At 75.2% G+C, this 42,187-nt stretch carries 34 protein-coding genes and 1 pseudogene; 17 read left to right on the forward strand and 18 right to left on the reverse strand.

Features of this window, described 5'->3' with window-relative positions; genetic code table 11:
- From cobT to EDJALFJO_RS02140, 4 genes are all read left to right on the forward strand, one after another.
- Positions 1-1,238: nicotinate-nucleotide--dimethylbenzimidazole phosphoribosyltransferase (gene cobT / locus EDJALFJO_RS02125; RefSeq protein WP_369812479.1), on the forward strand; the 1,238-nt coding region annotated here is incomplete at its 5' end.
- Entirely contained in the window at positions 1,235-2,527 is a 1,293-nt protein-coding gene (cobA, locus tag EDJALFJO_RS02130; RefSeq protein WP_088281737.1) for a uroporphyrinogen-III C-methyltransferase, read from the forward strand. The genes cobT and cobA, both read left to right, overlap by 4 nt.
- Before the next feature lies 1 nt (position 2,528).
- Positions 2,529-3,029: a hypothetical protein gene (locus tag EDJALFJO_RS02135; protein WP_088281739.1), complete on the forward strand. Its 501-nt coding sequence runs from the start codon at positions 2,529-2,531 to the stop codon at positions 3,027-3,029.
- A gap of 28 nt (positions 3,030-3,057) precedes the next feature.
- The gene (locus EDJALFJO_RS02140) at positions 3,058-3,453 is read left to right on the forward strand and encodes a PPOX class F420-dependent oxidoreductase (protein WP_088281741.1); all 396 of its coding nucleotides are present in this window, start codon (positions 3,058-3,060) and stop codon (positions 3,451-3,453) included.
- Positions 3,454-3,598: 145 nt separating this feature from the next.
- Here the strand turns inward: EDJALFJO_RS02140 and EDJALFJO_RS02145 are convergent, their stop codons facing one another.
- The 4 genes from EDJALFJO_RS02145 to EDJALFJO_RS02160 all read right to left on the reverse strand — a co-directional run bounded on the left by EDJALFJO_RS02145 (position 3,599) and on the right by EDJALFJO_RS02160 (position 7,784).
- Positions 3,599-3,925, reverse strand: coding sequence for a hypothetical protein (locus EDJALFJO_RS02145; protein ID WP_088281743.1), 327 nt, complete (start codon positions 3,923-3,925; stop codon positions 3,599-3,601).
- Positions 3,926-4,237: 312 nt separating this feature from the next.
- Positions 4,238-5,239, reverse strand: a complete 1,002-nt coding sequence (locus tag EDJALFJO_RS02150) for a hypothetical protein (protein WP_088281745.1) — start codon at positions 5,237-5,239, stop codon at positions 4,238-4,240.
- Entirely contained in the window at positions 5,236-6,024 is a 789-nt protein-coding gene (locus EDJALFJO_RS02155; RefSeq protein ID WP_143448242.1) for a hypothetical protein, read from the reverse strand. Before EDJALFJO_RS02155 ends, EDJALFJO_RS02150 begins: the two co-directional genes overlap by 4 nt.
- 44 nt (positions 6,025-6,068) lie before the next feature.
- Positions 6,069-7,784: a glycoside hydrolase family 13 protein gene (locus EDJALFJO_RS02160; RefSeq protein WP_088281793.1), complete on the reverse strand. Its 1,716-nt coding sequence runs from the start codon at positions 7,782-7,784 to the stop codon at positions 6,069-6,071.
- Between the two features lie 173 nt (positions 7,785-7,957).
- Here EDJALFJO_RS02160 and EDJALFJO_RS02165 point away from each other — a divergent pair, with 173 nt between their 5' ends.
- The gene (locus tag EDJALFJO_RS02165; RefSeq protein ID WP_088281749.1) at positions 7,958-8,614 is read left to right on the forward strand and encodes a fasciclin domain-containing protein; all 657 of its coding nucleotides are present in this window, start codon (positions 7,958-7,960) and stop codon (positions 8,612-8,614) included.
- 147 nt (positions 8,615-8,761) lie between these two features.
- Complete coding sequence (locus EDJALFJO_RS02170; protein ID WP_088281751.1) at positions 8,762-9,268, forward strand: hypothetical protein; 507 nt, start codon at positions 8,762-8,764, stop codon at positions 9,266-9,268.
- Positions 9,269-9,287: 19 nt separating this feature from the next.
- On the opposite strand, the gene EDJALFJO_RS02175 is transcribed toward EDJALFJO_RS02170, so the two are convergent.
- A complete protein-coding gene (locus EDJALFJO_RS02175) occupies positions 9,288-10,829 on the reverse strand; it encodes a bifunctional diguanylate cyclase/phosphodiesterase (protein WP_143448243.1) in 1,542 nt (513 codons plus the stop codon).
- A 161-nt stretch (positions 10,830-10,990) separates the two neighbouring features.
- Here EDJALFJO_RS02175 and ettA point away from each other — a divergent pair, with 161 nt between their 5' ends.
- From ettA to EDJALFJO_RS36250, 4 genes and pseudogenes are all read left to right on the forward strand, one after another.
- The gene (gene ettA, locus EDJALFJO_RS02180) at positions 10,991-12,667 is read left to right on the forward strand and encodes an energy-dependent translational throttle protein EttA (protein ID WP_088281755.1); all 1,677 of its coding nucleotides are present in this window, start codon (positions 10,991-10,993) and stop codon (positions 12,665-12,667) included.
- A gap of 136 nt (positions 12,668-12,803) precedes the next feature.
- The gene (locus tag EDJALFJO_RS02185) at positions 12,804-15,176 is read left to right on the forward strand and encodes a bifunctional diguanylate cyclase/phosphodiesterase (protein WP_143448244.1); all 2,373 of its coding nucleotides are present in this window, start codon (positions 12,804-12,806) and stop codon (positions 15,174-15,176) included.
- A gap of 842 nt (positions 15,177-16,018) precedes the next feature.
- A partial coding sequence (locus tag EDJALFJO_RS36245) for a GGDEF domain-containing protein (RefSeq protein WP_369812480.1) occupies positions 16,019-16,683 on the forward strand: 665 nt, incomplete at its 3' end.
- A 1-nt stretch (position 16,684) separates the two neighbouring features.
- Positions 16,685-17,578 (forward strand): annotated as a pseudogene (locus EDJALFJO_RS36250) (EAL domain-containing protein); the annotation flags it as partial.
- On the opposite strand, the gene EDJALFJO_RS02195 reads toward EDJALFJO_RS36250, so the two are convergent.
- From EDJALFJO_RS02195 to EDJALFJO_RS02205, 3 genes are all read right to left on the reverse strand, one after another.
- Positions 17,517-18,884, reverse strand: coding sequence for a cytochrome P450 (locus EDJALFJO_RS02195; protein ID WP_088281761.1), 1,368 nt, complete (start codon positions 18,882-18,884; stop codon positions 17,517-17,519). The pseudogene EDJALFJO_RS36250 and the gene EDJALFJO_RS02195 sit on opposite strands and share 62 nt — an antisense overlap.
- Positions 18,881-19,729 (reverse strand): acyl-CoA thioesterase, encoded by an 849-nt coding sequence (locus tag EDJALFJO_RS02200; RefSeq protein WP_369812481.1) that lies wholly within the window; start codon positions 19,727-19,729, stop codon positions 18,881-18,883. The genes EDJALFJO_RS02195 and EDJALFJO_RS02200 overlap by 4 nt, the downstream gene beginning before the upstream one ends.
- 128 nt (positions 19,730-19,857) lie before the next feature.
- A complete protein-coding gene (locus EDJALFJO_RS02205) occupies positions 19,858-20,424 on the reverse strand; it encodes a TetR/AcrR family transcriptional regulator (RefSeq protein WP_369812482.1) in 567 nt (188 codons plus the stop codon).
- Between the two features lie 185 nt (positions 20,425-20,609).
- Between EDJALFJO_RS02205 and EDJALFJO_RS02210 the strand changes: the two genes are divergently transcribed.
- From EDJALFJO_RS02210 to EDJALFJO_RS02235, 6 genes are all read left to right on the forward strand, one after another.
- Complete coding sequence (locus tag EDJALFJO_RS02210; protein ID WP_088281767.1) at positions 20,610-21,758, forward strand: acyl-CoA dehydrogenase family protein; 1,149 nt, start codon at positions 20,610-20,612, stop codon at positions 21,756-21,758.
- Between the two features lie 99 nt (positions 21,759-21,857).
- A complete protein-coding gene (locus EDJALFJO_RS02215) occupies positions 21,858-22,616 on the forward strand; it encodes an SDR family oxidoreductase (RefSeq protein ID WP_088281795.1) in 759 nt (252 codons plus the stop codon).
- Positions 22,617-22,669: 53 nt separating this feature from the next.
- The gene (locus EDJALFJO_RS02220) at positions 22,670-23,662 is read left to right on the forward strand and encodes an NADPH:quinone oxidoreductase family protein (RefSeq protein WP_088281797.1); all 993 of its coding nucleotides are present in this window, start codon (positions 22,670-22,672) and stop codon (positions 23,660-23,662) included.
- Between the two features lie 257 nt (positions 23,663-23,919).
- Positions 23,920-24,384, forward strand: a complete 465-nt coding sequence (locus EDJALFJO_RS02225) for a thioesterase family protein (RefSeq protein ID WP_233149634.1) — start codon at positions 23,920-23,922, stop codon at positions 24,382-24,384.
- Complete coding sequence (locus tag EDJALFJO_RS02230; RefSeq protein ID WP_088281769.1) at positions 24,381-25,043, forward strand: hypothetical protein; 663 nt, start codon at positions 24,381-24,383, stop codon at positions 25,041-25,043. The genes EDJALFJO_RS02225 and EDJALFJO_RS02230 overlap by 4 nt, the downstream gene beginning before the upstream one ends.
- A gap of 432 nt (positions 25,044-25,475) precedes the next feature.
- Complete coding sequence (locus EDJALFJO_RS02235) at positions 25,476-27,386, forward strand: potassium transporter TrkA (protein ID WP_088281771.1); 1,911 nt, start codon at positions 25,476-25,478, stop codon at positions 27,384-27,386.
- A gap of 32 nt (positions 27,387-27,418) precedes the next feature.
- Here the strand turns inward: EDJALFJO_RS02235 and EDJALFJO_RS02240 are convergent, their stop codons facing one another.
- The 8 genes from EDJALFJO_RS02240 to EDJALFJO_RS02275 all read right to left on the reverse strand — a co-directional run bounded on the left by EDJALFJO_RS02240 (position 27,419) and on the right by EDJALFJO_RS02275 (position 37,552).
- Entirely contained in the window at positions 27,419-27,868 is a 450-nt protein-coding gene (locus tag EDJALFJO_RS02240; protein WP_088281773.1) for a globin, read from the reverse strand.
- Between the two features lie 62 nt (positions 27,869-27,930).
- Positions 27,931-29,556: an SDR family oxidoreductase gene (locus EDJALFJO_RS02245; RefSeq protein ID WP_088281775.1), complete on the reverse strand. Its 1,626-nt coding sequence runs from the start codon at positions 29,554-29,556 to the stop codon at positions 27,931-27,933.
- Positions 29,557-29,623: 67 nt separating this feature from the next.
- Positions 29,624-31,231 carry a hypothetical protein gene (locus EDJALFJO_RS02250; RefSeq protein WP_088281777.1) on the reverse strand — a complete coding sequence of 536 codons (1,608 nt, stop codon included), beginning with the start codon at positions 31,229-31,231 and terminating at the stop codon, positions 29,624-29,626.
- Complete coding sequence (locus EDJALFJO_RS02255; protein ID WP_088281779.1) at positions 31,228-31,791, reverse strand: SigE family RNA polymerase sigma factor; 564 nt, start codon at positions 31,789-31,791, stop codon at positions 31,228-31,230. Before EDJALFJO_RS02255 ends, EDJALFJO_RS02250 begins: the two co-directional genes overlap by 4 nt.
- Before the next feature lie 77 nt (positions 31,792-31,868).
- Positions 31,869-32,912 (reverse strand): mechanosensitive ion channel family protein, encoded by a 1,044-nt coding sequence (locus tag EDJALFJO_RS02260; RefSeq protein WP_233149635.1) that lies wholly within the window; start codon positions 32,910-32,912, stop codon positions 31,869-31,871.
- A 322-nt stretch (positions 32,913-33,234) separates the two neighbouring features.
- Positions 33,235-34,431 (reverse strand): HAMP domain-containing sensor histidine kinase, encoded by a 1,197-nt coding sequence (locus EDJALFJO_RS02265; RefSeq protein ID WP_088281781.1) that lies wholly within the window; start codon positions 34,429-34,431, stop codon positions 33,235-33,237.
- Positions 34,432-35,103: a response regulator transcription factor gene (locus EDJALFJO_RS02270; protein ID WP_088281783.1), complete on the reverse strand. Its 672-nt coding sequence runs from the start codon at positions 35,101-35,103 to the stop codon at positions 34,432-34,434.
- 247 nt (positions 35,104-35,350) lie between these two features.
- Positions 35,351-37,552: a prolyl oligopeptidase family protein gene (locus EDJALFJO_RS02275; RefSeq protein ID WP_088281785.1), complete on the reverse strand. Its 2,202-nt coding sequence runs from the start codon at positions 37,550-37,552 to the stop codon at positions 35,351-35,353.
- A gap of 210 nt (positions 37,553-37,762) precedes the next feature.
- On the opposite strand from EDJALFJO_RS02275, the gene malQ reads away from it, so the two are divergent.
- Positions 37,763-40,342 carry a 4-alpha-glucanotransferase gene (gene malQ / locus EDJALFJO_RS02280; protein ID WP_233149636.1) on the forward strand — a complete coding sequence of 860 codons (2,580 nt, stop codon included), beginning with the start codon at positions 37,763-37,765 and terminating at the stop codon, positions 40,340-40,342.
- Between the two features lie 30 nt (positions 40,343-40,372).
- Here malQ and EDJALFJO_RS02285 read toward each other — a convergent pair whose 3' ends face one another.
- Positions 40,373-41,623 (reverse strand): RNA polymerase sigma factor, encoded by a 1,251-nt coding sequence (locus tag EDJALFJO_RS02285; protein WP_088281788.1) that lies wholly within the window; start codon positions 41,621-41,623, stop codon positions 40,373-40,375.
- Complete coding sequence (locus tag EDJALFJO_RS02290) at positions 41,620-41,991, reverse strand: YciI family protein (protein ID WP_088281790.1); 372 nt, start codon at positions 41,989-41,991, stop codon at positions 41,620-41,622. Before EDJALFJO_RS02290 ends, EDJALFJO_RS02285 begins: the two co-directional genes overlap by 4 nt.
- Positions 41,992-42,187: the final 196 nt, after the last annotated feature.

The raw sequence follows: 42,187 nt of genomic DNA on the forward strand, positions 1-42,187 counted from the left end.
TCCACGGCGCACCGTCCCCGTGGACGGCGCGCCGTGGACGTCGCACGACGAGGCACCGCGAAGCACGCATCGAGGAGGGGCTCCGCATGACGCACCAGCCGACCGGGTCGGACGCACCGCCGGCCCAGGACGCCGCTGCGCTCGTCGCGGCGACCGTCGCCGCCGTCCGCCCGCTCGACGCGGACGCGACACGGCAGGCCCGCGAGCGGCAGGACCGGCTCACGAAGCCGCGCGGCGCCCTCGGGGTGCTCGAAGACGTCTCGGTCCGGCTCGCCGGCCTCGCCGGGGTCTGCCCGCCGCCGATGCCCGAGCCCGCAGCGGTGGCCGTCTTCGCCGCCGACCACGGCGTCCACGCGCAGGGCGTCACCCCGTGGCCGCAGGAGGTCACGGCGCAGATGGTCGCGAACTTCGTCGCGGGCGGCGCCGCCGTCAACGCGTTCGCCGCGCAGGCCGGGGCCCGGGTCGTCGTCGTCGACGTCGGGGTCGCGTCCCCGTTGCCGGTCGTCGACGGCACGGACGACGTCCTGCTCGACCGGCGCGTCCGGCCCGGCACCCGGGACCTCACGCAGGGCCCGGCGCTGACCCGCGACGAGGTCCACGCCGCGCTCGCCGCGGGCATCGACGTCGCGCAGCGCCTCGTCGCCGAGGGGCGGCGCTGCCTGCTGACCGGTGACATGGGCATCGCGAACACGACGGCGTCCGCCGCGCTCGTCGCCGCGTTCACCGCAGCCCCTGCCGCCGACGTCACCGGCCGGGGCACAGGCGTCGACGACGAGACCTGGCGCCGCAAGGTCGCCGTCGTCGAGCAGGGCCTGGCCGTCCACGCCGGTGCCGTGGCCGCGGCCGCGACCGACCCGGTCGGCGTCCTCGCGGCCTTCGGCGGCCTCGAGCACGCGGCGATCGCGGGGTTCGTCCTCGGCGGTGCCGCCGCCCGCGTCCCGGTGATCCTCGACGGCGTCATCGCCGGCGCCGCGGCCCTCGTCGTCCGCGCGCTCGCCCCCGACGCGATCGACGCGTGCATCGCCGGCCACCGCTCGGCCGAGCCGGGGCACGCCGTCGCCCTCGAGGCCCTCGGCCTGCGGGCGCTCGTCGACCTCGACCTGCGGCTCGGCGAGGGCACCGGAGCGGTGCTCGCCCTGCCGCTGGTCCAGTCCGCCGCCCGCGCGCTGCGCGACATGGCGACCTTCGACTCGGCCGGTGTCGCGGACAAGGGCGACTCGGCGACGTCCTCCGCATGAGCGAGGGCGTGACCTCCCCGGCGCCGGACCCCTACCTCGCCGGGCTGCGCCTCGCCGGCCGCCGGGTCGTCGTCGTCGGCGGCGGCGCGGTCGCCCAGCGGCGGGTGCCGGGGCTGCTCGCCGCGGGCGCCGTCGTCACCGTCGTCGCGCCCCGGATCACGCCGACCCTGGAGCCGCACGTCACGGCCGGCACGATCACGTGGCACGAGCGCCCCTACGCGGACAGCGACCTCGACGGCTCCTGGTACGTGCTCGCGCTCACCGATGACGCGGCGGTCAACGCCCGCGTCGTCGCGGACGCCGAGGCCCGGCGCGTGTTCTGCGTCCGGGCGGACGACGGGACGCGAGGCACGGCCGTCACCCCGGCCACGGGGCGGCAGGGCGCCGTGAGCGTCGCCGTGCTCGGGGGCGGCGACCCGCGCCGGGCGGTCGCCGTCCGGGACGGCGTCGTCGACGCGATGCGCGAGGGCCGCCTCGACACCCTGCCCCGCCGCCCGCCCCGGGCGCAGGACGCGTCGACGCCGCTGCCCGGCGTCGCCGTCGTCGGCGGCGGCCCGGGGGACGCCGACCTCATCACGGTCCGCGGCCGCCGCCTGCTCGCGCACGCCGACGTCGTCGTCGTCGACCGGCTCGCCCCGCAGAGCCTGCTCGCCGAGCTCGCCCCGCACGTCGAGGTCGTCGACGCCGCGAAGCTGCCGCGCGGCCGGTTCATGGCCCAGGAGGCGATCAACGCCTGCCTCGTCGAGCACGCGCTCGCCGGCCGGTTCGTCGTCCGGCTCAAGGGCGGCGACCCGTACGTGTTCGGCCGTGGCTCCGAGGAGGTCGAGGCCTGCGTCGTCGCCGGCGTCCCGGTGACGGTCGTCCCCGGCGTGACGAGCGCGATCTCGGTCCCCGGCCTCGCCGGGATCCCGCTCACGCACCGCGGCGTCGCGCACGAGGCCGTCGTCGTCTCCGGCCACCTCGCCCCCGACGACCCCGGCTCGCTCGTCGACTGGCCCGGCCTGGCCCGCCTGCGCGGCACCCTCGTGCTCCTCATGGCCGTCGACCGGCTCCCGCAGATCGCCGAGGTCCTGCTCGCCCACGGCCGCGACCCGCAGACCCCCGCCGCCGTCGTCCAGGACGGGTCGCTGCCGACCGAACGCGTCGTCACCGGCACCCTCGCCGGCATCGCCGGCGCCGCGGCCGCAGCGGGCGTCCGGCCGCCGGCGATCGTCGTCGTCGGGGGAGTGGTCGCGCTGCGCGACCGGCTGCTGCCGCCGCCGGTGCCCGCCCCTGCACCGGGGCCATGACGTGGAGATCGTCTCGGACGACGGCGCGCTGTTCGCCCTCACGGTGGTCGGGTACGAGTTCCCCGACCTCGAGGCGCTCGCGGCCGCCGACCCGGACGCCGAGCCCGACGAGGACGACCTCAACTGGCTCGTCGTCCGCGGCGAGGTCACGACGGCGGACGGCACGCACTGGTCCTTCGAGGACGGCTGCCTCACCGCCTGGGAGGCGGCCGACCTCGGCGCCTGGCTGCGCGCGGTCGCGGACGGCGTCCCGGCCGACGTCACCGACGCCTGGCTCGAGGACGGCCGGATCTCCTTCACCGAGCCCGCTCTCGCGTTCGACCTCGCCGATGCCCCCGCGCCCGGCCGGGTCGTCGTCCGGGTGGCGCTCGCCGCCGAGGCGCTCCCGCCGGACGCCGACACTCCGACGGCGGTGACGCTGACGCTCGTCACGACCACCGACGCGCTCGCCGTCGCGGCGACGCGCTGGACGCGCGCCCTCTCCAAGCACCCGCCCCGCTGACGGCCGGGGCTGATCTAGATTGCTGGGCATGACCGACGCCCAGACGCTCGACGCCCTCGGCGGCGCGAAGTACGTGCGCCTCACGACGTTCAAGAAGGACGGGACCGCGGTGCCGACCCCCGTCTGGCTCGTCCGCGACGGTGTGCACCTGCTCGTCATAACCGCCCTCGGCACGGGCAAGGCCAAGCGGCTGAGGCACACCGCGCGCGTGCTCGTCGCGCCGTGCGACGGCCGGGGCCGGGTCAAGCCCGGTGTGACCGACGTCGAGGCGACGGCCGAGCTGCTCACGGACCTCGCGGATGTGGAGCGGACGGCGCAGCTCGTCAAGGCCCGCTACGGCTTCATGTACACGATCGCGATGTGGGCCCAGCGCCGCCGCGGCACCGACACGAGCCAGGGCGCGGCGATCCGCATCACCGTCTGACGCCAGGCCGTCCGACGCCCCGGCCGCTGGTGCTCAGGCTCCCCGGGTGCACACGATCGGGCCGTTCAACGGGCCCATGGATGTGCATGCCGGGAGCCTGACGGGTCGATCGGTGTCGGCGGGCGGACAGTGCCCGGTCCGGACGTCACGCGTCGCGGTCCCGCGCCTCGAGCTGTTCCAGGTCCTCCTGCCACGTCCGGGGGCCGCCGAGCTCCGACCGCGGCACCCGCTCCAGATGGGTGACCCAGCCGCTCTCGGTGCCGTCTGAGAGCGCCACGACCCCGCCCTCGACGAGGGCACCGTCGCGGACGAGGACGTCCCCGGGCACGACGTCACGCCACGCGCGCCGGGTGACACGCCCCGCCCAGACCTCGTCGTACGCACCGGTCGCCGGGTCCGGCGGGACGGCGACCGCGCCGTCCGCGACGACGAACCGGACGCCGTCCCCGACGTCGTTCGAGAAGCCGAGCACTGTGACGACGCCGCGCGGCAGCGCGTCGACGGCGGTGCTGCGCAGCGGGGTCAGTCGCTTCAGCTCCGAGCGGACCAGCCAGGCCCACCACAGCGCGAAGCCGGGGCCGGCGGCCCACCAGACCCCGTTCGGCAGGTCGAACGGTCCGGTCCCCGGGGCGCGCGCGAGGAACGAGGCCGCTGCCGGGCAGTCCCCACCACGTGAAGAGCCCGGCGACGGCCAGCCCGCCGCCGAACCACGCGAGCGCCCGGGGCCGGACCAGCTCGCGCACCGCGCGCAGCGGCTGCGGCCCGCGCCGCACGGGGGTCAGGTTCATCGCGGCGGTGACGTGCGGCGGGCACGCACGACGGTCCCGTCCTGGCGACGGACGTCGGGCAGCCGGCCGGCTCCGGGGACGACGGCCTCGACGACACCGTCGGGCAGCGGGGCGTCGGACGCCGCCCCGCCGGATCTGGTGCGGTTGCGCACCTCGACGTTCCGGTCGTCGAGGACGCGCGAGACCCAGACGGTGCCGAACGGGCCGGTGAGCGCGAGCCGCCGCTGCCGTGGCGGGGTGCCGGCCTCGGGGGCGGCGTCACCCCAGGCATGGACGACGTCCCCCGCGACGAGCAGGTCGTCGCCGGCGTGCAGCCCGACGTCGCAGCGGGACCCGCCGTCGACCGTCTCGAGGACCCAGTACAGGCCGTCGCTGCGCATCCCGACGACCCGGACCGGCACCGGCTCGAGGGCGCGGGACAGGTACTTGGTCGTCCGCCGCCGGAGCGGGACGCGGACGAGAACGGCCGAGATGAGGGCTGCGCCGACGAGGGCCGCTCCGATGCCGACGAGCACCAGGTCGAGCGGCCTGCGGACGACGGCGACGGCGAGCGTGACCGCTCCGGGGCCGCCCAGGAGGACGAGCGCGCTGACGGTGTGGCCGCGGACCTGGTCGGCCGTCACGGTGCCCGGGCCGAACGACGGACGGGCGGCCACGTCGCCGCGGACGTCGACCGGCGGCCGCCCGGGATCGACACCGTCCGCCTCGTCGGCGGCGTCGGCCGTGGCCCGGACACGGTCGCGCAGGCCCGAGAACACGAACCACGCGAGGACGGCGGCGCCTCCGGTCAGGTGAACGCCCACCCGGGACTCGGCGATCAGCGGAACCCCGACGACGACGCCGATCGGCAGCACGATCATCACGGACGTCGCCCACGGCCGCCGCCGGAACGCCCGGCCCCAGTAGCCGTCGGGACGGGCCCGACGCAGCAGCCCCGGCTCGAGCTCCGGCCGCTGCGCCGCGTCGTCCGTCGCGTCGTCCGTCGCGTCGTCCGTCACGCCGCGGCCCGCTCCGGGGCGACGTCACCGACGATCGCCCGCAGGCGCGGCGCCGTGAGCGGGTGCACCTTCGGCGAGACGGTGCGCCGGTCGCCGAGGGTGAGGACGACCGGGTCGTGGTCGCGGGCGTCGACGTCGGCGACGAGGACGTCACCGACGACCGCGTCGGCGAGGACGCCGGTGCGCAGCGCCGTCCACGCGAGGGTGTCCGAGGTGAGCACGAGCAGGCCGCGGCCGGGGACGCCGACGGCACGGACCGTGAGCGTCGTCCGGACGAGCGGGCGGGCCTCCAGCCGGCGGGTGTCGTAGAGCCAGGGCAGGTCGACGGTGAGCAGCACGTAGAGGCCGAGGCCGACGAAGGCCGACAGCAGCGTCGGGTCCTCGCCGGGGTGCCGCGAGACGTGGTGGCCGAGCGGGGCGGCGACGACGAGCACGAGGCTCGCGACGACCCGGGCGCGCCGGTGCCGGCGCTCGACCGCGGCGTCGGCCGGTCCGGGCGGCGGGGTCGCGGCGGGGTCCGTGGTCACCGGGCGGCGCTGCGGCGCGGCCCCCTTCGACACCGGCTGCCGGACGGCGGCCGTCGCGACGGCCATGAGGCACAGCGCCCCGACGACGAGCGCGATGGCCGGCAGCCCGTCGCCCTCGAGGACGAAGCCGGCCCCGAGCAGCGCGATGACGACCGCGGCCGCGAGCAGGAACCGCACCCGGCACCGCCGCAGCGCCGCGGGCTGCGCCCCCCACTCACGGACGGCGCAGCGCCCGCCTCCGCCCGCGCCCCCGATCACGTCGCCAGGGTAGGCCCCGACCGGCAGCCCGGGAGGCGGTCCCGTCAGACGGCGAGCCAGACGGCGGTGTCGGCGGGCAGCCCCTCGGTCGCCGACAGGTCCAGCGGGACGCTCGCCAGGAGCACCCTGCCCGCGGGCAGCGGCGCCGGCGTGGACCCGCAGTTCACCAGGCAGACGACGCCCGGCTCGCGGCGGAACGCGACGACGTCGTCCCCGAGGTCGAGCCAGGTGATGTCCGCGCCCGTGCCGGCGCCGAGCGCCGGCAGGTCCCGGCGCAGCCGCAGCGCCTCGCGGTAGAGCGCGAGCATCGACGTCGGGTCGCCCTCCTGGGACGCCGCGGACACCGCCGACCACGACGCCGGCTGCGGCAGCCAGGGCGCGGCGCCGCCGAAACCGAGCGACGGCCCGTCCGGCGCCCACGGCAGCGGCACCCGGCAGCCGTCGCGGCCGCGCTCGATGTGCCCCGACCGCTCCCAGGTCGGGTCCTGGAGAAGCTCCTCGGGCAGGTCCTCGACCTCCTCGAGGCCGAGCTCCTCGCCCTGGTAGAGGTACACCCCGCCGGGCAGCGCGAGCTCGAGGAGCAGCGCCGCGCGGGCCCGGCGGCGGCCGAGCTCGACGTCCGTCACGCCGTTGCTCCCGTGCAGCGGGTCGGCGGAACGCTCCGACTGCGGGCGCCCGAGCCGGCTCACGTGCCGGGTGATGTCGTGGTTGCTCAGGGTCCACATCACCGGGGCACCGACCCGGTCGTGGGCGGCGAGCGAGCTCGTCGCCGTCGCCCGCAGCTCGGCGGCGTCCCACGCGGCGCGGACGAAGTCGAAGTCGAACGCCGTGTGGAGCTCGTCGGGGCGCAGGTAGGCCGCGAGCCGCTCGGGGGAGGACACCCAGGCCTCGGCGACGAACAGCTTCGGCGGGTCGTAGGAGTCGGCGAGGACGCGCCACTCGCGGTAGATGTCGTGGACGCCGGGCAGGTCCCAGTGCGGGTGGTCGGCCCGGTCCGGGGTGCCCAGGAGGTGCTCCTCGTCGTCCCCGAGGTCGGGCATGGCCGGGTCCTTGACGAGGCCGTGGGCGACGTCGATCCGGAAGCCGTCGGCACCGCGGTCGAACCAGAACCGCAGGATGTCGAGGAACTCGCCGCGGACCTCGGGGTTCTCCCAGTCGAGGTCGGGCTGCTTCGGGTCGAACAGGTGCAGGTACCACTCGCCGGGCGTCCCGTCGGGCTCGGTGACCCGCTCCCACGCCGGGCCGCCGAAGACGGCCTTCCAGTCGTTCGGCGGCAGCGCGCCGTCCGGCCCCTTGCCGGGCCGGAACAGGTAGCGGGCCCGCTCCGGCGAGCCGGGCCCGGCCGCGAGCGCCGCCACGAACCAGGCGTGCTCGTCGGAGGTGTGGTTGGGGACGATGTCGAGGATGACCTTGAGGCCCAGCGCGTGCGCCTCGTCGATCATCGCCTGCGCCTCGTCGAGGGTGCCGAACGCGGGCTCGATGTCGCGGTAGTCGGAGACGTCGTAGCCGCCGTCCGCCTGCGGCGACGGGTACCAGGGGTTGACCCAGATCGCGTCGACGCCGAGCGCCGCCAGGTAGGGCAGCCGCTGCCGGATGCCGGCGACGTCGCCGAGGCCGTCGCCGTTGCCGTCGGCGAAGCTGCGGATGTACAGCTGGTAGGTCACCGCCGAGCGCCACCACGGGTCGTCCGTGCGGGTCGCGGCGGGAACGGGCGCGGGGGCGGTGGCGGGGCCCGGGCCGGTCGTCGGGTCGGCTGCCATGTCGGCGGTCTCGGACGTCACGGCCGACCACACTACAAGCGCTTTCAGCGACGTCACGCCGACTGCGCGCGGATGTCCGCGAGAAAAGCGCGCTCGGCTGCATCCGGATGATCGACCGGCGCGGAAGTGGGGTCGACAACGGCGTCCGGCCGTCGATCCGAAAGGTCTCGCCCATGAAGCTCTCGCGCCGCCTCGCCCTGGTCGCCTCCGCTGCGGCCCTCTCCCTCGCGGGCACCGCCGCCGTCGCCCCGTCCGCCAGCGCGACGACGACCGGCACGAAGTCCCTCGCCGCGGTCCTCACCGCGGACAAGAGCGGCTTCGACACGAACAAGTACGACTACGACATCGTCACCGCCGCCGTCCTCGCCGTCCTCGGCGCGAAGCCGAAGTCGGCCGTCGGCGTCCTCACCAAGGGCGACGTCGCCGTCACGGCGTTCATCCCGAACGACCAGGCGTTCCGGTACCTGGTCCACTCGCTCACCGGCAAGTGGGTCAGCAAGGAGAAGGACGTCTTCGCGGCCGTCGCCGGCCTGGGCATCGACACCGTCGAGACCGTGCTGCTCTACCACGTCGTCCCCGGCGCGACGGTGACCGCCAAGCAGGCGCTCAAGCTCGACGGCGCGAAGCTGACGACCGCCCAGGGCGGGACGATCAAGGTCAAGGTCACCTGGCACTGGTGGATCCCGACGATCACGCTGCGCGACAAGGACACCAACGCGAAGAACCCGGTCGTGAACAAGGTGAACATCAACAAGGGCAACAAGCAGATCGCCCACGGCATCGACCGGGTGCTGCGCCCGGTCGACCTGCCGCCGCTCGCCGCTCACTGACCGACCCGCTCCGCGACGACCCGGCAGGCGATCCGCCTGCCGGGTCGTCGGCGTCCGGGGCTGTCGTCGCAGGCCCGGGCCGGTCTACGGTGATCTTCACGCCGGACGCCGGACGCCGGCTGCCGGATACCGCAGCAGGGGGCCGCCATGCCGTTCAAGGAGCACGAGGTCGGCAAGGGCACGATCGCCTACCGGGGTGAGGACCCGGAGTACTGGTGGCGCAAGTCCGCGCTGTGGCGGCCCCGGCGCTACGCCATCACCGCCGCGCTCGCCGTCCTGGGCCTGATGCTGCTCGGCTACGCCGCGAGCCCGCTCGCGCAGCACCACCAGGAGGCGAAGGTGCTCACCCGGACGGCGGTGACCCCGCTCGACCCCGAGGACCGCCTCGGCCCGCACGCCCTCATCGAGGTCCGGATCCTCCACGAGGGTGCGGGCGGGCCGACCCGGATCGTCGCCGGTACCGAGGCCCTCACGGACGACACGTACCGTCCTGGCGAGATCGTCACCGTGACGACCGGCGGTGCGGGACGCACGGTCCTCGGCGCCGACGACCTGCTGTGGCCCTGGATCTTCGGCGGCGTGCTCGTCGCCGTCGCGGCCGGCCGGTGGGTCTGGGACCGGCGCACCGCCGACCGGCTGCACTACTTCCGCTGAGGCCGCCGTCCCGGCTGCCCTACCGCGTCGTGCCCGGGCCCGTCCGCCGCGTGCCGGCACCCGCCGGGGCCTGACCCTCGCCGGGGTGCGACGCAGCCGACGACGAGAGCCGCAGGACGTCGTCGAAGGCGCCCGGGCGACCCAGCAGGTAGCCCTGGCCGACGACGCACCCCGTGTCGAGGACGAGCTGGGCCTGGTCCCGGGTCTCGATCCCCTCGGCGACCACGTCGGCGCCGAGTGCCTGGGCCAGCGCGACGACGGCAGCGAGGAGTGCACCTCTCGAGCTCTCCTGGGTCGCGACGAAGAGCCGGTCGATCTTGATGATGTCGATCGGCAGCGAGCCGATGCGGCCGAGGGAGGAGTAGCCGGTGCCGAAGTCGTCGATGGCGATGCGGACCCCGCCCTCCCGCAGCCGGCTGAGCGCTGCCACCGCGACCGGCTGGTCGTCGCCGAGGATCGACTCGGTGACCTCCAGGACCAGCCGCTCCGGGGCGAGCCCTGCCGTCTCGAGGAGAGCGAGGACGGTGTCCGCGTAGCCCGGGCGTCGCAGGTCGGCGCCCGTGACGTTGACGCCGAGCCGGAGCAGTCCGGCGGGCGGCTCCGTGGTGGTCGCGAGAGTCTGGACGGCCGTTGTGAGCGCGAACCAGTCCAGGTCGCAGATGGTGCCGGTGGCCTCGGCGACGGGGATGAAGTCGCCCGGCGGCACCGGTCCCCGCACCGGATGCGCCCAGCGCAGCAGAGCCTCGCAGCCGACGACCTCGCCGGTGTCCAGACGCACGATCGGCTGGTAGGCCAGGTAGAACTCGCCCCGGGCCAGCCCGCGCCCGATCTCCAGCCCGAGGGTCTGGGTCCAGGCGTCCGGGTCGACGCAGTTCTTGCCGGCCAGCTTGGCCCGGTGCAGCGAGGCCCCGGCCCGGGTCGTCAGGAGCGCGAGGGTGTCGCCGGCGCAGTACCGGCCGATCCCGGCGGTGACGGTGCCCGGGTAGGGGAGGTTCGACCTGAGCCGGTCGACCACCGCGACGGCGTCGCCGGAGACCGCGCCCGGGAGCAGCAGTGCGAAGCGGCCGCGCTCCAGGTCGTACAGCGAGGCCCCGGCGGGGAGCCGGTCGCGCCAGATCCGCACGCAGGCCCGGACCGTCGTGTCCGTGGCGCGCCGGCCCAGCTGCCTGTCCACGTTCTTGAGGTCGTCGAGGTCGAGCAGGCTCATGACGGTGCCCTGCGCCCGGTCCGGCCGGCCCAGGAGCTCGTCGAGCGCGCGCTCGAACACGTGCCGGTTCGGCAGCCCCGTCATGGCTCCGGTCTCGAGCCGCCGGACCGCTCGTGCCGCCCGGGCCGTGCTCCACCCGAGCGCCGCCGCGACGGCACAGCCCACGGCGACCGAGGTGACGGGGACGAGCCCGTTGATCCCCATCACGACAAGGGACCCGGCGACGACGGCGACACCCGCGAGCACGGCGAGCACGGCGCCGGAAGCGCGCCGACGGGCCGCGGGCACCCGGCCCGGCGCGTCGGTCGGCCGTTCGGCACCCGCGGTCACCCCCGGGGTATCGGCGTGCGTCACTTCGGCCTGAACCTCGTCCCTGGGCCTGGCGCGCACGCGCGGCAGTGCCCGCCTCCGTGGTGATCGCCACGCTACGCCGCCCCCGGCGGCCCTGCGGCCGAACTGCGGGCGGGACCGGGCGTCGTCCGGTGCAGTCCCTGACTGCGGGTAGTTTGGAGGTCATGGCGGAATTCATCTTCACCATGACGAAGGCGCGCAAGGCGCTCGGTGACAAGGTCATCCTCGACGACGTCTCGATGTCGTTCTACCCGTCCGCCAAGATCGGCATGGTCGGCCCCAACGGTGCGGGGAAGTCGACCATCCTCAAGATCATGGCCGGCCTCGACCAGCCCTCGAACGGTGAGGCCCGGCTGACGCCCGGCTACACGGTCGGCATCCTCCAGCAGGAGCCTCCGCTCACCGAGGAGAAGGACGTCCTGGGCAACGTCCAGGAGGGTCTCGGCGAGATCAAGGTCAAGCTCGACCGGTACAACGAGATCGCCGAGAAGATGGCGGTCGACTACTCCGACGAGCTCATGGAGGAGATGGGCCGCCTCCAGGAGGACATCGACCACGCCGACGCGTGGGACCTCGACGCCCAGCTCGAGCAGGCGATGGACGCCCTGCGCTGCCCGCCGCCGGACGCCGACGTCACCGTCCTGTCCGGTGGTGAGCGCCGCCGGGTCGCGCTGTGCAAGCTCCTGCTGAGCAAGCCCGACCTCCTGCTCCTCGACGAGCCGACGAACCACCTCGACGCCGAGAGCGTGCTCTGGCTCGAGCAGCACCTCGCCGGCTACGCGGGCGCCGTCATCGCCGTCACGCACGACCGGTACTTCCTCGACAACGTCGCGCAGTGGATCGCCGAGATCGACCGCGGCCGCCTCTACCCGTACGAGGGCAACTACTCGACGTACCTGGAGAAGAAGCAGGAGCGCCTGCAGGTCCAGGGCCGCAAGGACGTCAAGCTCGCCAAGCGCCTCAAGGAGGAGCTGGAGTGGGTGCGGCAGAACGCCAAGGGCCGCCAGACGAAGAGCAAGTCCCGGCTCGCCCGCTACGAGGAGATGGCCGCCGAGGCCGAGCGCACCCGCAAGCTCGACTTCGACGAGATCCAGATCCCGCCGGGCCCGCGCCTGGGCAGCCAGGTCATCGAGGCGAAGGGGCTCACGAAGGGCTTCGGTGACCGGGTCCTCATCGAGAACCTCTCGTTCTCGCTGCCCCGCAACGGCATCGTCGGCGTCATCGGCCCGAACGGCGTCGGCAAGACCACCCTGTTCAAGACGATCGTCGGCCTGGAGCCGATCGACTCCGGTGACCTCAAGGTCGGCGAGACGGTGAAGATCGCCTACGTCGACCAGGGCCGCACGTCGCTCGACCCGAAGAAGAACGTCTGGGAGACCGTCTCCGACGGCCTCGACTACATCAAGGTCGGCCAGGTCGAGATGCCCTCGCGGGCGTACATCTCGGCCTTCGGCTTCAAGGGCCCGGACCAGCAGAAGCCGGCCGGCGTGCTGTCCGGCGGCGAGCGCAACCGGCTCAACCTCGCCCTGACGCTCAAGCTCGGCGGCAACCTGCTGCTGCTCGACGAGCCGACGAACGACCTGGACGTCGAGACCCTCGGCTCGCTCGAGAACGCGCTGCTCGAGTTCCCCGGCTGCGCCGTGGTCGTCTCCCACGACCGGTGGTTCCTCGACCGGGTCGCGACGCACATCCTCGCGTACGAGGGTGACGACGAGAACCCGGCACGGTGGTTCTGGTTCGAGGGCAACTTCGCCTCGTACGAGGAGAACAAGGTCGAGCGCCTCGGCGCCGACGCGGCCCGCCCGCACCGGGTGACGTACCGCAAGCTCACGCGCGACTGACCAGCCCAGGAGCCCCCGGCGGTTGCCGGGGGCTCCTGCGCGTCAGAGACCGGTCGTCCCGACCGGTTCGTCCCGCATCGTGGGCGGACGTCGTGAATCGATGCATCCGCCGTTGGTGATCTCCATACTGGCGGGCGTGCATGATCCACGACCCGGTGCCGCGCCGGCCCCTGCCCACGACGGGGCGGACTTCACCGGGTCGTGCCGCTGGCGGACCGGTGCCGTGCTTGCTGCCCTCGGCGCCGGCGGCGTGGTCGCCGCCGTGCTCCTGGACCCGGTCGGCACGGCCGCCCGCCGGCCGTTCACGGGCTACCTCGTGGGGGCGGTCGTCGCGCTGGCCTCCGGCCTCGTCGTGCTCCTCGCGCCGCGCCTCGGGCTGACCCTGCGGCCGGCGGCGCACATCCCGCCGGCCCGCGTCGTCGGCGCGCTCATGGTCGTCCGCGGCGCCTCCTGGGCGCTCCTCGCGGGCTCCGCGCTCGACGGTCGGGTCGGCGTCCCGGAGGCCGGGGACGCCGTCAACCCGGTGACCGGGTTCCTCGCGATCGGTGCCGCCCTCGCCGCGGCGCGCGGGATGCGGCCGCACCGGTCCCGGCTGCTCGTGCTCCAGATCCTCATGACGACCTCGACGACGCTCCTCGCGCTCTGGGCGGTCGCGTTCAGCAGGGCGCCGGACGACGTCCCCGCGGCGGACGTCGCGTGGTGCCTGGCGCTCGTGGCCGTCTTCGTCGTCCAGCTCGTCGCGGGCATCCTCGTCCTCGGCGCCGAGGGCGTGGTCCGGACGAGCCCGACGACGGTCGCGCTCGTGCTCATCACCGTCGGCGACGTGACCGGCCTGCTGACGACGCTCTCGGCGCCGCGGCACGTCCCTGCCGTCGCCCTCGCCTGCTGGTGCGCCGGCTGGCCGCTGCTCGCGTGGCGCGTCCTCACCGTGCGGACCGAAGCCGCGCCCGTGCCGACCCACCTGCTCCGGCTGCGCCGCCAGGCCGCCACGTCGACGATCGTCCTCGCCGTCGCCGGCCTGGGCGTCCTCACCGCGATCGCCACCTGGGCCACGGGGCTGGCCCCGGCGCCGACGGGCGCCGTCGCGGGCACCCTCATGCTCCTGTCGCTCGGGTCGTTCGCGCTCCACGAGGGGGTCGTCGGGGCCGACCGGCTCCGGCTCACCGAGGACCTCGCCGAGCAGGCGCTGCGTGACCCCTGGACCGGCCTGGCCAACCGGCGGGGCCTGTCCGAACGGATCCGGCTGGTCCCGGCCGGCTCCGAGTGGGCCGTGCTCGCCCTCGACCTCGACGGCTTCAAGGCCGTCAACGACGTCCACGGCCACAGCCACGGCGACACCGTGCTGGCCGAGGTGGCCCGCGTCCTGCGGGCGAACGCGCCGCCCGGTGCACTCACGGCCCGCACCGGCGGGGACGAGTTCGCGATGCTCGTGCCCGGGGACGTCGAGCACGGCCGGCAGATCGGCACCGCCGTGGTCGCCGCGGTGCCGCAGGCGCTCGGGCCGCTCGCGCTCGCCGTGCCGATCACCGTGAGCGTCGGCGTCGGGCGGCTGGGGCCGGGCGGCCCGGCGGCCGCCGACCCGGCGGGCAGCGACCCGCTCACCCCGCTCGTCGAGGCGTCCGCGGCGCTGCGGTCGGCGAAGGCCGGCGGCCGTAACCGGGTGCAGGTCTACCCCGGGCACGTCGCCCGGCTGCGCGAACGCAGGCTGCGCGTCGAGTCTCGGCTGCGCGACGTCCTCGGACCGCCGCCCTCCGGGCCCGCCGCAGCGCCGGTCGGTGCGGTGACGTCGGTCGGCCAGCCGGTCGTCGACCTCGCGACCCGGCGGGTCGTCGCGGTCGAGGCACTGGCCCGCTGGCACGACACGGAGCTCGGGACGGTCCCGCCCTCGGAGTTCGTCCCGGTCGCCGAGGAGACCGGGCTCGTCGCGTCCATGGGGACGATGGTGCTGCGGTCCGCGCTCGACGGCTTCGCCGAGCAGGGGCTCGTCGGCAGCGACCTGGTCCTCGGCGTCAACGTCTCGCCGATCGAGCTGCGCAGCCCGGCGTTCGCCGAGTCCGTCGCCGGGATCCTCGCGGCCGCTGCGTTCCCGCCGCGGCGCCTCGTCATCGAGGTCACCGAGGCGGTGCTCGTCGCGGAGGACGACCCCGCCGTCCGGGTCCTGGGGGCCCTGAGCGACCTCGGCGTCCGGGTCGCCATCGACGACTTCGGCACCGGGTACTCGGCGCTGGGGTACCTGCGGCGGCTGCCGGTCCAGGCGCTGAAGATCGACCGGTCGCTGCTCGACGAGGCCAGGACGACGGTGCGCACCCGGCACCTGCTCGCCGGCCTCACGGACCTCGCCGGCCGGATCGGGGTCTCCGTCGTCGTCGAGGGCGTCGAGGACGAGCACACCGCCCGGATGGCGCAGGACCTAGGGGCGGCCCTGGGCCAGGGGCACTTCCTCGGCCGGCCGATGCCGTGGGCGGAGGTGGCCCGGCGGTTCCGGGGCCGCGTCCCCGGGTCGCCGTGACCCCCGTTCACCCGGTCGGCCCCGTTGCCTCTGCGGGCGGTGACCGTGGATGATCACGCCGTGACCCCGGCGCCGTCCTCCCCGCCCTCGTGACGCGGACGCCGGACGGGACCCGGCCCCAGGTCTCCGCGGTGGTCCTGCGGGGTGCCGTCGGCCTCGGCTGGGTGCTCGCCGCCGGCTACCTGCTCTCGGACGTCCTCGCCGGCCGGCCCGGCTTCCTCGCGGCAGGACTGACAGGCGTCGCGGCCGCCGTCACCGTGCTCGTGGCGGACCGCCTCGGTCTCGCGGTGCCGCCCTGGACCGACGTCACGACGTCGCTCCGGTACCCGTTGGCCTCCGCCCTGCGGGCCACCACCGGGTGCCTGCTCCGCTCGTCGGGCTGGCTGCTGTTCGCCTGGTCCGTCCGGGACGGCCGGCCGCTGGGGCTGCCCGCAGCAGGCGACGCCGGCCTCGTGGCCCAGAGCGTCGTGCTCGTCGTGGGAATCCTCGTCACCGGACCGCGGCGCACCTGGGTGCGCAGCCTGCGGCTCGGCTTCGACGCCGTCCTCAGCACGTTCGCCGTGGTGCTCGCGCTCTGGGTGCTCCTCGTCGGGCCGCGGACGGACTACGACTTCGGCCGGCGCGACGTCCTCGTCGTTCTCGGCTTCTGCTTCCTGCTGCTCCTCCAGCTCGTCCTCGTCACCCTGGTCGTCGTCCGCGAACCGGTGACGCACGGGCCGACCGCGGTGCTCGCGACCGGCCTGCTGGTCGCCACCGAGGTGGGTGTCGTCGTCACCGCCGTGGCCGGCGGCCGGTCCGTCTCCTGGCCGCTCGCCGTCGGATGGGTCGTCGGCTGGCTCCTCATGTCGTGGTCGGTCCTGTGGAACCGGCCGCTGCCCGGCGACCTCGTGCCGGCGGACGTCGCGGAACGCCACGAGATCCGCTCGACGGACGTCGCCACCGGGACGGTCGTCGTCGCGGCCTTCGTCTCGGTGGTCGGCTACGGCACCACCGGGCGAGGCTTTCCCGGCGGTACGGCCGGGTCGGTCGTCGTCCTCGTCGGGATCTGCCTGTTCGCAGCCCGGGAGAGCCTGCTCGGCCGGCTGCGGGCGCGCCTGACCACCCAGCTGCGCAGACAGGCCCGGATCGACCCGCTGACCGGTCTGGTCAACCGGCGCGGTCTCACCGAGCGGATCCGGCGGATCCCGGCCGGCGCCGAGTGGTCCGTGCTGGCCCTCGACCTCGACGGCTTCAAGGCCGTCAACGACGTGCACGGCCACGCGGCCGGCGACGAGGTGCTCGTCGTCGTCGCCGAGGCGCTGCGCGCCCTGGCCCCCGACGCCGGGGTCGCCGCCCGGACCGGCGGCGACGAGTTCGCCGTCCTCACCCCGGGCGACGTCGACGCCGGCCGGCAGCTGGGCAACCGGATCGCCGCCGCCGTCCGCGAGCAGGTCGCAGGTCTGGGCCTGGGCCCGCGGATCACCGTGAGCGTCGGCGTCGGCCGGGTCGACCCGGCCCCGGGCGCCGGNGACCGGCTCGTCGCCGTCGTCGAGGCCGCGGCCGCGCTGCAGGCGGCGAAGGCGCTCGGCCGGGACCGGGTCCAGGTCTACCCCGGGCTCGTCGCCCGGCAGCGCGAGCGGCGGCTGCTCCTCGAGGCCCGGCTGCCGCAGGCGCTCGCCGACGGCTCGGTCACGGCCGTCGGGCAGCCGATCGTGGACCTGCGCACCGGCGCCGTCGTCGCCGTCGAGGCCCTCGCCCGCTGGGACGACGACCTGCTCGGCCAGGTCCCGCCCGCCGAGTTCGTCGTCGTCGCCGAGCGCTCGGGCCTGGTCCCCGAGCTCGGCCGGTGCGTCCTCGCGTCGGCCGTCGAGGGCTACCGCGAGCACGGGCTCGTCGGCTCCGGGCTGCGCCTCGCCGTCAACGTGTCGCCGCTGGAGCTGCGCGGGCCCGGGTACATCGACGGGCTCGCGGACGTCCTCGCCCGCACCGGGATGCCGGCCCGCGACCTCGTCGTCGAGGTCACCGAGGCCGTCGTCATCGAGGCCGGCGACCCGGCGGTGCGGGTGCTGTCGGCGATCAACGACCTCGGCGTCCAGGTCGCCATCGACGACTTCGGCACCGGCTACTCGGCGCTCGGCTACCTGCGGCGGCTGCCGGTCCAGGCGCTCAAGGTGGACAAGTCCCTCGTCGGCGAGGCGCTCACGAGCGTGCGGACCCGGCAGATCGTCTCCGGGGTCGTCGACCTCGCCCGCCGGCTCGGGCTCGTCGTCACCCTCGAGGGCATCGAGGACGGCGACACCGCGCGGCTCGCGGTGGACCTCGGCGCCGACCAGGGGCAGGGCTACTGGTTCGGGCGGCCCGTCACGTGGGACCTCGTCGCGCTCGCAGCGTCGCAGGAACCCCCCGGCGCGGCCGCAGGGTGACGAGCGGCTGCAGACCGGGGTCGAAGCCGGGGGCCACCTCGGCCCGCCAGTCCCGGGCCAGCGTCGCGAGCAGGAGCGTCGCCTCCATCTGCGCGAACGCGGCCCCGATGCAGACCCGCGAGCCGGCCCCGAACGGCAGGAAGGCCCCGCGCGGCTGACCGGGGGCGGCCTCGTCGTACCGGCCGTCGGCGTCGAGCCAGCGCTGCGGCCGCCACCGGTCGGCGTCCGGGCCCCACGACTTCGGGTCGCGGCCCAGCGCGAACGGCGAGACGAAGCAGACCGTGCCGGCCCGCACCGGCTCCTCGCCGAGCGTGAGGTCGGTCGTCGCGACCCGGGTCGTCGTGTGCGCCGGCGGGCGCAGCCGCAGCGTCTCGGCGACGACGGCCCGGGTCACCGGCAGCGCCTGCCAGTCCGCGCGGTCCAGCGCGTCGAGGGCCTGCGGCGTCGCGAGCTCGCTGTCGAGCCAGGCCGCCGCCTCCGGGTCGCGGGCGAGCTCGTACCAGGCCCACGACAGCAGCACCGCGGTCGTCTCGTGCCCGGCGAGCAGCAGCGTGAGCACCTCGTCGCGGACCTGCCGGGCGGGCATCGGCTCGCCCGTCTCCTCGTCGCGGACGGCGAGCAGCATGCTCACCATGTCGCCGGCGTCGCCGCCCGCGCGCCGGGCCGCGACGACGTGCTCGACGACCTCGTCGAGCGCGGCGACGTCCCGCCGGACACGGCGCCGCAGCGGGGTCGGCAGCCGGACGGCGAGCAGGCCGAGCGGGCGCATGACCCGGGGGAAGAGGCTCAGCAGGTCGCCCTGGGCGCGGGCGACCGTGGCCGCGTCCTCGGTGACGTCCATCCCGAAGATGGTCCGGCCGACGACGTCGAGCGTCAGGCTCGACATCTCCTCGGCGAGGTCGAGCCGCTGCCCGTCGAGCCACTGCGCCGAGCGCTCCCGCGCCGCCCGGACGGCGTCGGTCGCATAGACGGCGATCCGCCCCGGGTGGAACGCCGGCTGCACGAGCCGGCGCTGCCGCTTGTGGAGCTCGCCGCTGCTCGTGAGCAGGCCCTGGCCGAGGATCGTCCGCAGGACGGCGATGCCGCGGCCCTGCGTCGTCCCCGTGGGGCGGGTGAGCAGGTCGCGGGCCAGGCCGGGGTCGCAGACGACCGCGAAGCGGATCGGCCCGGACCGGCCCTGGACGACGCCCGAGTGGGTCGCGACGAGCGCGGCCATCTTCTCCGGCATCGCGTCGAAGTCGAGCAGGAGCCCGCGCAGGCCCGGGGGCGGACCCTGCGCGGCCTGAGCGGCGCTCGTGGCGGTCATCGCGGCAGTCTCTCCCGGGGCACCCGGACCATCCCCTCCTGCGCGACCGAGCACGCGAGCGTGCCGTCGCGGGTGTAGATCCGGCCGAGCCCGAGACCCCGCGAGCCCTGCGCCGACGGGCTCTCCTGGGTGTAGAGCAGCCAGTCGTCGGCCCGGGCCGGCCGGTGCCACCACATCGCGTGGTCGAGGCTGGCCATCTTCAGGCCCGGGGTGATGAACGCCAGGCCGTGGGCGCGCAGGATCGGCTCGAGGAGCGAGTAGTCGCTCGCGTACGCGAGGACGGCGGCATGCAGCGCGGGGTCGTCCGGCAGCCTGCCGACGGCCCGCATCCACAGCGACTGCCGGGTGGACGGCTCGGTGGCCGGGTCGACGTAGAGCGGCTCCTCGACGTGCCGCAGGTCGATCGGCCGCTGCCGCACCCAGTAGTTGCCGCCGTACGTGCCGGCGAACCGCTCGGCGACCGTCGGCAGCGTCTCGGGGGCGGGCACGGACGGCATCGGCTCGGCGTGGTCGACGCCGTCGGCCGCCTCCTGGAAGGAGACGATCATCGACAGGATCGGCCGGCCGAACTGGAGCGCGTGCGTGCGCCGGGCCGAGAACGAGCGGCCGTCCCGCAGCCGCTCCACGGCGAAGGAGATCGGCTCGTTCGAGTCGCCCGCGCGCAGGAAGTAGCCGTGCAGCGAGTGCACCGGCCGGTCCGGGTCGACCGTGCGCTGGGCCGCGACGAGGGACTGCGCGAGCACCTGACCGCCGTAGACCCGGCCCCAGGGCTGCGGCTGGCTCTCGCCGGTGAAGACGTCGTCGCCCTCGGCCGGGACCGCGCGCAGGTCGAGCACCCGCAGCAGCGTCTCGAGCGCCTCGTTCTCGTCCGCCGGGGCCTTGTCCTGCCAGGCCGGGTCGGGCTCGCGGACGGGGCGGGTCTCGGTCTCGTCCACCGGTGGCGCGCTCTGGTTCGTCTCCTCGGGCACGGGCGTCATTGTGTCCCTCCGGCCGGGGCGGCGCCCACCATCCGGGCGGCGAGGTCGGCGTAGAGGGCGCCCAGGGCGGCGGGGGAGTCCCGGCCGGCCGGGTCGTACCAGCGGGCGACGTCGATGCCGAGCGACAGGACGGCGCGGGCCACCCGGCGCGGGTCGGCCGCCGTCATGACCCCGGCCCGGACGCCGTCCGCGACCGTCGCCTCGACGGCCCCCTCGATCCGGCGCCGCAGCGCGACCGAGTGCGCGCGGGCGTCGTCCGGCAGCGCCCCGAGCTCGTACTGGACGACGCGCGCGATCCGGTGGTGGGTCGCGTGCCACGCGACGAAGTCGGCGACGACCAGCCGCAGCCGCTCGACGGGGCCGGCGCCGCGGGCCACCGCGGCCTCGACGAGCGCGAGCGCCGCCTCGTGACCGGTGCTGCTGATCTGGGCGAGCAGCGCCGCCTTGCTCGGGTAGTGCACGTAGAGCGCCGCCGGCGACAGCCCGGCCCGGGCGGCGATGTCCCGGGTGGTCGTCGCGTGGTAGCCGCGCTCGGCGAACGCGTCGACGGCCCCGACGAGCATCCGCCGGGACGCCTCCGGCTCGACCGCCGCCCACAGGGCGTCGGGCGACGTGTGCGGCACCGCGGCCTCCCGGTGGTTGACGACGGCGCCCCGGTCCGGCGACGCTGGTCCGAGCATCGGAGGTAAGCAAGCGCTTAGTCAAGGCCCGGCCGCGCCGGGCCGTCGACCGAGAGTGGGGGAGCCCGTTGGAACGCACGATCTTCACCGCGGAGCACGAGTCGCTGCGGGGGTCCGTCGCGGAGTTCCTCGACCGGCACGTCCGGCCGCGGTACGACGCGTTCGTCGAGGCGAAGGCGATCCCGCGCGACGTCTGGGTCGAGGCCGGCAAGCAGGGCTTCCTCGGCCTCCAGGTGCCCGAGGAGCACGGCGGCGGCGGGGTCGCGGACGACTACCGGTTCACCGTCGTCCTCGGCGAGGAGCTGAGCAAGGTCTCGGCCGCGATGTCGTCCTGCTTCGGGATCCACGCGGACGTCGTCGCGCCGTACCTCACCGAGCTGACGACCGACGAGCAGAAGGCGCGCTGGTTGCCCGGGTTCTGCACCGGCGAGATCGTCACGGCGATCGGGATGACCGAGCCGAGCGGCGGCTCCGACCTCGCCGCGCTGCGGACGACCGCCGTCCGGGACGGCGACACGTTCGTCGTCAACGGCTCGAAGACGTTCATCACCAACGGGTACGGCGCCGACCTCGTGCTCGTGGCGGCCCGCACCGACCCGGCCAGGGGCGCGAAGGGCATCTCGCTGCTCGCCGTCGAGACCGGCATGGCCGGCTTCACCCGCGGCCGCAAGCTCGACAAGGTCGGCCAGGACGAGTCCGACACCGCGGAGCTGTTCTTCGACGACGTCCGCGTGCCCGCAGCCAACCTCGTCGGCGGGCTCGACCGCGGGTTCGTCCACATGATGGAGCGGCTGCCGCAGGAGCGGATCGGTGCCGCCGTCGGCAACCTCGCGCACGTCCGGCAGATCCTCGACGAGACGATCGAGTACGCCAAGGCGCGCCAGGCCTTCGGGCAGTCGATCGGCAGCTTCCAGCACAACAAGTTCCTCATCGCCGACCTCGTGACCCAGGTCGAGGTCGCGCAGGCGTTCGTCGACCAGTGCGTGCTCGCGCACTGCGACCGCAGGCTCTCCGCCGTCGACGCGGCGAAGGCGAAGTGGTGGACGGCGAAGGTGCAGAACGACGTGCTCGACGCGTGCGTCCAGCTCCACGGCGGCTACGGGTTCATGAACGAGTACCGGGTCGGCCGGGCCTGGCGCGACGCCCGCGTGACGAAGATCTGGGCCGGCTCGAACGAGATCATGAAGGAGCTCATCGGCCGCGACCTCGGGCTGTGAGCCCGGGCGCCGCCGCGGGTACCTGGGAGGTCGACGACCTGTGAAGATGCACGAGGACGGCCCCGAGGGCGGGACCGCGACGAGGAGGGCACCGTGACGATGGGACGCTTCGACGGCCGGGTGGCTGTCGTGACCGGCGCGAGCCGCGGCATCGGGCTGGCGATCGCGCAGCGGCTCGTCGCCGAGGGCGCGAAGGTGGTCGTCACGGCGCGCAACGCCGGGCCGCTCGCGGAGGCCGTGGAGCTGCTCGGCGGCGCGGCGCACGCCGCGGCCGTCGCGGGCAAGGCGGACGACGTCGCACACCAGGAGGAGGTCGTCCGCGCCGCCGTCGAGCTCTTCGGCGGGCTCGACGTCCTCGTGAACAACACCGGGATCAACCCGGTGGCCGGCCCGGTCGCGAGCACCGACCCGGCGGCGATCGCCAAGACCTTCGCGGTGAACTTCACCGCGGCCGCGGGCTGGGTCGAGCGCGCCTGCCAGGCAGGGCTCGGCTCCCGGCCGGGGGCCGCCGTCGTCAACATCGCCTCGGTCGCGGGGCTCAAGCCGTCGCCGCCGATCGGCGTGTACGGCGCGAGCAAGGCCGCGCTCATCCACCTCACCGCCGAGCTCGGGGTCGAGCTCGCCCCGCGGATCCGGGTCAACGCGGTCGCGCCGGCCGTCGTCAAGACGAAGTTCGCGACGCTGCTCTACGAGGGCCGCGAGGAGGAGGTCGCGCGGGCGTACCCGCTCATGCGGCTCGGCGTCCCCGAGGACATCGCCGGCCCCGTCGCGTTCCTCGCGAGCGACGACGCGGCCTGGGTCACCGGGCAGACCCTGACGATCGACGGCGGCCTGCTCCTCGCCGGGTCCGTCGCATGAGCACGCCCGCGTCGCCGCCGCCCACGCCGCCGCCGTCCACGCCCCCGCCGACGATGCAGGCGTGGCAGGTCGGCGCGCACGGCGAGCCGGTCGACGTCATGCGGATCGTCGAGGTGCCCGTGCCGACGCCCGGGCCGGGGCAGGTCCTCGTCGAGGTCTGGTCGACGGCGCTGAACTTCCCCGACGTCCTGCTGGCCCGGGGCCACTACCAGGAGCGGCCGCCGCTGCCGTTCACGCCCGGCATCGAGATGTGCGGCCAGGTCGTCTCCGTCGGGCAGGGCGTGGGCAAGCACCTCGTCGGGGAGCGCGTCGTCGGCACGACCGTGCTCCCGCAGGGTGCGCTGGCCCGCTACGCGATCGCGCCCGCCTCCGACATCCACGAGGCGCCGACCGGCCTGGACGACGTCACGGCGTCCGCGCTCCACATCGCCTACCAGACGGCGTGGTTCGCGCTGTACCGGCGGGCGAACCTGCGCGTCACCGAGACCCTGCTCGTGCACGCCGCCGCGGGCGGCGTCGGCAGCGCCGCCGTCCAGCTCGGCAAGGCGGCCGGGGCCCGGGTCATCGCCGTCGTCGGCGGCCCGCTCAAGGCGATGGCCGCCCGCGGCCTCGGCGCCGACGTCGTCATCGACCGGACGACGACCGACGTCGTCGAGGCGGTCAAGCAGGTCACCGGCGGCAAGGGGGTCGACGTCGTCTTCGACCCGGTCGGCGGGGCGGCCTTCACCGCCTCGACGAAGGTCGTCGCCTTCGAGGGCCGGATCGTCGTCATCGGGTTCGCGAGCGGCGAGATCCTCCCCGCCGCGACGAACCACCTGCTCGTGAAGAACTACTCGGTCGTCGGCCTGCACTGGGGGCTGTACCGGTCGAAGAACCCCGAGCTCGTCCGCCGCTGCCACGAGGAGCTGACGAACCTCGTCGACGCGGGCGCCGTCCGACCGCTCGTCAGCGAGCACATCGACTTCGACCGGGCGTCCGCGGCGCTCGGCCGGCTCGCTGCGGGGGAGAGCACCGGCCGGATCGTCGTCGCGCCGCCCCCTGCGTAGCCCGCACCCGGACGAGAGACGGGCGCCGGCGCACCCCTGTGCGGTGCGCCGGCGCCCGGTCTCGTGCCGCGGAGCGCCCCGTCCGCGCGGACCGGCGGTGCTCCGCCTGCCGTCGGCCCCTTCGGAACGGTGATCTGCTGGTCGGACGCCGCCACCGCAGGCTTGAGCCGATCCCGGCGCCCGATCGTGCGTGACCCCGGTCACGAAGTCCGGGGCGGCGCTCGGCCGGCGGGCGCGCGGTGGTCCATCATGGGGCCGTGCCTCGCCACCGGGTGCTCACGCCGCTGCGCTGGTCCGACATGGACGCATACGGCCACGTGAACAACGTCCAGTTCCTGCGCCTCGTCGAGGACGCGCGCGTCGTCGCGTTCGCCGCGGCCGGCAGCGACGAGGGGGGCTCCGTCGTCAGCACGGGGCTGCTCGTCGCCCGCTCGGAGATCGAGTACGTCGAGCCGCTCGTCTACCGGACGGCGCCGGTCGCCATCGACCTGTGGGTCACGGCCTTCGCCGGGGCCAGCTTCGACCTCCAGTACGAGGTCCGCGACGACCCCGCCGAGAAGGGCGGCAAGCCCGTGATCTACGCCCGGGCCGAGTCGACGCTCGTCCTCTACGACCTGGAGAACCACCGGCCGCGGCGGATGACCCCCGAGGAGCGGACGACGCTCGAGGCGTGGGTCGACGAGCCGTTCGTGTGGCGCTCGCTAAAGGCGCGCACCCGGTGACCGCCCTGCTGCTGGCGGACGCGCAGGTGCACGGCGACCTCGCGACGTTCGTCGCCCGGGCCAAGCGGGTCGACCCGGACGGCGCGGCCCGGCTCGTCGGGCACGGGGACGTGCTGGCCGTCTACGTCTCGCCAGTCCACGGCGGCGGCGGCCCGACGGTCCTCGGCCTGCGGACGCTCGCGCTCGGGGCCCCGACCGACCTCGACGTCACCGTGCCGCTCGCGGCGCTCACGGACCGCTTCGCGCGCCCGGCCGACGACGACGCCTCCGACGGCCCGGTCCCGCTCGCCGTCCCGCCGGTGCCGGTCGCCGCCCCCTGGGCCGGCGTCACCCCGCCCCGCACGGGCTGGACGGCGGTCGGCCTCGTCGAGTCCGCGACCCTGCGGCAGGTGGCCGCCGGCGGGATCGCCGAGGTCGCGCTCGGGATGCCGGACGTCGCCGGTGCCGCCGCCGTCGCCCGGCTGCGGGCCGGGGTCTGGGGCCGGCCGCTGTTCGGCGCCGGCGGCGGACCGGACGTGCCGGCCGGCGTCGCCTACACCGCCGACGCCCTCGGGTTCGTCACCGAGGGGGAGCCGGCCGCGCTGTACTCCAGCGGCCCGTGGTGGCGGCTCACGACGTCCCGGGGGCACGTGCTCGCGCGGCGCCCGGCCTTGCTCTGACCCGCAGGGCTCCTGGGCGCCGACGACGACGCCGTCCTCTGGCGGCATGTGCACGCTACGTCGGCGTCCTTTGGCGGGTGACGCACCTCTCCGGCTGACGTCCTCTGGTGCGCAAAGCACCTCGCGTCGTCCTCTGGTGTCAGAAGTACCCCAAAACATGATTTTGAGGTACTTCTGACACCAGAGGACGAGACAGTGTGCGGCACCCACCAGAGGACGCCGACGTAGCGTGCGCGACGCACCAGAGGACGCCGACGTAGCGTGCGCGACGCACCGGAGGACGTCGACGTTGCGTGCGCGACCCGCCGGAGGACGATGCGCCTGCACCCGTGCCCGCCCGCTGGGCCGTTCCGGTGAACCCGCTGCATCGGTACGCACGGTAGTCACAACGGCTAGTTGTGTGACGACTACGGATAGTTAGACTTACTGATCATGTCGTGGAAGGACCGCCTGAGGTACAAGTTCGACAACGTCATGGCCCGGGGCGTCGTCGCCCAGGTGCTGCTGCTGGCCGTCGTCACGGCCGCGCTCGTCGTCGTCGGAGCCGCTGCGACGTTCGTGCTCGCCCGTCCCCAGGACGACGCCGGCTCGGACGACAACGTCCTCCAGGTCATGTGGCTGACCCTCATGCACGCGCTCGACCCCGGCATGATCGGCGGCGACGGCGTCACGGAGTGGGTCTACCTGCTCCTCATGCTCGCGGTGACCATCGGCGGCATCTTCGTCGTGTCGGCCCTCATCGGCGTCCTCAACCAGGGTTTCGGCGAGCGCCTCGAGGACCTGCGCCGGGGCCGCAGCCGGGTCGTCGAGCACGGCCACACCGTGATCCTCGGCTGGAGCACGAAGATCTTCCCGCTGCTCTCCGAGCTCGCCGAGGCGAACCGCAACGTGCGGGGCGCCTGCGTCGTCGTCCTCGCCGACCGGGACAAGGTCGAGATGGACTCCGAGATCGCGGCCTTCCTCGCGGCGACCGCGGAAGGCACCTCGCTGCGGGTCGTCACCCGGCGCGGGGAGGCGCAGGCCGTCGACGACCTCGCGCTCGTCGCACTCGACCGCTGCAAGGCCGTCGTCGTCCTCGCCCCGGAGCGGCACCCCGACGGCACGGCGACGACGCCGAGCGAGGCCGACGCCGTCGTCCTCAAGACGCTCCTCGCCCTGCGCAAGGTGACGGCGGGGCACGCCGTGCACCTCGTCACCGAGATCGTCGACGAGCGGACCGCGCCGGTCGCGCGGATGGTCGTCGGGGACGCCGCCGCCCTCGTCCTCACCGGCCCGCTCGTGAGCCGGCTGCTCGTCCAGACCGGGCGGCAGTCGGGCCTGTCCGACGTCTACGGCGAGCTCCTCGACTTCGCGGGCTCGGAGATCTACGTGACGCCCGAGCCGCGCCTGGCGGGGGTCCGCTTCCGGGACGCCGTCCACCGCTACGGCTCCTCGACGCTGCTCGGCGTCGTCACCGCGGACGGCACCCTCATGCTCCCGCCCGACCTGGACCGTCCCTTCGCCGCCGGCGACCAGGTCGTCGCCATCAGCGAGGACGACGACACGGTCGTCCTCGACGGCACGCCGGACGTCGACGAGGCCGCGATCGCCGTCGTCGGGCCGCCGCGCGCGCCCGAGGCCGAGCGCACCCTCGTGCTCGGCGCGAGCCCCCGCCTGGACCTCATCCTCCGCGAGCTCGACGGGTTCATGGCGCCCGGCAGCGCCATCGTCGTCGTCGGCGAGGGCCGCCCGGACGTCGCCCTCGCGGGCCTGGCGCCGCAGCTCGCGCACGCGACGCTCGACCTGCGCCCCGGGGACGTCACCGACCGCAGCGTCCTCGACGGGCTCGACGTCGGCGGCTTCGACCACGTCATCGTGCTGTCCGAGACCGACGGCCGCTCGCAGGACATGGCGGACGCCCGGACGATCGTCGCGCTGCTCCACCTGCGCGACATCACCCGGGACGCGCCGGTCCCGGTCATCAGCGAGATCCTCGACGCCCGCAACCGGGACCTCGCGAGCACCGGCGAGCGCGACGACTTCATCGTGAGCAACCGGCTCGTGTCCCTCGTCATGTCCCAGATCGCCGAGAACCCGCACCTCGCCGCGGTCCTCGACGAGCTCATGAGCAAGCAGGGCCACGAGCTCTACGTCCGCCCCGTGACGGACTACGTGACGCCGGGGGAGGTCACCTTCGGCACCGTGTGCGAGGCGGCGCTGCGCCGCGGCGAGATCGCCATCGGGTACCGCAGCGTCGGGCGCAACGGCCAGGAGGACGGGCTCGCGGCGATCGTCAACCCCGCCAAGGGCACCCGGCTCACGTTCACCGCGGACGACAAGGTCGTCGTCCTCGCGGAGGCCTGACGCCGGACCGGCCCGACCGGCGGGGACGGCGCTCAGCCGGGGGCGTTGACCATGCTCCACGCGGCGCGCTCGAGGTAGTCCCACAGGACCGACTCGTACATCGGCGCGAGCCTCAGGTCCGTGACGGCGGCGCGCATGTGGAGGAGCCAGCGGTCGCGGGCGTCGGTGTCGACGACGTACGGCGCGTGCCGCATCCGCAGCCGGGGGTGCCCGCGCTCCTCGCTGTACGTGCCCGGCCCGCCCCAGTACTGCTCGAGGAAGCCGCGGAGCCGGTCCTCGGCGGGGCCGAGGTCCTCCTCGGGGTACATCGCCCGCAGCACCGGGTCGGCGGCGACGCCCTCGTAGAACTTCGCGACGAGACGCACGAAGGTGTCGTGGCCGCCGACGGCCTCGTAGAACGTCTCGGCGCGACCTTCGCGGCCCGTCCCGGGGACGACCTGCTCGCCGGCGGGTTCGGGCGTGCCCGTGCTCTGCTGCTCCACGGGGCCCAGTCTCTCAGCCGCCGCCCGGGGCCCGGGACCCCGGGGGACGGCGTGCCGCCGGGTCAGCGGTCGGCCGGCCCCGAGATCGCGTCGGCGACCTTGCGCACCGGGTTGGACGGCTGCCACCGCGGCGGCGAGCCGGTCCGCTCGAACTCCTCGGCGGCCCGCGCGATGTTGCGCTGCATCCCGCCGAAGACGACGCCGTGGAACGGGGTCACCGACCACCAGTAGAGCTGGCCGAGCAGCCCCCGCGGGTGGAAGTACGCGGTCTGCTTGAAGACCGTGCGGCCCTGCTCGTCCTCCTCGACGGCGAGGTCGAGCCAGGCCAGGCCGGGCAGCCGCATCTCGGCGCGCAGCCGCAGCAGCCGGGTGTCCTGGACGTCCTCGACGCGCCACCAGTCGACGGCGTCGCCGACCCGCAGGTCGAACGGGCTGCGCCGGCCGCGGCGCAGGCCGGGGCCGCCCCACACCCGGTCGAGGACGCCGCGGACCTGCCACGCGAGAGCCCAGGAGTACCAGCCGTTCTCGCCGCCGATGCCCTCGACGACCGCCCAGAGCGAGGCCTTCGACGCCGCGACGACGCTCTTGCGCTCGTCGACGAAGAGGCTGCCGCCGGCCCAGTCCGGGTCGCTCGGCATCGGGTCGCTCGGGGCGCCGACGGTGGACGCCGAGGCCCACCGGGTCGCGACGTCCGCCTCGCCGATCCGGGTCAGCGCGAGCCCGACGGCGCGGTCGAACCCGACGAGGCCCTCGGCCGGGTCGGGCACGTACGCGGCGATGTCGTGCTCCTTGCAGACGACCTCGTGGACGAGGGACTCCACGAGCGGGCGGGCGATGCTGTTCGGCACCGGGGTGACGACGCCGACCCAGTGGCTCGACAGGTTCGGGGTGAGCACGTTGACCGGCACGATGATCCGCTTCGGCAGCCCGGCGACGGCGGCGTAGCGGACCATCATGTCCTTGTACGTGAGGACGTCCGGGCCGCCGATGTCGAAGGAGCGGTGGACGTCGTCCGGCATCGTCGCGCTGCCGACGAGGTACCGCAGGACGTCGCGGATGGCGATCGGCTGGATCCGGTTGAACACCCAGCGCGGCGTGATCATCACCGGCAGCCGCTCGGTGAGGTAGCGGAGCATCTCGAAGGACGCCGACCCGGAGCCGAGGATCACCGCGGCCCGTAGCACCGTCGTCGGGACGCCGCTGGCGAGGAGGATCTCGCCGACCTCCTTGCGAGAGTCGAGGTGGCGGGAGAGCACCTCGCCCTCGGGGTAGAGGCCGCCGAGGTAGACGATCCGGCGGATCCTGGCCTCGCGGGCCGCCTGGCCGAAGACGATCGCCGTCCGCCGGTCGGTCGACTCGAAACGGCTGCCGGTGCCGAGGGCGTGCACGAGGTAGTAGGCGACGTGGACGCCGTCCATCGCCCGCCGCAGGCCCGCGAGGTCGCCCGCGTCGCCGCGCACCACCTCGATGTCGTCTGACCAGGGCCGGTCCGCCAGCGCCTCCGGGCGGCGTGCGAGCGCCCGCACCCGCCACCCCGCTGCGAGCAGCTCGGGCACGAGCCGGCCGCCGATGTACCCGGTCGCCCCGGTGACGAGCGCGATCCGGCCGCGGCCGGGGGAGAGCCCTTCGGTCGAGACCTGCGCCTCGTCGTCCGTGCCGGCGGGGTGGTCGTCGTCCGTCAGGGCCATGCGTCGAGTGTCGACGGGGTGTGGTCAGGGCGCATCCCGGAGTGATCGTTCCCGGGCTCCCCGGGGGTCAGGGGATGCCGTAGAACGCCACCCGGACGACGACCGAGGGCGGCATCGCGCTCGCTGCGGTGACCCGGCCGACGAGCGACGCGGTGAGCGTGGTGCCCTCGGTGAGCGGGCCGGACTCCGCCCGGACCTCGAGGGTGGTCCACAGCGGGGCCTCGCCGCCGCACGTGACCTCGGTCTCGCTGGTCGCGGGGGAGTCCGGCACGCTCGACGGGGCGTCGCGCTCCAGGACGACGACGAGGTCCCGGAAGCTGCCGACGCACTGGTAGTGGACGTCGAAGGCGCGGTACCGGCCGGCTGCGGGACGGGTGCGCGACAGGGTCGCGGCGGTGAGATCCATCGTCGCGAGCAGCGGGTGGCCGTCGTGCTCGGCAGGTGGGTCCTGCAGCAGCGCGAGCGCAGCCGCCCGGGCCCCCGGCGGTTCGACGGCCGGCGGCGCCGTGCCGTAGACACCGACGTCGACGACGTCCGGGACGCTCTCCTCGACCCGCCCGGCCGACGGGGATCCGGGCCTCGACGGGAGGCTCACGACGACCGTGACCAGGGTGTCCTCGGGCACGTCGTAGCCGCGCCACCGGCGGCCGGCGTCGCCGTCGGGCCACGTCGCGGGAGACGTCCCGTCGGAGTTCTCGCAGCCGAGGTCGGCGAAGGCCCTGGCGTCCACCGAGAGGCGCAGGGCGCGCCCGCGCAGCGCGTCCGGGCGCTCGCGGCAGCCGACGGCGAGGACCATCCCGTCGAGCGTCTGCGGGCGGACCCGGAACACCCGGAGGGCCGGCCCGTTCCCGGCGGCGAGGGACACGGCCCCCAGGAGGCTGCTCGTGGCTCCGTACACGTCCCGCACGGGGTCGAGCAGGACGGGCGGGTCGGCGGGCGTGCCGGCGACCGGGTCGGTGGCCGGGTCGGTCCCGGGCGGGGTGGTCCCGGCGTCGTCGGCGTAGACGGCGACGAGCGCGTTCGACGGGGCGACCGGCCCCGTCGCGGTCGCGGCCGGTGCCCCGGTGACAACCGGTGCGCCGACGATGCGCAGGCGGACCACGACCGGCCGGTCGGGCGTGACGCCGAAGGCGCGCCACTGCGGGACCGTGCGGGTCGAGAACGTGGCACCGCGGTCGGCGCCGCACGGGACCGTCCCGGCGACCTTGTCGCCGACGATCCACGCGACGTGCGCGCCCGCCCCGCCCGTGCAGTGCACGAGCACGCTGAAGCCGGCGTCCCCGGCCGCGGTCGGGAGGATCCGCACCGACTGCTCGCGCGGTCCGGCGGCGTCCACGGTCGTCGCAGCCCGCAGCGGCCGCCCCCACGGGTCGCTCGTCGGCGGCAGCCCGTCGGCGTCGAGCGTCCCCGGGACGGTCGTCGCCGCGGGCAGCGTCCGGTCGGTCGTCGTGGTCGGCCGCAGCACCGCGGGCACGGCGAGCGCCGTGACGGCCAGTGCCGCGGCCGCCGTCGCGGCGACGCCCGCGGCCCGGCGCCGGCGGGCCCGCCGGACGCGCTCGTGGACGCCGGCGAGCCGGGGACCGGTCGCGGCCCGCAGCGGGTCCAGGTCGTCGGGCAGCGGCGTCGAGGCCCGCTCGTCGAGCAGCCGCCGCAGGTCGTCGGTCGTGGGGCTCATCGCACGACCTCCGTCGTGTCGGTGGTGCGGGCGAGGGCCGGGTCGACGCGCATGGCGGCGAGCGCCTTGCTCGTCTGGCTCTTCACCGTGCCGACGGCGACGCCGAGGGCGGCGGCCGTCTGGGCCTCGGTGAGGTCTTCGTAGAAGCGCAGGACGACGACGGCGCGCTGCCGGCGGGGCAGCCGGCCGAGGGCCGACCAGAGCAGGTCGCGCTCGTCGACGTCGGCGGTCGCGTCCCGCCGCGCGGCGGCGTCGGCGAACAGCGCGGGCGCCGCGCCGACGGCCCCGCGGCCGCCGTCGTCGGGCGCATGGACGGCGTCCGTCGGCTCCTCGTGCGTCCAGCGCCGGCGCCACCACGACGTGTAGGTGTTCGCGACGACCGCCCGGACGTAGGGCTCCGGATCGCCCTCGATCCGGCCCCAGGCGAACCAGGCCTTGGCGAGGGCCGTCTGCAGCAGGTCCTCCGCGCTCGCCCAGTTGCGGGTGAGCAGGTAGCACGTGCGCAGCAGCCGGTGCGAGCGCGCCGCCACGAAGGCGTCGAAGCCGCTGCGGTCGGTCACGTCGTCCTCCGGTCGCCGGTCGGGGCGGATGCCCTGCCCGGGATGACGCGGTCACCGGCGCTAAGGGTTGCCCGCCCTCACTCCTTGGGCTCGGCCGCCTCGTGGACGACGACGGCGCCAGGCCCGTACGCCGCCCGGATGCCCTCGGTGTCGAACCTCAGCTTGATCCGCCGCCGCAGCTCGCGGGCGACGCCCCACTGCTCCATCGGGGCGGTCTTCACGAGCAGCCGGACGACGACACCCTCGGCCGACACCGACTCGACGCCCGTGACCTCGGGGTCCTCGAGGACGAGCGCGGCGAACGCCGGGTCCCGCTGGAGGCCGTGCGCGACGTCGAGGAGCACCTCGGACGCGCGGTCGACGTCCTCGCCGTAGGCGATGCCGACGTCGAGCACGGCCCGGGCCCAGCCCTGCGACCGGTTGCCGACCCGGAGCACCTCGCCGTTGCGGACGTACCAGACCGCGCCGTCGGTGTCCCGCAGCCGGGTCACCCGCAGCCCGACCGCCTCGACGACCCCGGACGCCTCGCCGAGGTCGACGACGTCACCGACGCCGTACTGGTCCTCGACGATCATGAAGATCCCGGAGAGGAAGTCCTTGACGAGCGCCTGCGAGCCGAACCCCACGGCGACCCCGAGGATGCCGGCGCTCGCGAGGATCGGGCCGATCGGGATGCCCAGGGTCTGCAGCACCATGAGCAGGACGACGGTCATGACGACGCCCGTCGTCAGGCTCTTGAGGACCGAGGCCGTGGTCCGGGCCCGCTGCTCGCGGCGGGCGGAGGACGCCGGCCCGCCGGACAGGATCGCCGACGCCGTCGACAGCCTCCCGTCGAGCCGTCCGAGCCCCGCGCTCCCGGTGACGATCCGCTCGGCGACCCGCCCGATGAGCCGGTGCAGGACGTACCGCAGGACGAGGCCGAGGACGACGATCGTGAGGATCCGCAGCGGGGTGCCGAGCAGCGTCTGCGCCCACACACCGGCCCTGACGCTGCCGAACCAGTCCTGGAACGACGAGCAGATGAGCGAGCCCTGGTCGCACCGCTGGGCGGCCTCGGTCAGGGGGCTGGTGAAGCTGGGGCTCGGCGTCGGGCCGGGGGACGGCGTAGCGGCCGCAAGCACTCGGGGACCTCTCGGGACGGGGGACCGGACCTGTCGAGGCTACCGAGAACCGGCGTGCCGGCGGACCTGCGCGGCGTCCCGGGCGGAGGGGGCGAGTCCGCCCGGGACGCCTGACGGCGTCGAGGCCGTCACGGTCCGGCGGGGTTCCGCCGGCACTGGGGGCGCAGTGCCGGCTCAGCCGGATCGTCACGGCCGTACGGCTCGTCCGCGGAGCGGGTCCGTTCCGCCTCTCGGCGCGGTCGTGACCTCTTCAGAGTGCACCACGGACGACCGTTGCGCGAGACCCGGCGACAGGGCTGTGGTTAACAGGTTCGGCGCCCCGTCACGGTGCGCCGCGCACCCCCGCGCCCTGCGTGACGCCGGTGGCTGCAACGGTCGGCTCCGTCACGGTCTGCTGCGGGGCGGTCTGCTGCGGGGCGGACGGCGCGGTGCCGGCCTGCGTGGCGGCCAGCGGGATGCGCAGCGACAGCAGCGCACCGCCCTCCGGCGCGGCCCCGGCGGTCGCCGCCCCGCCGTGCGCCGCGGCGACGGCGGCGACGAGCGCGAGGCCCAGCCCGGTGCCCGGCTCCTCGCCCTGCGGGTGCCGGTGGAAGAACCGGTCGAAGACGGCCTCCCGGTCGGCCTCGGGGATCCCGGGTCCGTCGTCGGCGACCTCGACGACGACGGTGTCGCCGTCCCGCCCGCAGCTCAGCCGGACCAGGCCGCCGCCGGTCGTGAACCGCAGCGCGTTCTCGACGAGCGCGTCGACGGCCTCCTCGAGCCGGTGCCCGTCGGCCCGGACCACGCCGACCGGCGGGGCGTCGACGACCCAGGTCCGGGCGGCCGAGACCGACCAGCGCCGGCCGACCGCGTCGAGGAAGCCGCCGACCTCGATCGGCACCCGGTCGAGCATCTGCGTCGTCTGGAGCTGCTCGATGGACAGCAGCCGGCCCGCGAGGTGGCTCAGCCGGTCGAGCTGGTGGAGGACGACGTCGAGGTCCTCCTGGGCCTCGGCGTCGGTCGTCGTCATCCGCAGGAGGTCGACGTGGCCGCGGGCGATGGTGACGGGCGTGCGGATGGCGTGCGAGCTGTCCCGGAGGAACTCGCGCTGCCGGTCGAGCCGGGAGGACTCCAGCGCGGCGAGCTCCTCGACCCGGCGCTGCATCTGGCTGCGCCGCCAGGCGTGCATCGCCCCGATGCCGACGAGCAGCGGCATGAGCGGGATCTCGGTGAGCTCGTCGAGCGAGGTGTACCCGCGGACGTACGCGACGAGGAAGTTCGCCGACGTGAGGACCGCGAGCAGCCCGATGAGCGGGGCGAAGACGCGCGGCGGCCACATCCGGAAGCCGTAGAGCAGCCCGAGCGAGACCCAGATGAGGTGGTACGGCCAGGTGAGGTTGTGCAGGTCGTTCCACATCTGCGCGAGCATGACGAGGACGAAGACGACCCACACGACGTCGACGGCGTCGAGCCGCCGGCGCGGGTCGTCGTCCGCAGGCGCGGCCGGTGGGAGGGTCGCGCCGGTGGTTCCCGGGCCCACTCAGGCCTGCTGGAGCGCGTAGCCGACGTTGCGGACCGTCTCGATGCGCAGGTCCTGCAGCTTCGAGCGCAGCCGGGCCACGGTGACGTCGACGACGTTGCTGCCCGGGTCGAAGGCGTAGCCCCAGACCTCGGAGAGCAGCTCGGCCCGGGTGCAGACCGCACCCGCGTTGCGCATGAGGTGCTGCATGAGCGCGAACTCGCGCTGCGAGAGCTCCACGTGGCGGTCGCCGGTGACGAGCCGGCGCGTGCGCAGGTCGAGCCGGATGCCCGCGAACTGCAGCTCGTCGTCGGGCCGCGCGTGGGCCGCCGCGATCTCCCGGAGCCGGGAGCGGACCCGGGCCAGCAGCTCGGCGACGGCGAACGGCTTCGGGAGGAAGTCGACCGCGCCGGCATCGAGGCAGCGCACCCGCGCCTGGACGTCGCCGACCGCGGAGAGCACGAGCACCTTGGTGTCCCGGCGGTCCGCGAGCAGTGCCGCGAGGACCGCCGTCCCGGAGAGCCCGGGCATGACGAGGTCGAGGATGACGAGTGCCGGGCTGTGCTCGGCGGCCAGTCGCAGCCCCTCTGCGCCGTCCGCCGCGGTGAGCACGGAGTAGCCCTCGGACTCCAGTGCCCTGCGGATGAACCGGAGGATCCCCGGTTCGTCGTCGATGACGAGAATCTTGGTCATTGGTGCGCCCCTTCGGTGGGGCTCACGACCTGCCCCTGAAACATGTCGCGGCCCCAGGGAAAGCGTCAACGTCACGTGACGTATTGGGTATCCGCTGATCGCATGACACTGACGTCATCCGAGTCGTCATGTAAGGGTTTTCAGGTGGGGTTTCGTCTCGCTGCGTGACCGTCCGTGAGCAGAGAGCCGACGTTCGGGCCCGAACAGAATGACAAGCGAATGCTTCACATCCTGTCGGCGGCCCGCGTCACCCGAGCGGCAGGCCGGTCATCGCCGCGGTGAAGGTCATCGTGTCGGCGGACAGGTCGACACTGCGGGAGACGGCGCGGGCGCCGTGGCCGACGTCCTTCTCCCGGCGCAGGAGCACCGGCAGCCCGGACGTCGTCGCGTGCTGGAGCGCCGCGCACATCTTGCGGGCGTGCAGCGGGTCGACGCGGGTGTCGCCGTCGAAGACCGTGAAGAGCACCGCGGGGTAGGCCGTCCCCGGGCGCACGTGGTGGTAGGGCGAGTAGCCGAGGAGCCAGCCGAGCTGCTCGGCGTCGGCCGCGGTCCCGTACTCGACGTTCCACGTCGCGCCGAGCCCGAAGAGCTCGTACCGGACCATGTCGAGCAGGGGTGCGGAGCAGACGACGGCCCGGAACAGGTCGGGCCGCTGGACGCACGCCGCCCCGACGAGCAGGCCGCCGTTCGAGCCGCCGCTCACCGCGAGCTGGTCGCGCGTCGTCCAGCCGTCGGCGAGCAGCCGCTCGCCCGCCGCGTGGAAGTCGTCGAAGACGTTCTGCTTGGCGCCGAGCATGCCGTCGCGGTGCCACTGCTCGCCCTCCTCGGCCCCGCCGCGCAGGTTCGCGACGGCGTAGACCCCGCCGGCCTCGACCCACGCGAGGATCGACGCCGAGTAGCCCGGCGTCAGCGGGACGCCGAAGCCGCCGTAGCCGTAGAGGATCGTCGGCCGCGGGCCGGTCGGGGCGCCGTCCGGCCCGACGGCGTCGGCGCGGGTCATGACGAACATCCGCACCGTCGTCCCGTCGGCAGAGGTGTACGCGACCTGCCGCGTGACGACGTCCGGCACCTCGACCGTGCCCGGCGGCCGGGACCAGACCCCGACCGAGCCGTCCCGGCCGTCGAGCCGGTGCACGTGCGGCACCGTCGTGTGGTCGGTGTAGGAGAACCACGCCTCGTGGCCGCCCTCGGGGCGGGTGACGATGCCACCGACGGAGCCGAGGCCGGGCAGGGCGACCCGGCCGCGGTCGCCCTCGAGCCGGGCACCGGTGACGAGGTCGTGGACGGTCACCTCGCTCACGGCGTGCCGGGTCCACGCGGCGACGAGCATCGGGGCGTCGAGCTCCGGGCCGTCGAGGACACCGAAGTCCTCGAGGACGGCCTCGTCGTCCTGGGGGAGGAGGTCGACCCAGGTGTCCGGGGTCGGGGTGAGCGGGGACGTCACCGCGAGCCGGCCGCGCGGCGCGTCGAGGTCGGTCGCGACGTAGAGCCGCCCGTCCCGCCCGACCCACAGCCCGACCCGGGCGTCGAGACCGACGGCCACCGGGGACAGCGCCGGTCGTTCGGCGCGCTCCCGGTCCACCTCGGCCGCCGGACCGCCCGGGCGCCGGTCCGGGTCGGTCGCGTCCGCGGTGAGCGGGGCGATCCAGACGTCGTTGCGGGGTGCCGTCCCGGTCGCCGCGGACACCGTGAGCCAGCGGCCGCTGCGCGAGACCGAGACCCCGTAGTAGCTGCGCAGGTCCTGGCCCGCGCCGAAGATCTCGACGTCGGTCGCGGGGTCGGTGCCGACCCGGTGCAGCCAGACCCTGCGGTGGTACTGGTGCTCGTCGGCGGGCAGCGTCGCCGGGTCGAGCCGGCGCACGTAGTAGTAGGCCCCGCCGCCGGGCAGCCATGCCACGGGGGAGTACCGGGCCCGGTCGATCGGCCCGTCGACGACGTCACCGGTCGCGACGTCCATGACCCGCAGGGTGCTCTCCTCGGTGCCGCCCTCGGAGACCTGGTAGGCGAGCAGCCGCCCGTCGAGGTCCGGCTGCCAGGCGTCGAGCGTCGTCAGGCCGGTGGGGTCCAGCGCCATCGGGTCGACGAGGACGCGCTCGGTGCGCGGGGCGTCCGGACCGGCCGCCGGGTCGGCGGGCACCGAGGTCACGAGGACGCCGTGCTCCTGGCTGCCCTCGCGCCGCACGAAGAAGCAGCGCTCGCCGCGCCAGATCGGCACCCCGACGACGCCGGCGCCGAGGAGGTCGCGCAGCCGGCGGGCGACGGCGTCCCGGCCGGGCCAGGTCGCGGCGGCACCGGCGAACAGGTCGTCCTGCGCCGCCGACCAGTCGACGGTCCGCGGGTCGGCGGTGTCCTCGAGCCAGCGGTACGGGTCGGCGAGCTGGTGGCCGTGGAGGTCCTCGACGAGGTCCAGCCGTTCGGCGGCGGGGTACTGCGCGGGGGCGTCGGGCATGCGCGGAGCCTAGAGCCTGTGCTCCGGGCCGCGCCTGCGGCGCGCGTCCGGCGTCGGCCGGGCGCCGGATGCTGGTCCGCACACGGACGCGGTCGCGCGGTCTGGCAGGATTCACGGCGGGCCTGACGGCGCCGGAGGGGGATTCCGGACGGCGCGCGCCGGGTTCGCCCGCGCCGAGCACCGCCAGCACAGCCGACCGAAAGCCGAGACGTGACCGACAAGCCCCGCACGAGTCCCGATCCGCAGGTGCCGCTCGCCGGCCCTGCGGCGGTCGACCTGTTCCGGCCGAACGTCGAGCCGGGCCCGCTGCCGGAGCACGGCCCGGAGCACGATGGTCCCGCGGGCACCGGGGTGAACGGTGCGCACCCCGAGGCCGGGGTGCAGGACGTCGAGGAGCCCGTGGCCGACGGGGCGGCCGCGGACGACGAGGCCGAGGACGACGCGGGCGGTGCCGAGCGCGAGCCTGCGGCCGCTGCCGAGCCGGCTGCCGAGCCGGCTGCCGAGCCCGAGGCGGTCGTCGAGTCCGAGGACGAGCCCGCTGCGGAGCCCGAGGCCGTCGCCGAGCCCGAGCCCGCCGCGGAGCCCGACGCTGCCGTGGAGCCCGAGGCCGCCGTAGAGCCCGGGCCCGCCGCGGAGCCCGAGCCCGCGCCGATGTTCGCCGAGGCCGCGCCGGAGGAGCTCTCGCAGCACCTCGTCGAGCTCGCGCACGTCTACGGCGTCGCCACCGAGTTCTGGGACTGGCAGGGCCGGCACACCGTCGTCCCGCGCCGGACGATCCTCGCCGTCCTCGACGCGCTCGGCGTCGTCGCCCGGTCCGAGGACGAGATCACCTTCGCCCTCGGCGAGGCCCGGGACCGCTCCTGGCGCCGCACCCTGCCGAACGTCGTCGTCACCCGGGCCGGCCAGACCCCGCGGGTGCCGGTCCACGTCGACCACGGCCAGCCCGTCGAGGTCTGGGTCGAGACCGAGGACGGCGAGCGCCGTCCGCTCGGCCAGGAGGACCGCTGGGTCGAGCCGCGCGTCGTTACCGGCCGGCTCGTCGGCCAGGCCAGCTTCCTCGTGCCGGCGGACCTGCCGCTCGGCTGGCACACCCTCTACGCCCGGCACTCCGGCGGCCTGTCCGCCTGCCCGCTCGTCGTCACCCCGGCCCGGCTCGAGCTGCCCGAGCAGGTCGCCCAGCGGCGGGCCTGGGGCTTCATGACCCAGCTGTACTCGGTGCGGTCCAAGCAGTCCTGGGGGACGGGCGACCTCGCCGACCTCGCGGAGATCGCCGACTGGAGCGCCCGCGAGCACGGCGCCGGGTTCGTCCTGGTGAACCCGATGCACGCGGCCGAGCCGATCGCGCCGATGGAGCCGTCGCCGTACCTGCCGACGACCCGGCGCTTCGTCAACCCGATCTACCTGCGCGTCGAGGACGTCCGCGAGGTCGCGTACATGCCCTCGACGGACCGCGCGATCGTCGAGTGGCAGGCCGAGGAGCTGTGGGCGCTCAACGACGCCCCGGGCGAGCTCGACCGCGACCGGGTCTGGGAGGCGAAGAAGAACGCGCTCGAGACGGTCTTCGCGCAGCCGCGCTCGGCGGCCCGGCAGCGCCAGTTCGAGGCGTTCTGCGTCCGCGAGGGCCAGGGCCTCGTCGACTACGCGACCTGGTGCGCGCTCGCGGAGCGGTACGGCCTGCCCGCGGCCGGCTGGCCGTCGCACGCCCGGGACCCGCGCTCGCAGTCGGTCGCGCAGATCCGCGAGGAGCTCGCCGACCGGGTCGAGTTCCACATGTGGCTGCAGTGGTGCCTCGACGAGCAGCTCGCCGCGGCGCAGCGGACCGCGAAGAACGCCGGGATGCCGCTGGGGATCATGCACGACCTCGCGGTCGGCGTGCACCCGGACGGCGCGGACACCTGGGCGCTGAGCGACGTCCTCGCGACCGACGTGACCGTGGGCGCCCCGCCGGACGCCTTCAACCAGCAGGGCCAGGACTGGAGCCAGCCGCCGTGGCGGCCGGACCGGCTCGCCGACCTCGGGTACGCGCCGTACCGCGACATGCTCCGGACCATCCTGAGGCACGCCGGCGGCCTGCGGGTCGACCACATCATCGGCCTCTTCCGGCTGTGGTGGGTGCCCCGCGGCGCCGGTCCCGACGAGGGTACGTACGTCCGCTACGACCACGAGGCGCTCGTCGGCATCCTCGCCCTCGAGGCGCACCGCGCCGGCGCCGTCGTCGTCGGCGAGGACCTCGGCACCGTCGAGCCGTGGGCCCGCGACTACCTGCGCGAGCGCGGCATCCTCGGCACCTCGATCCTGTGGTTCGAGAAGGACCACACCGGCCGCCCGCTCGCACCGCAGGCATGGCGCGAGCTGTGCCTGGCGACCGTCACGACGCACGACCTGCCGCCGACCGCCGGCTACCTCGCGGGCGAGCACATCGAGCTGCGCCAGCGGCTCGGGCTGCTCACCCGGTCGATCGAGGAGGAGATCGCCGTCGACGAGGCGGACCGGCTCGCCGTCCTGCGCCAGCTCACCGAGCTGGGGCTCCTCGGGGAGCGGTCCACCGAGCGGGAGCGGGTCGAGGCGCTGCACCGGTTCATCACGTGGACGCCGGCCCGGCTGCTCGGCGTCGCGCTCGCGGACGCCGCCGGCGACCGCCGGGCGATGAACCAGCCGGGCACGAGCCGCGAGTACCCGAACTGGCGCCTGCCGCTCGCGGACGGCGTCGGGCAGCCGGTGCTCCTCGAGGACCTCATGACGAGCGTTCGGGCGGCGTCCCTCGCCCGGTCGGTGCACGAGCGGGGCTGAGCCCCGCACGGAGGCGACCGCGTCAGGTCGTCAGGTCGTCAGGCCGTCCCGCCGCCGAGCGAGGTGGGCGCGCTGCGGTGCGTCGTGGGTGAGCGCGACCGCCTCGTCGTAGGCGGCCGCCGCCTCGCGGTCCCGGCCCAGCCCGGCGAGCAGGTGCGCCCGGGCCGCCCACGCGGGCTGGAACCGCCGGGCGGCGGCACCGTGCGGCTCGAGCAGCGTGTCGAGGAGCGCCAGGCCCCGGGCCGGGCCGTCGGTCCCGGCGGTGACGACGGCGAGGGCCGTCGCGCTGCCGAGCGAGGGCGCGACCGCGTGCAGCGCCTCGTGCAGGTCGCGCAGCGTGCGCGGGTCGGCCCCGCCCGGCCCGGTGCGGGCGCAGTGCACGGCCTGGATCGCCGCCTCCAGCTGGAAGCGGCCGAGCACCCGGTGCCCGTGGGCGGCGCGCAGGTGGGCCCGGCCGCGCTCCACGAGGTCGTGGTCCCAGCCGGCCGGGTCCTGCTCGTCGAGCGGCACGAAGCGCCCGTCGGCGTCGAGCCGGGCCGCCGCCCGGGCGGACGACAGGGCGACGAGGGCGGCCAGCCCGCGGACCTCCGGGTCGTCCGGCAGCAGGCGGGCGAGCACCTCGGCGAGCTGCAGGGCCTCGGACGGCGTCCCGCGCGGCTCCGGGCCGGTCGTCGACCACTCGACGGCGTAGGCGCCGTAGACCGCCTCGAGGACCGCCGCCGTCCGGGCCCGCAGGTCCTCGCGGCCGGGGAGCACGAAGGGGATGCCGGCCTCGGCGACCCGCCGCTTGGCCCGGACGAGCCGGGTCGCCATCGTCGCCGTCGGGACCGACCAGGCCCGGGCGATCTGCTCCGCGGTGAACCCGAGCACGGTGCTGAGCATGAGCGGGGTGCGCGCCGGGGCGGCGATCGCCGGGTGCGCGCACACGAGCATGAGCTCGAGCCGCTTGTCGGGCACGGCGTCCGGGTCGACCGCGTCGAGCGCGTCGAGGTGCACCGGTGCGTGCGCGACCGGGTCGAGCGGCTCGGTCCGCCGGACCTCCGCCGAGCGCCACCGGTCGCGCAGCCGGTTGCGCGCCACGGTGAGCAGCCAGCCGGCCGGGTTGCCCGGCGTCCCGTCCGCCGGCCACGTCCGCAGCGCGCGCTCGAAGGCGTCCGCCAGGGCGTCCTCGGCGCTCACGAGGTCGCCCGACTGCGCGGCGAGCAGGGCCAGCAGCCGGCCGTACCCGTCCCGGGCCGCCGCCTCGGCGACGGCCCGGGACGGGTCGTCCGGGTGGGTCACGCCGTCCAGGCCCCGTCGACGAACGACGTGGCGACCGGGCGGACCTCGATGACGCCGAACTGGGCGGCCGGGCACTTCTCCGCCCAGCCGAGCGCGGCGTCCAGGTGCGGGACGTCGAGGACGAAGACGCCCGCGAGGGCCTCCTTCGTCTCCGCGAACGGACCGTCCTGCACCTGCAGGGCGCCCGAGCGCAGCGTCACCGTCGTCGTGGCGGCCCCCTGGGCGAGGACCTCGGCGGCGACGAGGACGCCGGCGTCCTGGAGCGCCCGCCCGTACCGGCCGAACGCCTCCTGCACCTCCCGGATCGTCTCGGCCGGGATCTCGCCCTCGCCGGGCTCGGGGTAGTGCAGCAGCAGGGTGTAGCGCATGGTGCCTCCTCGGGTCACGGGGTCGCCGTCCGGCGACCTCGTACCGATGACGATCGGCGCGGCGCAGGATCGTCAGCCCCACCACCGCCGTCCTCTGGAGCGATACGTACCCCAAAACACGCTTGGCCTCAATCGGTGAGTGCAACGCCTTCTGATGTGGGGTGTTGTCGATGGCGTACTCGCTGGAGGCTCGTCG

It is taken from the genome of Kineosporia sp. A_224 (assembly GCF_002198655.1).
In the GTDB taxonomy this organism is placed as follows: Bacteria; Actinomycetota; Actinomycetes; order Actinomycetales; family Kineosporiaceae; genus R-H-3.

Bases quoted from the DNA above. Each gene is read 5' to 3' on its own strand.
- cobA (WP_088281737.1), top strand. From the start codon at position 1,235: ATGAGCGAGGGCGTGACCTCCCCGGCGCCGGACCCCTACCTCGCCGGG.
- EDJALFJO_RS02140 (WP_088281741.1), top strand. From the start codon at position 3,058: ATGACCGACGCCCAGACGCTCGACGCCCTCGGCGGCGCGAAGTACGTG.
- EDJALFJO_RS02160 (WP_088281793.1), bottom strand. From the start codon at position 7,784: ATGGCAGCCGACCCGACGACCGGCCCGGGCCCCGCCACCGCCCCCGCG.
- EDJALFJO_RS02165 (WP_088281749.1), top strand. From the start codon at position 7,958: ATGAAGCTCTCGCGCCGCCTCGCCCTGGTCGCCTCCGCTGCGGCCCTC.
- EDJALFJO_RS02170 (WP_088281751.1), top strand. From the start codon at position 8,762: ATGCCGTTCAAGGAGCACGAGGTCGGCAAGGGCACGATCGCCTACCGG.
- ettA (WP_088281755.1), top strand. From the start codon at position 10,991: ATGGCGGAATTCATCTTCACCATGACGAAGGCGCGCAAGGCGCTCGGT.
- EDJALFJO_RS02195 (WP_088281761.1), bottom strand. From the start codon at position 18,884: ATGACCGCCACGAGCGCCGCTCAGGCCGCGCAGGGTCCGCCCCCGGGC.
- EDJALFJO_RS02205 (WP_369812482.1), bottom strand. From the start codon at position 20,424: ATGCTCGTCGGGGCCGTCGACGCGTTCGCCGAGCGCGGCTACCACGCG.
- EDJALFJO_RS02215 (WP_088281795.1), top strand. From the start codon at position 21,858: ATGGGACGCTTCGACGGCCGGGTGGCTGTCGTGACCGGCGCGAGCCGC.
- EDJALFJO_RS02220 (WP_088281797.1), top strand. From the start codon at position 22,670: ATGCAGGCGTGGCAGGTCGGCGCGCACGGCGAGCCGGTCGACGTCATG.
- EDJALFJO_RS02235 (WP_088281771.1), top strand. From the start codon at position 25,476: ATGTCGTGGAAGGACCGCCTGAGGTACAAGTTCGACAACGTCATGGCC.
- EDJALFJO_RS02245 (WP_088281775.1), bottom strand. From the start codon at position 29,556: ATGGCCCTGACGGACGACGACCACCCCGCCGGCACGGACGACGAGGCG.
- EDJALFJO_RS02250 (WP_088281777.1), bottom strand. From the start codon at position 31,231: ATGAGCCCCACGACCGACGACCTGCGGCGGCTGCTCGACGAGCGGGCC.
- EDJALFJO_RS02270 (WP_088281783.1), bottom strand. From the start codon at position 35,103: ATGACCAAGATTCTCGTCATCGACGACGAACCGGGGATCCTCCGGTTC.
- EDJALFJO_RS02275 (WP_088281785.1), bottom strand. From the start codon at position 37,552: ATGCCCGACGCCCCCGCGCAGTACCCCGCCGCCGAACGGCTGGACCTC.
- EDJALFJO_RS02290 (WP_088281790.1), bottom strand. From the start codon at position 41,991: ATGCGCTACACCCTGCTGCTGCACTACCCCGAGCCCGGCGAGGGCGAG.